Source organism: Streptomyces sp. NPDC001373, from assembly GCF_042895815.1.
Taxonomy (GTDB): domain Bacteria; phylum Actinomycetota; class Actinomycetes; order Streptomycetales; family Streptomycetaceae; genus Streptomyces.
Map to the genome: position 1 here is coordinate 619,030 of NZ_JBIAWQ010000001.1, position 56,488 is coordinate 675,517.

Genomic DNA, 56,488 nt, shown 5'->3' on the forward strand with positions numbered 1-56,488 from the left:
TCTTGATGATCAGCTCGTCGCCTCCGTGGACGCGGACCCCGTCCACCTTGGTGATCACGTCGCCGGGGCGGATCCCGGCGCGGGCCCCGGGGCCGCCGGCGACCACGGCGGGCTTGCCGTCCTCGCCCTTGGCGTCGACCCGTGCTCCGTCGCCCTGGTACTGCATGTCCAAAGTGACCCCGATGACGGGGTGGGTGGCGTGGCCGGTGCGGATGAGCTCTTCCGCGACGCGCTTGCCCTGGTTGACGGGGATGGCGAAGCCGAGGCCGATGCTGCCGCTCTGGCGGGTGCGGTCGGCGTCGTCGTCGCCCTTGTCGGCGCCCCGGATGGCGCTGTTGATGCCGATGACGTGGGCGCGGGAGTCGAGGAGCGGGCCGCCGGAGTTGCCGGGGTTGATGGGGGCGTCGGTCTGGAGGGCGTCGACGTAGCTGATGTCGCTGCCGTTGCCCTTGTCGCCGCCCGCCGTGATGGGGCGGCCGGTGGCACTGATGATGCCGGCGGTGACGGTGTTGGAGAGGTTGAAGGGGGCTCCGATGGCCACGACGGGGTCGCCGACGCGGACGTTCTCGGAGTTCCCCAGGGCCAGCGGGCGCAGGCCCCGGACACCGGTGACCTTCACGACGGCCAGGTCGTAGCCGCTGTCGCGGCCGACCAGCTCGGCGGTGACACTGTCGCCGCTGCTGAAGGTGACCGTTATGTCCTTGGCGTCGGCCACGACGTGGTTGTTGGTCAGGATGTGGCCCTGCTCGTCCAGGACGAAGCCGGTTCCGGTGCCGCCACCCTCGCCCCCGCTGACGTGCAGGGTGACGACGCCGGGCAGCGCGGTGGCGGCGATGCCGGCCACGCTGTCCGGGGCCCGGCCCTTGTGGTCGGCGGCGGCCTGCGGGAGCTCCAGGCGGGTGCCGGTGCGGCGCTCGGCCAGGATGCCCAGCCAGCCGCCGACGCCGCCCGCGAGGAGGGCGATCACCAGCGCGAAGACCGCCAGCTGCCACACCGACGGCGCGGCCCGCCGCGGCGCGCCCTCGGCGTCCGCCAGTTGGAGCGGCCGCTCGGCCCAGGGGTCGTACCGCGGCTCGGGGGCGGGTCCGTGCGACGCGTCCGGCGCCGGCCCACCGGCGGTGTCCGGGACGGCCCCGGGCATCGGATCCGCCGGGCCGCCCGCGGACTCCCCCTGCGGTACGGCCGGAGCCGCACCGCTCGGTGCGGGAGCGGCGGTGGCGGCGGTGGCGTCGGCGGGGGACTCCGGGCCGGGCTCCGGGTGCGGTCGTACCGGGTCGGCGGGCCGGCTCCACCAGGACGGGGCCGGGTCGCTCTTGGGACTGTCGGACATGTGCGCTCCCCCGCGGGCCTGGCGCGCCGCGGGGCGGCGCGTGTGTCGCAGATTCAACCAGGTGCCGCACGCCCGCGCTGGCCCGGGGCGGACCCGGCGGCCCGGCCGAGGGCCGGGTCCCTCAGCGGGAGAGGGAGGCCGGCCGGGCCGATATCGGGGGCGACGGGGAGGTCGTGGGCAGCGGGGCGGACGGGCTCGGGGTGCGCATCCCGTCGCGCAGGGGCAGGCGGTCGCGGACGGCGGCGTCGGTCAGCGGCACCGAGGGCCCGGGCCGGGAGGCGGGCGCCTCACCGCGGGCGTTCGGCTCGATGGCGTCCAGCGGGAGCGCACCGCCCAGCGCGATCGCGGCCAGCGACACGGCCCCGGCCGCGACGAAGGCGAACCGGCGTCTGGACCGCCCCACCTCATGGATGCGGAAGCCCTCGCGGGGGGCGGCCGGCGCGGCGTACCCGAACGTGGCGAAGGGGTCGGCGCCGGGTGCGGCCGGGGTGCGCGCCGCCCCGGGACCGCCAGGGCCGCCCTGCGGTCCCGCGGGGCCCTCGGGACCGGCGCCCGGCAGCCCCTGCAGCCGGGCCAGGAGGCCGGCGGACAGCGGCGGCGGAGCGCTCTCCACGAACAGCGTCTTCAGCCGGCGCTGCGCGTCGGCCTCGGCCTTGCACTTGGCGCAGGTCGCCAGGTGCGCCAGTACCCGCTCGCGGGCGTCGTGCTTCAGCTCCCCGTCCACCAGGGCGGCGAGGCGGTCGCCCAGGTGCTGGTCGGCGGGAGACGGACCGGCTCCGCTCACTCGGTTCCGCCCTCTCCCCCGGCACCCGGGGCGCCCACCGCCACACCCGCCAGGGCGCGCTGCTCGGCGCGCGCCTCGGGAGAGCGGTGCTTGAGCGCCTTGCGCAGGTGCGAACGGCCGCGGTGGATGCGGCTGCGGACGGTGCCGAGCTTCACGCCGAGGGTCGCGGCGATCTCCTCGTAGGACAGGCCCTCGATGTCGCAGAGGACCACGGCGGCGCGGAACTCGGGCGCGAGGGTGTCCAGCGCCTGCTGCACGTCGGCGTCGAAGTGGGTGTCGTGGAGCACCTGCTGGGGGGAGGGCTCACGGCTCGGCAGCCGCTCGGCGGCGTCGTCGGCGAGCGCGTCGAAGCGGATGCGCTGCTTGCGGCGGACCATGTCCAGGAACAGGTTCGTGGTGATGCGGTGCAGCCAGCCCTCGAAGGTGCCGGGCGTGTACGTGGACAGCGAGCGGAAGACGCGGACGAAGACCTCCTGCGTGAGGTCCTCGGCGTCGTGCTGGTTGCCCGTCAGTCGGTAGGCGAGGCGGTAGACCCGCGCGCTGTGCGTGCTGACGATCTCCTCCCATGAAGGAGGGGTCCACGCCTGGGAGCCCGCATCGGCGGCAAAGGTCGCGGTGGTCGCGGTGGGGGCGGAGTGGAAACGGTCAGCGGTGTAGGTCACGGATTTCGGCTCACCCGCCGACCAGAAGAGGCGTCTGAGTACGCCCCCACGATCCACAGGCGCAGCCGCACCTCCCCTGTCGGCTCTGGTGGTGTCCAGTGGAGCCCCTACCATAGCCACCCCTCCCGTCAGCTCCGGATAAGCATTTTTGCAGTAACTTTGCCCGGGACTCGGGTTCCGCGCCGCCGATCTGCCCGCCGGCGTCCCCTCTATCCCGCCTCTCACCCTCCCAACGCCCGGTCCCATCTGCGGGTTCCCGACGTCAGCGGATACAGTCACCGTTGCGCCAACTATGGGGACAGGAGAGGGTCATTACCGGCAACCGGCAGACGAGCTGGGCGTTCGCCGACGCGTTTGTCGCCGAGGACGACGCTCTGCGATGGGCCCGCGACCGGTCCAGGGAAGCGGGCCTGCGCTCCGTCTCCCCCGGCACCGGGGCCGCGCTGCGTCTGCTCGCCGCCACCGCGGACGCCAAGGCGGTGGCCGAGATCGGCACGGGAACCGGGGTCTCCGGCATCCACCTGCTGCACGGGATGCGCCCCGACGGCGTGCTGACCACGGTGGACCCGGAACCGGACCGGCAGGCCTTCGCCCGGCAGGCGTTCCGCGCGGCGGGCTTCGCGGGCAACCGGGCGCGGTTCATTCCCGGGCGGGCCCTGGACGTCCTGCCGCGGCTCGCCGACGGCGGCTACGACCTCGTGTTCTGCGACGGGGACCCGACCGAGTCCCTCGACTACCTCGCGGAGTCGCTGCGTCTGCTGCGGCCCGGGGGGCTGGTGTGCTTCGAGGGGGTCTTCTCCGACGGGCGCACCGTCGACTCCGCCGCGCAGCCGGTGGAGGTGCTGCGGGTGCGGGAGCTGCTGCGCAGCGTGCGGGAGAGCCCGGCGCTGGAGTCGGCGCTGCTGCCCGTGGGCGACGGGCTGCTCTGCGCCGTCCGGAGGTAGGTCCGGCCGTCCGGGGGCAGGGCCGGGCCGGGTGGCGGCGGGGGCCGCCGCGAAAACAACACCGCCCCCGCCGCGGGTGCGGCAGGGGCGGTGCAGAGATCAGTGGCCGAGGCTCAGCCGACGACCTTCTTCAGGGCGTCACCCAGGGCGTCCGCCTCGTCCGGCGTCAGCTCGACGACAAGCCGACCGCCGCCTTCGAGCGGTACGCGCATGACGATGCCTCGCCCCTCCTTGGTGACCTCGAGCGGGCCGTCGCCCGTCCGCGGCTTCATGGCCGCCATGCTCGTTCCCCTTCCTGAAACCAGCTCATCGTCAGCCGACGGCCCCGTTCAGGCGCCTAATACCCGGCATCGAACACATTGCTTCCCAGCCATTATCCCGCATGTCAGGACCCGATGACCAACATCGGCGGGGAACGCTTGCGCAACGCGCTCTCTCAAAACCACTCATTTCGGGGATCCGCCTGCGATACTTCGCCGCCGCTCCCCGGGAGGGCCTCCGCCGCGTTTGACGCACATCACATGCCCGGTGGTGGTCCCGTCCGCCATGCTGACCCTTGGACCGGCCGGTACCGGCCGGTAGCCACACCCGCGACGAAGGGGGACCCCCGCCATGGCCGACAGCGTGCTCTACGAAGTGACCGACGGACTCGCGAAGGTCACGATCAACCGGCCCGACGCGATGAACGCCATGAACACGGAGGCCAAGGTCGCCCTGCGCGACGCGGTGCGGGCGGCGGCCGAGGACCCGGCCGTGCGGGCGGTCCTGCTGACCGCCTCCGGCACCCGGGCCTTCTGCGTGGGCCAGGACCTCAAGGAGCACATCGGGAACCTGGCGGCCGACCGCGAGACCGGTTCGCAGCTCACCATGAACACCGTCTCCGAGCACTACAACCCGATCGTGCGGGCCCTCACGGAGATGCCCAAGCCCGTGGTGGCCGGGGTCAACGGCGTCGCGGCCGGGGCGGGCTTCGGCTTCGCGCTGGCGGCGGACTTCCGCGTGGTCTCCGAGACCGCCTCGTTCAACACCTCGTTCGCCGGGGTGGCGCTGACCGCGGACTCCGGCGTCTCCTGGACGCTCCCCCGCCTGATCGGCGCCTCGCGCGCCTCCGACCTGCTGCTGTTCCCCCGCTCCATCACGGCGCAGGAGGCCCGTGAGCTGGGCATCGTCAACCGCCTGGTGCCGGCGGAGGACCTGCACGCCGAGGCCGAGGCGGTGGCCCGGGCCCTCGCCGCCGGTCCGACGGTGGCCTACGCCGCGATCAAGGAGTCCCTGGCGTACGGGGCCTCCCACTCCCTCTCCGAGGCCCTGGAGCGCGAGGACGTCCTCCAGACCCGGGCGGGCGCCTCGGAGGACCACTCCATCGCCGTCCAGGCCTTCCTCGCCAAGCAGCCCCCGGAGTACCTGGGCCGCTGAACGTTCACGGAAGGTTCACCTCCCGCGGGACACGCAGCCCGCGAGGTGGTCGTCGACCAGGCCGCACGCCTGCATCAGGGCGTAGGCCGTGGTGGGCCCGACGAAGCGGATGTCCCGTTTCTTGAGGGTCTTGGCCAGGGCCGTGGACTCGGGGGTGACCGCCGGCACGTCGCCGGTCGTCCTCGGGGCCCGGCCCTTCCGTTTCGGGGCGTGGGACCAGATCAGGGCGTCCAGTTCCCCGGGCTCCCACCCGGCCAGCACCTTCGCGTTGGCCAGGGTGGCATCGATCTTGGCCCGGTTGCGGATGATCCCCTCGTCCGCGAGGAGCCGCTCGGCGTCGGCCGGGCCGAACGCCGCGACCTCCGCGATCCTGAAGCCGGAGAAGGCCTTCCGGAACCCCTCGCGCCGGCGCAGGATCGTCAGCCAGGACAGCCCCGACTGGAAGGCCTCCAGGCACAGCCGCTCGTACAGCGCGTCGTCGCCGTGGACCGGCTTGCCCCATTCGGTGTCGTGGTAGGCGACGTAGTCATCGGTGGCCAGCCCCCACGGACAGCGCAGGACGCCGTCCGGTCCGGCCAGCAGCCCGCCGCTCACCGCTCGTCCTTCGTGAGGTCGACGGCGGGGGCGTCCCCCTCGGCCGGAGCCGCCGCCCGGTCCTGGGGACGGTCCGAGGGCCGGTCCTGGGCCTGCGCCTGCCCGGCGGCCGGCGCCGCGGCGCCGGCGTGGGCCGCCGTCAGCTCCGCGATCCGCGCGTCCCGCTCGGCGATCTCCGCCGCGAGCCGGTCCAGTACGTCGTCCACCTCGGCCATCCGGTAGCCGCGCGGTCCGACCGGCAGCCGCAGCGCCTCGACGTCCTCCCGCACCACCGGACGGGTCTCGGGCAGGGCGTCGGCCACCCGGTCCGGCTCGGCCTCGGGCAGGACGGCCTCCGCGCCTCCGCCGACCACCGCGAGGGTGACCGCGGCCACGACCACGACCAGCGCGATCAGCAAGAACCAGAACACGATCAACTCCCCTGAGAGACTCCGGCCACCAGGTTAAGGTCGCAGACGAGGCGCGAGGGTCGCCGAAGGAGGAAAGAGCGGGATGCTGCGACTGGGCAGGCGCGAGTTCGACACCCACGAGCCGGTGATCATGGCCATCGTGAACCGGACCCCTGACTCCTTCTACGACCAGGGCGCCACCTTCCGCGACCAGCCCGCGCTGGACCGGGTGGAGCGGGCCGTCGCCGAGGGCGCGGCGATCATCGACATCGGCGGTGTCAAGGCGGGGCCCGGCGAGCACGTGGACGCGGCGGAGGAGGTCCGGCGCACGGTCGGCTTCGTGGCGCAGGTGCGCCGCCGCCACCCGGACGTGGTGATCAGCGTGGACACCTGGCGGCACGAGGTCGGCGAGGCCGTCTGCGAGGCCGGGGCCGACCTGCTGAACGACGCCTGGGGCGGGGTGGACCCGAAGCTGGCGGAGGTCGCGGCCCGCTACGGGGCGGGCATCGTCTGCACCCACGCCGGCGGGGTCGAGCCGCGCACCCGGCCGCACCGGACCGCGTACGAGGACGTGATGGAGGACATCCTGCGCGTCACGGTCGGGCTCGCGGAGCGGGCGGAGGCCCTGGGCGTACCGCGGGAGTCGATCATGATCGACCCGGGCCACGACTTCGGGAAGAACACCCGGCACTCACTGGAAGCCACCCGCCGCCTGGCGGAGATGACCGGAACCGGTTGGCCGGTACTGGTCTCGCTGTCCAACAAGGACTTCGTCGGCGAGACCCTCGACAAGCCGGTCAAGGAGCGGCTGCTCGGCACCCTGGCGACCACCGCCGTCTCGGCCTGGCTCGGCGCCCAGGTCTACCGGGTCCACGAGGTCGCGGAGACCAGGCAGGTCCTGGACATGGTCCGCTCGATCCAGGGCCACCGCCCTCCGGCCGTCGCCCGCCGCGGCCTGGCCTGAGCCGCCGCCCGCGGCGTGCCGCCCCGGGGCCACCCCGTCCCCGGCGGCCGGCCGCCGGGCGGCGGTGTGGTCCCTGCGCGCCGCGGCGCCTACTCCGCGGCTACTTGCCGACTTCCTTCGTCACCAGGGCGATCGCCTCGTCCACGTCGTCCGTGAGGTGGAAGAGGTAGAGGTCCTTCTCCGAGGCCTTGCCCTGGGCGATGACCGTGTTGCGCAGCCAGTCGACGAGCCCGCCCCAGTACTCCGTGCCGAAGAGCACGATGGGGAACCGGGTGATCTTCTGTGTCTGCACCAGGGTCAGCGCCTCGAACATCTCGTCCAGCGTGCCGAACCCGCCCGGCAGCACCACGAACCCCTGGCTGTACTTCACGAACATCGTCTTGCGGACGAAGAAGTACCGGAAGTTCAGCCCGAGGTCCACGTGCTGGTTGAGCCCCTGTTCGAAGGGGAGCTCGATGCCGAGGCCGACCGAGACGCCGTTCGCCTCGCGGGCGCCCTTGTTGGCCGCCTCCATCGCGCCCGGTCCGCCGCCGGTGATGACGGCGAAGCCGGCCTCGACGAGCGCGCTGCCGATCCGTACGCCGGCCTCGTACTCCGGCGAGTCCACCGCGGTGCGCGCCGAGCCGAACACGCTGATCGCCGGCGGCAGCTCGGCGAGCGTGCCGAAGCCCTCGATGAACTCCGACTGGATGCGCAGGACCCGCCAGGGGTCGGTGTGCACCCACTCGGAGGGGCCGGCCGAGTCCAGCAGCCGCTGGTCCGTCGTGCTGCCCGCCTGCACCTGGCTCCGCCTGCGCAGCACCGGCCCGAGCTGCTGCTCCTCGGGGCGCCGGCGTCCGTTTCCTTCGGAGTTGCCCATGATGTGCTCCCTCCTGCTGATCGTTGGATCAGGGTAGGCGCACAAAAGTGACGGGAGGGGGAATTTACGAGGTCAGCCAGGCGCGGAGTCGTTCCTCGCAGTGCAGGATCGCCTTGGTCTCGACCCGCTCGTCGACCTTGTGCGCGAGCAGCGCGTCGCCCGGACCGTAGTTGACGGCCGGGACGCCGAGCGCGCTGAAGCGGGAGACGTCCGTCCAGCCGAACTTGGGCATGGCCTGGCCGCCGACCGCTTCCATGAACGCCGCGGCCGCCGGGTGGGACAGGCCGGGGAGGGCGCCGGGCGAGGAGTCGTCGACCACGAACTCGTCGACGCCGCAGTCCGCGAAGACCTCCTGGACGTGGGCGAGCGCGTCGGCCTCGCTGCGGTCGGGTGCGTAGCGGAAGTTGACCGTGACCGTGCAGGCGTCCGGGATGACGTTGTTGGCGACGCCGCCCTCGATGCGGACGGCGTTGAGGCCCTCGTGGTACTCCAGGCCGTCGATGACCGGCTTGCGGGGCTCGTAGGCCGCGAGCTTCGCGAGGATCGGGCTCGCGGCGTGGATGGCGTTGGAGCCCATCCAGCTGCGGGCGGAGTGGGCGCGCTCGCCGCGGGTGCGCAGCAGGACGCGCAGGGTGCCCTGGCAGCCGCCCTCCACCTCGGCGTTGGAGGGCTCCAGCAGCACGGCGAAGTCGCCGGCCAGCCAGTCGGGATGGGCCGCGGCGACCTTGCCGAGTCCGTTGAGGTCGGCGGCGACCTCCTCCTGGTCGTAGAAGACGAAGGTGAGGTCGCGGTTCGGCTCGGGCACGGTCGCGGCGATCCGCAGCTGTACGGCGACCCCGGACTTCATGTCCGTCGTGCCGCAGCCCCACAGGACGTCGTTCTCGTCCAGGCGGGACGGGACGTTGTCGGCGATCGGCACGGTGTCGAGGTGGCCGGCGAGTACGACGCGCTCGGCGCGGCCGAGATCCGTACGGGCGACGACGTTGTTGCCGTGGCGGTCGACGGTGAGGTGCGGAAGGCGGCGCAGGGCGTCTTCCACGAGGTCGGCGAGCACCTTCTCGTCGCCGCTCACGGAGGGGATGTCGACGAGGCGGGCGGTCAGCCCGGCGGCGTCGAGGGTGAGGTCGAGCTCGGATTCGGACATGAACCGACCCTAACGCCCCGGGATGGGCGGGTACCGGGAGCGTCCGGTCGGTGGACGCGTTATCGGCCTCAAGTACGGTGGGCCGCGTGTCCGAGACCGATCGCCCCCGTCCCCGCCGCCGCGGGCCGCTCCGCGCGGCCGTGGGCCTGGCCGTCCTGCTCGCGGTGATCGGGTACGTCTTGGTGCACCACTATTCCAACGGCGGGGCGGGCGCCCCGCACTGCACGGTCACGGCGAAGGGCGCGGGCGGCGGCTCGGGTGGGGCCGTGCAGACGTACGAGATGAGCCCCGAGCAGGCGTCGAACGCCGCGACCATAGCCGCCGTCGGGATCTCCAAGGGGCTCCCGGACCGGGCCCTGACGATCGCTCTGGCGACGGCGATGCAGGAGTCGGGGTTGCGCAACCTCGACCACGGCGACCGGGATTCGCTGGGCCTGTTCCAGCAGCGGCCCTCGCAGGGCTGGGGCACCCCTGAGCAGATCATGGACCCGGTGTACTCGGCGGGGATCTTCTACGACCGGCTCGTCGAGGTGAAGGGCTACACCCGGCTGCCGCTGACGGTTGCCGCGCAGCGGGTGCAGCTCAGCGGGTTCCCGCAGGCGTACGCCAAGCACGAGCCGGACGCGACGGTGGTGACGGCCGCCTTCGGCGAGGGCGAGACCCAGGCCACCCTGGCCTGTGTGGGACCGGCGCCGCTGAAGGGCGACCCGGGGAAGGTGCGCACGGAGCTGGGGCGGGCGTTCGGCACGGAGGCCCTGTCCACCGGCCGGCCCGCGGTGCACGCCGTCCCGAAGGCCGGGGGGAAGACCGGCGCGGGGGCCGCGCCGAGCGCCGGACCCGCCCCGAGCGCCGCTGCCGCCCCGGCGTCGAGCCCCGCCGCGGACGCCCCGGCCGCCGTCCCGGAGGCCGAGGTGGACCTGTGGCTGAAGGACGGCGGCGGCGGTCCGGGCGAGGCCCGGCGCGGCCGGGCGATGGCCCACTGGGCGGTGGCCCGTTCGAAGGAGCTGGGCATCTCCCGGGTCTCGTACGACGGTTCCGCCTGGGTCGCGGGCCAGAACCGGGGCGAGTGGAAGCGCGGGGCGGCCGGCGGGACGAAGGGCGGTTCGGCCCCCGACCCGTACGACGCTCCCCCGGGCCAGCTCCGGATCTTCCTGGCCGGCAGCGCCCGCTGAGCCGTTCCGCAGGCCCACCGACCCGGCGGCGGGGGGCGCGCGGGCGTGCCGGGCGCCGTCCCGCCGACGGGACGGGGACCGCTCGCGTGTACGGCCCGTCACCCGGAAGGGCATGGCCGGGCATCCGGGCGGGCCGGGCCCGGGAGGACGGAATCCCTGGTGGGCACCGTCCGATGGGCTTGTCACGGAAGCCGATTAAACGATGCGTTACCGATCCTTTACCCGGTGGGTCCGCAACTCGGCGCCCCCCGGGAGCGGTTGTACAGGGCGTACTCAGCCGCTACCGCTTAGGAGCATCATGTCCCTCCCCCTGACCCGTCGGATCGCCCGCGCCGCGCTTCTCCTCGCAGCCGGTACCGCTCCCGTGGTCGGTGCGGCCGGCGCGGCCAGCGCCGCGGGCCTGGAGTCCGTGCCGCAGCTGGGCACGCTCGCCGCCCCGGACAGCGCCGACGCCACCGCCGCCACCGGGGCGGCCACCGGCGCGGCCGCCGACGTCGCGGGCACCGCCGCCAAGGCCGTCCCGGCCACCGCCCCCGCCGCCGACGTGGCCGGCGGCGCGGGCCGGATGCTGGGCGGCCTGCCCGTGTCCCAGCTGCCGGCGGGCCACGACCTGCCGGTCGGCGCGCTGCCGCTGGGCTCCCTGCCGCTGCAGGGCTGAGCCCGCCGCGGACGGAACACCGAGGGGCCGGGAGCGCACTGCTCCCGGCCCCTCGGGGCGTTCACCGGCCCGGCCCCGGACCGCTCAGCCCAGGCGCTTGACCGCGGCCGCGACCCGCTCGTCGGTGGCGGTGAAGGCGACGCGGACGAACCTCGCGCCGGCCTCGCCGTAGAAGTCGCCCGGCGCGACCAGGATGCCGAGGGAGGCGAGGTGGGCAACGGTGTCCCAGCAGGGCTCGTCGCGGGTCACCCACAGGTAGAGGCTGGCCTCGCTGTGCTCGACGCGGAAGCCGTGCGCCTCCAGGGCCGTGCGCAGCGCCTCGCGGCGGGCGGCGTAGCGGCCGCGCTGCTCGGCGACGTGCACGTCGTCGCCGAGGGCGGCGACGACGGCGGCCTGGACGGGGGCCGGGGTCATCATGCCGCCGTGCTTGCGGATCTCCAGCAGCTCGGCGAGGACGGCCTCGTCGCCGGCGATGAAGGCGGCGCGGTAGCCGGCGAGGTTGGAGCGCTTGGAGAGGGAGTGGACGGCGACGAGGCCCTCGTAGGAACCGCCGCAGACGTCGTCGTGCAGGACGGAGACCGGCTCGGCCTCCCAGCCGAGCTCCAGGTAGCACTCGTCGCTGAAGACGAGGACCCCGTGCTCGCGCGCCCAGGCGACGATCCGGATCAGCTCCTCCTTGCCGATCACCTTTCCGGTGGGGTTCGACGGGGAGTTGAGCCACAGCAGCTTCAGACCGGCCGGGTCGAGCTCGGTGCCCGCGGGGTCACTCGCGAACGCCTCGGTGTCGTAGACGACGGCCTCGGCGCCGCACAGGCGCGCGCCGACCTCGTAGGTCGGGTAGGCGAGGCGGGGGTAGGCGACCTTGTCGCCGGCGCCCAGGCCCAGCTGGGTCGGCAGCCAGGCGACGAGCTCCTTGGAGCCGACCACGGGCAGTACGTTGCGGTGTCCGACGGCGCTCGCGCCGAGCCGGCCGCGCAGCCAGCCGGTGATCGCGTCGCGCAGCGCGGGCGTGCCCCACACCGTCGGGTAGCCCGGGGAGTCGGCGGCGGCGATCAGTGCGTCCTGGATCAGCCGGGGCACCGGATCGACGGGCGTACCGACGGACAGGTCGACGATTCCGTCCTCGTGGGCCGCCGCCGTCTTCTTGTACGGCTCCAGCTTGTCCCAGGGGAACGTGGGAAGACGGTCGGAAACTGCGGCCACGGTGCTCTGCTCTCTCTCAGGGACGGAAAGGTGCGGGAAACGGCTCGGTCCCGCGCGGCAGCAGTGCCGTACGGGACCGAGAGGCGCGTCTGCCGTGAACGGTCAGTGCTCGCCGTTGATGCCGGCGGGCAGCGCGGCGATGAAGGGGTGGTCGCGCTCGATCAGACCGAGCTTGGAGGCACCACCGGGCGAGCCGAGCTCGTCGAAGAACTCGACGTTCGCCTTGTAGTAGTCCTTCCACTCCTCCGGGGTGTCATCCTCGTAGAAGATGGCCTCGACCGGACACACCGGCTCACACGCGCCGCAGTCGACGCACTCGTCCGGGTGGATGTACAAGGACCGCTGGCCCTCGTAGATGCAGTCGACGGGGCACTCTTCGATGCATGCCTTGTCCTTGACGTCGACACAAGGCTCCGCGATGACGTAGGTCACGCTCTCGTTCCTCCTCGGTAGGGCTGTCCATTCGCGCGGGAGCGCGGCGTCGTCGATGCCCGCACCTAGTATCTCCGTTCCCGGGCACGATCCGAACAGGAGGGGCGGACAGAGCTGTGGAAATCACTGCCGGTGGACTGCTGGAAATCCGTATTACCCAGGCTGACGTGGGTAAACGAGTCTCTGTGCGACGGGTGCAGGACCCTGTGGGGGGCTCTCCCGCCTTCACCGACGCGGTCGGGGTTCTCACATCATGGACCGGGGGTGTGCTGACGATCACACGCAAGGACGGGGTGTCGGTCCACATCCCGGAATCCTCGCTGGTGGCGGGCAAGGTGGTGCCGGCCGCGCCGGCCCGCCGCAGGGGTCCGGCGGCCTCTTTCGAGGAGCTGGCCCGGGTCACCGCGCGGGCCTGGCAGCCGCTGGAGAGCGAACCGCTGGGCGGGTGGACGCTGCGGGCGGCCGCGGGGTTCACCCGGCGGGCCAACTCGGTGCTGCCGCTCGGCGACCCCGGGATACCCCTGGACGAAGCACTCGCGCGGGTGACGGCCTGGTACGCGCAGCGGGACCTGCCGGCCTACGTACAGGCCGCGACCGGCGCCGCCGGCACCCAGGAGCTGCTCTGCGCGGAGCTGGAGCGGCGCGGCTGGGCCAACGAGGTCTCGGCGGAGGTCCGGATCGGGGGCCTGGCCCCCGTGGCCGACCAGGACGCGGACGTGTCGGGGGTCCGGCTGACCCGCGAGCCGGACGAGGAGTGGCTCGGCCGCTACGGCAAGGTGCGCGACCCGGAACTTGCGCGGCGGATGCTGGTCGAGGGCCCGTCGGTGTGGTTCGCCTCGCTGGACGGCGGCCGGGCGATCGGGCGGTGCGTGGCCGACGGCCGGTGGGCCGGCTTCGGCGCGGTGACGGTCGACCCGGAGCACCGGCGGCGGGGGCTCGCGACGGCGGTGATGACGGCGCTGGCCCGGCGGGCGCTGGAGGAGGGCGCGTCGGCGGCCTGGCTCCAGGTGGAGACGGACAATCCGGCCGCGCGGGCCCTGTACGACGGCATGGGCTTCGCCACGCACCACGCCTACCACCACTTCCGGGCCGGAGCCGGGGCGTGAGCGCGGCCTCGCGGGAGCTGTTCGCGGCGGAGGCCCGCGCCGAGCGGCCGGACCTGGCGCAGCTGTGCCTGCTGCTGGCGGCTGAGGCGGACCCGGAGCTCGACGAACGGGTGATGGACTGGGCGCAGATCGAACTGGACCGGCTGGCGGGGATGCTGCCGTACGGGCTGCACGGGGCGAAGGCCTGGGCGGCGGCGGTGACGGACCTGCTGGGCGGCCGGCTCGGCTTCCACGGCACCCCGAAGGACTACGACCGGCTGGAGTCCTCGCTCCTGCACGAGGTGCTGCGGCGCCGGCGCGGGCTGCCGATCCTGCTGTCGGTGGTCTGGCTGGAGGTCGCTCGGCGCGCCGGTGCGCCGGTGTACGGGCTTGGGCTGCCGGGGCACTTCACGGTGGGCTTCGGGGACCCGGAGGAGGGGGTGGTGGTCGACCCGTTCGCGGGCGGCGCCTCGCTGGGCGCGGGCCCGGCGGAGCTCGCGCGGGGTCCGCGGACGCCCGCGCGCACGCTGGACATCGTCCTGCGCGTCCTGGGCAACATCCGGGCCTGGGCGTCGGCCCGGCCGGAACACTCGGCGGTCGCCCTGTGGTCGCTGGACCTGTCCCTGCTGCTGCCGTCCCACCCGGCGGCCCTGCGCTACGAGCGGGCGCGGCTGCTGGTGGAGCGGGGCTCCTTCCAGGAGGGCGCGGCGGAGATGGACGCGTACGCGGTGGTCATGGACGCGATCGACCCGGAGGCGGCGACCCGCATCCGCACGGAGGCCTCCTCGGCCCGCGCGCTGCTCAACTGACGGGGGCTCCGCCGGGCATGGACAGGGTGGTCGCCGAGGACGGCCGCCGTGAGGGTGGCGAAGGCCGCCGCGCGGATCCAGTTCGCGCTCTGGGCCACCTTCCGGCGGTCGAGGCGGTCAGCCAGCGCCCCGGAGACGAAGGCCAGCACCAGCCAGGGGGCGCGCTGGGCCACGGTGATGCCGGCGATCAGCGCCGGGTCGCGGGTGATCGTGGCCGCCAGCAGGGGCGCCGCGGCCAGGCTCACCCCCGTCGGACAGGTTGGACGCGGCGGTCGCGGCCCACAGTCTTCTGAACATCGGAGCAGTCTCGTGAACCGCGCGGGTCAGAGCCAGCCCTTTTCGCGGGCCACGCGGACCGCTTCGGCGCGGTTGCGGGCCGCGAGTTTCTGGATCGCCGTCGAGAGGTAGTTGCGGACCGTGCCCTGGGAGAGGGAAAGGGCCGCCGCCAGTTCGGCGTTGGTCGCGCCGTTCTCGGCCGCGCGCAGGACCTCGCGCTCGCGCTCCGTGAGCGGGTTGGCGCCCTCCGCCAGGGCGGCCGCCGCGAGGGTGGGGTCGATGACGCGCTCGCCCGCGAGGACCTTGCGCACCGCCTGCGCGAGCTGCGCGGCCGGCGCGTCCTTGACGAGGAAGGCCGACGCGCCCGCCTCCATGGCCCCGCGGAGGTAGCCGGGGCGGCCGAACGTGGTCAGGACGACGATCTTGAGGTCGGGGAGGGTGCGGCGCAGGGCCGCCGCCGCCTCGATGCCCGTCATGCCCGGCATCTCGATGTCCAGGAGGGCCACGTCCACGTCGTGGGCCAGGGCCGCCGCCACGACCTCGTCGCCGCGCGCCACCTGGACCGGCACCTCGATGTCCGGCTCCAGCCCCAGGAGGGCCGCGAGGGCCTCCCTGACCATGGACTGGTCCTCCGCCAGGAGGATGCGGATGGGGGCCCGGGCGGCTTCGGTGGCTTCCGTCATGACGGGGATCCTAGGGGGACCCTCGCCAGCAGGCGGAAGCCGGTCTTCCCCGCCGGCCCCGCCCACAGGGTGCCGCCGACGGCCTCCAGACGTTCCGTCAGGCCCGTCAGGCCGTTGCCGGGGACCGCGGTGCCCCCCGTGCCGTCGTCGGTCACCGAGAGCTCCAGCACCGGTCCGGCGAGGGTCTGGCGGGGCGTCAGGGTGACCGTGCAGCGCTTGGCGTCGCTGTGCCGGACCACGTTGGTCACCGCCTCGCGCAGCGACCAGGCCAGCGCGCACTCCGGCTCCTCCGGGACGGAGTCGGTGAAGTCCGCGGGCAGGTCGGCTTTGACCCCGGCGGCCGCCAGTGCCGTGCGGGCGCCCGCGAGTTCGCCGGGCAGGGTGGGCCGCCGGTAGCCGCTGACGGCCTCCCGTACGTCGACCAGCGCCTGGCGGCAGACCTTCTCGATGTCCGCCACCTGCTGGGCGGCCCGGTCGGGGTGGTCGGGCAGCATCCGGCCGGCGAGCTCGCTCTTGAGCGTGATCAGCGACAGCGAGTGGCCCAGCAGGTCGTGCAGGTCGCGTGCCATCCTCAGGCGCTCCTCGTTGGCCGCGAGCTGGGCCACGGTGGCCCGGGCCTGCCGGAGCTCCATGGTCGTGCGGATCATCTCGCGGACCCCGACCATCGCGAACCCGCCCATCAGGGCCGGGATCAGCAGCCCGAACAGGTAGTCCCCGCCGTCCGGCACCATGAGGGCCAGCGCCGCCAGCAGCACCGTCGCGGCGGGCACCGTGAAGCGGGAGATCCTCCCGGGCAGCGCGGCGCCGGAGGCGATGGAGACGTAGACGAACAGCACGAGCCACTCGCGGCCCAGGGCCAGCGACAGCACCGCGGCCTCCGCGCTGAGCAGCGCCAGTGACAGCAGGACCGGCCGGACCGGCTTCTGCCGGTCCGGCCGGAACACCAGCACCAGATACCAGCCGACGAAGACCAGCAGGCCCAGTCCGCCGAGCACCCGGGCCCCGGTGCTGTGCCCGCCGCGCACCAGGTCGGTGACGGGGGCGCTGAGGTAGAAGAGCCAGATGGCGATCCAGAGGCTCTTGACCACCTTGTGGACGGTGCCCTCGGGTCCCCGGAGGGTGGTCCGGTCGGCGCCCCCGTCCTCGTGCGTCAGCGCCACGGTCCTACGCCTTCAGTGAGTCCTTGCGGTACAGCCAGGCGGCCGCACCCGTGAACAGTACGAAGTACACGGCGAGGATCGCCACGTCCTTGACGTGCGGGGCCCCGCCCAGCTCGACGGCCTGGCCCAGGCCCGCGTAGGCGTGGGTCGGCAGCCACTCGCAGATGTCCTGGAGCCACTGGGGGAAGGCGGCGGTGGGCATCCACAGGCCGCCGAGGATCGACAGGCCGAAGTAGAAGAGCATGCTCAGGGGCCGGACGTTGTCCGCGCTGGCGAGGTAGCCGATGGCCACGCCCAGGGCGGCGAAGACGAGACTGCCGGCCCAGATGGAGCCGGTCAGGGCGAGCCACTGCCAGACCTCGAAGCGGACGCCCTTGGCCACGGCGGCGACCGCGAAGACCACCAGGATCGCCGGCAGCGAGAGCACGCCCGCGCTGGCGGTCTTGCCGAGCACGTAGCCGTGGCCGGGCAGGGCCGTCAGGCGCAGCTGGCGCACCCAGCCGCTCTCGCGCTCCTTGGCGATCCGCTCGGCGTTGCCGACCAGGACGGCGGTCAGGGCGCCGAAGGAGGCCATGGCGACCATGTAGAAGGCGGGCATGGTCAGTTCGGTGCCCATGACCTTGGTGGTGCCGTCCAGCGTGCCGCCGAGCATCAGGAAGAGGGCGGCCGGGTAGAGCAGCGTGAAGAAGATGTACTTCTTGTTCCGCAGGGCGCGGGTGATCTCCAGCTTGACCAGGTTCAGCGTTCCGGTGTTCACGATGCGTCGGCCTCCTCGGCCTCGGTGAGGGCGATGAAGGCCTGCTCCAGGCCGAGGCCCGCGACCTCCAGGTTGCGGGGGTAGAGGCCGAGCGCGTACACGGCGTGGACGGTGGCGTCGGCGTCGCGCGACTGGAGCCGCACGGTGGAGCCGTTGACCTCGCAGGAGGTCAGGCCGGGGAGGGCGCGCAGGGCCTGGCGGTCGATGTCGCCGTCGAGGTCGAAGGCGACCTTCCGGGCGCCGGCCTTGGCCTTGATCTCGGCGGCGGTGCCGTCGGCGAGCAGCCGGCCCTTGTTCAGGACCAGTACCCGGTCGGCGATCGCGTCCGCCTCCTCCAGGTAGTGGGTGGCGAACAGGACGGTGCGGCCCTGGGCGGCCTGCTCGCGCATGGTGGCCCAGAAGGCCTGGCGGGCGGTGACGTCCATACCGGTGGTCGGCTCGTCCAGGATGATCAGGTCGTTGTGGCCGGCGGTGGCGAGCGCGAAGCGCACGCGCTGCTCCTGGCCGCCGGAGAGCTTGTTGACCATCCGTCCGGCGATCTCCTCGATGCCGGCGCGGGAGAGCACCTCCTCGACCGGGTACGGGCGGGGGTGCAGGGCGCAGCCGAGGGTGACGAGTTCGCGCACGGTCACCTCCTCCATCAGGCCGCCGCTCTGGAGCATGGCGCCGACCCGGCCGGCCGTGACGGCCTCGCGGGGGGTGGTGCCGAAGAGGCGGACGGTGCCGGAGTCGGCGGGGCGCAGGCCCAGGAGGAGGTCGAGTGTGGAGGACTTGCCGGCGCCGTTGGGGCCGAGCAGCGCCACGGTCTCGCCCGGGTGCAGTTCGAGGGACAGCCCGTCGACGGCCCGGACCTGTCCGTAGCTCTTGGTCACGTTCTGGAAGCTCACCACGGTGCCGCTGCCGGCACCGCGTGCGAGTCCGGAGGCTCCGGACTGTGTCGCGGTCGTCGTCGTCATGCACCGAGCTTCTCCCGGACGGGGGTGCGCGCGGCAGTGTCTCCAGTCGTGACAGCTGCATGACAGATGTCATACGGCTGGGGTGACACGCCCGGTCGGGGCGGGTCCGGGGAACGCGGGAGCCCCCCTCCCGGGAAGGGGGCTCCTCGTGGCGGCTGCCGGGGACCTCAGTCGGCGTTCGTGTCGATGGACACGACGCGCTCGGCCGCGGTCTTGCCGACGAGGCCCCTGCCGAGGGCGCCCGCGACGTCCTGCGGGGTGACGGGGGTCTTCTGGCCCGTGCCCCGGGTGATCAGGACCCCGTCGAAGGCGTTGCCGTAGGTGGCCTTGAGGGCCTCCAGGTCGTACTTCTCGACGAGCTTGCCCTGCACCGGCTGCATGCTGAGGATCTTGGGCAGGGACTTGGCGCCGAAGGCCAGGGACTTGGCGCCCGCCTTGACGGTCACGGGGGCGGACATGGCGGGCTCGGCGAACTCCTTCATGGCCCGGTTCAGTTCCGCCTGGCTGATCGTCGGTTCCTTGGTGGCGGTGGGGAGTTCGACGGGGGCCGCCTTGCCGTTGGCGACGAGCTCGCGGAAGGCCTTGGTGACCCGGTCCACGGAGCTGTCGACGTCCAGGCTGGTGCCGGCCTTGCCGGGGACGGCAACGGCCTTGCCGGTGTCGAAGGTGATGGTGCCCTCGGAAGCGGTGCCGGCGGTTCCGGCGAGCTCCTGAAGGGAGTCCTTCAGCTTCTCCTCGTCGACCGGCATGACGGCGGACGCCGTGCGCTCGACGCCGAACAGCGAGCCGATGACCGTGATCGGGTTGTAGTCGCTGCCAGTGGCGTTGCGGACGGTGGTCTGGCTGTCGAGGGTCAGGCCGGCCTTCTCGGGCTTCAGCTCGACGGACTTGCCGCCGACGGAGAGCTGGAGCGGGGTGGCCGAGCGCTTGCCGAAGGCCGTCTGGAGCTTGGCGACGGCGTCGTCGCGGCTGCCGCTGATGTCCACGCCGAGGACGGTGGTGCCCTTGGGGATGTCGGAGTGGTTCATGAGCAGCCCGGCGCCGTAGGCCACGCCGACGAGGGCGACGAGGCCGCCGCCGAGCAGGACCAGCTTGGAGCGGCCCTTCTTCTTGGCGGGCTTGCCGGACGGGGCCGCCGTGCCGGGCTTGCCGGACTTCCCGGCGGGGGCCGGGGCGGGCATCGGCAGGGGCGGCCGCGGGCCGGGGGGCGGGGCGGCCGGGCCGGTCCGGGGGCCCGGCGCGGGGGTGCCCAGGGCCTCGGGGCCGGGCCAGCGCGGGGCCTCGTCGGCGCCCACGGGCACGGTGCCCAGCGCGGGGCCGCCGGTGGGCCCGGCGGGCTCCGTGAAGGCGGGGAAGGCCTCGGTGGAGGGGCCGTTGTCGTACGCCGCGTACGCCTGGGCCGAGCCGGCGCCGGGGCCGCCGATGCCGGGGCCGGGGGCGGGCGCGAACCCGGCGCCGGGGCCGGTGCCGGGGGCCGGAGCGGGCGGCTGCGGGCGGCCGGGGGCCGCCGGGGGCGCGAAGCCCGCCCCGGTGCCGGGGCCGTCGAACGGGGCGGTGCCCGGGCCGGTGCCGGAGCCGCCGCGCGGTGCGGGGTCGAAGCCGGCGCCGGAGCCGCCGCGCGGGCCGCCGCCCGGGGCGGGGTCGAAGCCGTTGCCGGGGCCGGTGGCGGGCACGCCGCCCGGGCCGTTGCCGGGGCCGGGCGCGGAGGAGCCGTAGCTCGCGGCGGGCGCCGGGGCGGCAGGGGCCGCGGGCGGGGGCGTCGCCGCCTTGCGCGGGGCGAACCACCCGCCGTCCGACGGCGGCTCGGCGGGGGCCTTGGCGGCCGGGGCGGGCGCGGGCGCCTGGGCGGTGGGCCGCGCCGGCAGGGCGGCGCGCACGGGGGGCTGACCCTGGCCGCGCGAGGCGGGACCCTGGCCGCGCGGGGCGGGACCCTGGCCGCGCGGGGCGGGACCCTGGCCGCGCGGGGGCTTCGCCTGGCCGCGCGGGGACGGCTCGGGCTCCGTGGAGCCGGGGGCCGCCTCCGCGGAGGCGTCCTTCACCGGCTTGCGGACGACCACGGGCGGGATCGGCCGCGAACCCGGGATGTTGATCCGGATCCGGGTCGTCAGGGTGGTCTCGGTCTTCGGCCCGTCGGTGTCGGGCGTGGACGGGTTCGAAGTCACAGGATTCTCCTCCGGGGCGGTCGCCGCGCCAGGCCGAGGCGGCGGGGACGTGGGCGCGGACTGGCCGGTTCCATACGGCGGCGTACCCGAGGGGTAGGCGGCCCCGCCGAGCCCTCGGGGCCCGGGGGACGAACTGTCAGTTTCACGACTCAAGGCAGGTTCTCCCGGTTGGCTCCGCCGCCCGCGTGCCGTGCGCGGGCAGCTCGGCGGCCCGTCCACCATACTGGCCGCCGCCCGCACGCAACTGTCCCAGGGGAATGAAAGGTTCCTCTTAGCCCTCCCGGAACCCTTCTCCGAGGGTCCGTCAAACCCCCGCAAGCCGTCCCCGATCAGGGGGAGCGGGAGTTCGACGCCCGGTCAGCCGCCCGATTTCGAGGCCGAAACCGGCGGTTCCACGGGCCCGCGCATCGTGGCACAGATCACAGCGACCGCACTTCCCCCCAAAAGGTATGCGTACATACCCATTCCGGATGAACCGAGCAGGAAGTCCCCTTCGGCGCGCGGGACACCGAGCAGGACGTACGAGAGGAACCAGCCGGCCGCCGCGACGCCCACGCCGAGCCCCCCGCCGAGGGCGATCCGGGCCCCGAGGAACAGCCCGAGGAGGGCCAGCACGGCGAGCAGCAGCCCGGCCGGGAACCACAGGTCCACCACGAGCCAGCCGGCCAGGCCGGTGGCCGTCCCGGCGACCAGCAGGCCCAGCAGGGCGGCGATCCGCCCCGCGGTCATCGGAGCGGTCACACCCCCACCCCCGCGAAGAGGTCCCGCTCGCGCTCGCCGGCCGGGGCCCCGGACTCGCCGACGGCCAACTCGTAGTACTCGCGGGCGAACAGCGGCTGGGCCAGGTCGTTCGAGAGGGCGAAGAACGGGCCGTCGACGGCGATCTGGGTGACGTGGGCCCGCATGGCGGCCGCCTTGGCCTCCACCAGCCCCCGCTCCCCCTCCGCGTCGCCGATCTCGGCGGTGATCCGCTCGTCGGGGACCACGCCCGGCACGTCGGCCGGGGTCGCGAGGCCGGGGAAGGGCAGTGCGGCGCCCAGCGCGCGCAGCCGCGCGAAGCCCTCCTCGACGGCGGAGAGCGGGACCCGGTTCCAGTAGACCTTCGCGATGGCGTGCGGAGCGCCCAGTTCGGGGCGGTACGCCGGGTCGGCGGCCAGCTCCGCGCCGCGCATGGCGACGCGGTGGGCCTGGATGTGGTCGGGGTGACCGTAGCCGCCGTCCGGGTCGTAGGTGACGAGGACCTGCGGGCGCAGCTCGCGGATGACCTCGACGAGGTGGCCGGCGGCCTCGTCCACGCCGGTGGACCAGAAGGCGCCGGGGCGGGCGTTCTGCGGGGCGCCCATCATCCCGGAGTCCCGGAAGCGGCCGGTGCCGCCGAGGAATCGGTGGTCGGCGACCCCGAGCTCCTTCATGGCCGCGGCGAGCTCGCCGACCCGGAACGGGCCCAGGGTGTCGTCCCGGTCGGGCGCGAGGTGGGCCAGCCCGGGCGGGATGACCTCGCCCTCCTCGCCGAGGGTGCAGGTCACCAACGCGACATGGGCGCCCTCGGCCGCGTACTTGGCCATGGTGACGCCGTTGTTGATCGACTCGTCGTCCGGGTGCGCGTGCACGAGGAGCAGACGACGGGCGGGAAGACCGTTCATGGGACCAGCCTACGAGCAGGACCTACAGCTTGAGGCCACTGATCATGTTCGCCACGTTCGACGTGAGCTGGCTGAGGGTGGGAGCCACAGTCGAACTCGCCAGGTAGAACCCGAGCAGTACGCAGACGAACGCGTGCCCCGCCTTCAGTCCCGACCTCCGGACCAGAAGGAAGACGACGATCGCCAGCAGCACCACGGCCGAGATCGATAGCGCCACGGCGTTTCACCTCCACGTCGAGCGGACATCGGTACGCGTACTCGTGCTCGGCGATTCATACCCACCGTGCGCTACGGATCATAACTATCCGTACCAGTGCATCGGTCGAATTCCGGCAGCACGAGGGGCGCATACCGCGCACGCCTGGGGGCGCGCGGGAGCCGGACCGGAGGCCCGCGCGCCCGCCCGCCGGGCCACCCGCGCCCGTACGGCCGTATCCCGCCCGGCCGGAGAGGCCCGGAACTCGGGGCAGAATCGGTCAAGTCGCCCTCGCGGCGCGCAGGTTGGGCGGGGAACGGGACGGTACGGACCGGGTCCTCGGGGTGGCTGGAAATCATCGGTCTCCGCGGCCCTCCCACGTCCTGAAACGTTCGAACGGCCCCGGCTACGGCCCCTCCCGGCGCGGCCCGCCCCCTACCCTCCCTCCGGCGGGGCATCCGGCGGCCCGGGTTCACCCGGGGCGGGGACCACCTGCCGCTCCGCCGCGAAGTGACAGGCCGACGGGTGCGCCGCCGGACCCGAGGGGAAGGCCGGCGGGACCGCCAGCGGCGGCACCTCCGTGGCACAGCGGGATTCGGCCTTCCAGCAGCGGGTGCGGAAGCGGCAGCCCGAGGGCGGGTTGGCCGGGGACGGTACGTCGCCGGAGAGCAGGATCCGGTCCCGGTGGGCGCGGGCCCGGGGGTCGGGCACCGGCACGGCGGAGAGCAGCGCCTGGGTGTACGGGTGGGTGGGGTGGTCGTAGATCTGGGCGTCGGTCCCGGTCTCGGCGAGCCGGCCCAGGTACATGACCCCGACCCGGTCGGAGATGTGCCGGACGATCGACAGGTCGTGCGCGATGAAGACGTACGACAGGCCGAGGTCCGCCTGGAGCCGTTCGAGGAGGTTGACGACCTGGGCCTGGACGGAGACGTCCAGGGCGGAGACGGGCTCGTCGGCGACGATGATCTCGGGCCGGAGCGCGAGGCCGCGGGCGATGCCGATGCGCTGGCGCTGGCCGCCGGAGAACTGGTGCGGGTACCGGTTGATGTACTCCGGGTTCAGGCCCACCACGTCCAGGAGCTCGCGGACCCGGCGCCGCCGGTCGCCCTTCGGGGCCACCTCGGGGTGGATCTCGTACGGCTCGCCGATGATGTCGCCGACCGTCATGCGCGGGTTGAGCGAGGTGTACGGGTCCTGGAACACCATCTGGATGTTGCGGCGCACGGCCTTGAGGGCCTTGCCCGACAGCTTCGTGACGTCCTCGCCCTTGTACGAGATCACCCCGGCGGTCGGGCGCTCCAGGTGGACCAGCAACCGGGCGACGGTGGACTTCCCGCAGCCGGACTCGCCGACGATGCCGAGGGTCTCGCCGGCCGCGAGGTCGAAGGAGACCCCGTCGACGGCCTTGACCGCGCCGATCTGCTTCTTGAAGAGGATGCCCTGGGTGAGGGGGTAGTGCTTGACGAGGTCGCGCACCTCCAGGATGGGCTCAGCCACCGAGGCACTCCTTCCAGAAGAAGCAGGCGCTGGCCCGGTCGGGGGCGACCCCGGCGAGCGGCGGGACCTCGGCCCGGCAGGCGGCGCGGGCCATCGGGCAGCGCGGGTTGAAGGCGCAGCCGGGCGGGATGGCCAGCAGGTTCGGGGGCAGGCCCTTGATGGCGTAGAGCTCCTGGCCCTTCTGGTCCAGGCGCGGGATCGAGTCGAGCAGGCCCCGGGTGTACGGGTGGGCGGGCGCCCGGTAGACGGCGTCGACGGGGGCGGTCTCGACGATCCTGCCCGCGTACATGACGGCGATCCTGTCGGCCACGTCGGCGACGACGCCGAGGTCGTGGGTGATCAGGATCAGCCCCATGTTGAGTTCGCGGCGCAGGTCCGCCAGCAGGTCCATGACCTGGGCCTGGACGGTGACGTCGAGGGCGGTGGTGGGTTCGTCGGCGATGATCAGGGAGGGTTCCAGGGCCAGCGCCATGGCGATCATGATGCGCTGGCGCATGCCGCCGGAGAACTGGTGCGGGTAGTCCGTCACGCGCTGCCGGGCGGCGGGGATCTTCACCCGGTCCATCAGCTCGACGGCCCGGGCGCGGGCGTCCTTGCGGGACATCCCGCGGTGGACCTCGAACATCTCGCCGAGCTGGGCGCCGACGGTGAGCACGGGGTTGAGGGAAGAGAGGGCGTCCTGGAAGATCATCGCCATGTCGGCGCCGCGGATCCTCCTGCGCTCCTCCTCCTTCATCTTCAGCAGGTCCTTGCCCTTGAAGAGGATCTGGCCGCCCGCGATCCGGCCGGGCGGGGTTTCGAGGATCCCCATCACGGCCTGCGCCGTCACCGACTTGCCCGAGCCGGACTCGCCGAGCACGGCGAGGGTCTCGCCCTCGTCCACCGAGTAGTCGACCCCGTTGACGGCCTTGGCGACCCCGTCGCGGGTGGTGAACTCCACGTGCAGGTCGCGGACTTCGAGCAGCATCTGGCGGCTCACTCCTCAGCGCAGCTTGGGGTCGAGGGCGTCGCGCACCGCGTCGCCGAGCATGATGAAGGCGAGCACGGTCAGGCTCAGGGCCAGGGCCGGCCAGAGCAGCATGTGCGGGGCGTTGCGGATCTGGGAGGCGGCGTTGGAGATGTCGATGCCCCAGGAGACGGTGGGCGGGCGCAGGCCCACGCCGAGGAAGGACAGCGTGGCCTCCAGGGCGATGTAGGTGCCGAGCGCGATGGTGGCGACGACGATGACCGGGGCGACGGCGTTGGGCGCGACGTGCCGCAGCAGGATGCGGGCGTTGCCGGCGCCGAGGGCCCGGGCGGCCTGGACGTAGTCGTTCTGTTTGGCGGTGATCACCGAGCCGCGGGCGATGCGGGCGAGCTGCGGCCACCCGAGGAGCACGATGAAGCCGACGACCGGCCAGACGGTGGTGCTGGTGACCACGGACAGGAAGACGAGCCCGCCGAGGATGACGGGGATCCCGAAGAAGATGTCCGCCACCCGGGAGAGCAGGGAGTCGCCCCAGCCGCCGAAGAACCCGGCGAGCCCGCCGAGGGCGGAGCCCAGCAGGGCGGCGCCGAGGGTGGCGCAGATGCCGACGGTGATGGAGGCGCGGGCCCCGTACACGGTGCGGGTGTAGACGTCGCAGCCCTGGGTGTCGTAGCCGAAGGGGTGTCCGGGTGAGGAGCCCTGCTGCGATCTGGAGAGCTCGCAGTGGAGCGGGTCGCCGCTCGCGATGAGCTGGGGCCAGAGGGAGATGACCACGAGGAAGAGGATGAAGAGGGAGGAGACGATGAAGACGGGGTTGCGGCGCAGCTGGTGCCAGGCGTCGGACCACAGGGAGCGGGCCCGTTCCCGCGGTGCGGAGGGGTCGGGCTCAAGGGGCTTCTCCAGGCTCTCGGCCTCGTCCAGCGCGAGGTCCATGACACCTCCCTGCCCGGTCGGGGCGACGGCCTCGTTCTCGCCCGGCCCCACCGGGTCGTATGGCTGTGGTTCGGGTTCAGGCATAGCGGATCCTCGGGTCCAGGACCGCGTAGAGCAGGTCGACGAGCAGGTTCGCCACGAGGAAGACGATGACGAGGATGGTCACGAAGCCCACCACGGTGGGCGAGTTGCCGCGCAGGATGCCCTGGTAGAGCTGGTAGCCGACGCCGTGGATGTTGAAGATCCGCTCGGTGACGATGGCCCCGCCCATGAGGGCGCCGATGTCGGTGCCGATGAAGGTGACCACCGGGATGAGGGAGTTGCGCAGCAGGTGGCGGCCGACGACCCGGCGGCGCGGCAGCCCCTTGGCGACGGCGGTGCGGACGTAGTCGGCCTTGGCGTTCTCGGCGATGGAGGTCCGCGAGAGCCGGGTGACGTAGGCGAGGGAGACCAGGGCGAGGACGATGCCGGGCAGGATCAGCTCGCCGAAGGGGGCGTCCGGGGAGACGGTGGGGCGCACCCAGCCCCATTTGACGCCGAGGAGGTACTGGAGCAGGTAGCCGGTGACGAAGGTGGGCACCGAGATGACGACGAGGGTGGCCACCAGCAGGGTGGTGTCGATCGTCTTGCCCCGGCGCAGTCCGCTGACCACGCCGAGGGTGATGCCGACGACGATCTCGATGAGGATCGCGACGCAGGTCAGGCGGAGGGTGACGGGGAAGGCGGTGGCCATCAGATCCGTCACCGACTGCCCGTTGAAGGCCGTGCCGAAGTCGCCCTTGAAGATCTGCCCCATGTAGTGGACGTACTGCTGCCACAGGGGGCGGTCGAGGTAGAGGTCCTTGCGGATGCGGGCGGCGGTGGCGGGGTCGGGGGCCTTGTCCCCGAAGAGGGCGGCCACGGGGTCGCCGAGGGCGTAGACCATGAAGAAGATCAGGAAGGTGCTGCCGATGAACACGGGGATCATCTGGAGCAGCCGCCGGATCACATAACGTCCCATGGATGCTCCGGGGTGTCGGGTGTGCCGGCGGGGGTCAGCTGACCTTGATCTCGTTGTAGACGGGGACGCTGAACTGGTTCAGGGCGACGTCGGTGATCCGCTCGGAGTGCCCGGCGCTGCCGTTCTGGTACCAGAGGGGGATGGCCGGCATCTGCTCGGCGAGGATCTTCTCGGCGTCCTGGAACTTGGTGATGGCCTTGGCGGTGTCGCTCTCCTGGTTGGCCTCGTCGACGAGCTTGTCGAAGTCGGGGCTGCTGAACTTGCCGTAGTTGGAGGAGGCGCCCGTGTAGTAGAGCGGCTGGAGGAAGTTCTGGATGAGCGGGTAGTCGGCCTGCCAGCCGGAGCGGAAGGGGCCGGTCAGCTTGTAGGCGCTCTGCTGGTTGCGGAAGTCCGCGAAGGTGCCGACGGGGTTGACGGTGCAGACGGGGCCCTCGCCCAGGGCGTTGTTGACGCTGTTGCAGACGGCCTCCATCCAGTCCCGGTGCGAGCCGGTGTCCACGTTCGACGTGAGGGTCATCTTCCCGCCGGGCAGGCCGCCGCCCTCCTGGATGAGCTTCTTGGCCTCGGCCGGGTTGAACTTGCAGGCGTCGCCGCAGAGCGTGGCGTTGAAGCCGCCCTTCGCGCCGAGGGCGGGCGAGGTCCAGTCCTTGGCCGGGGTGCGGGTCTCGCGGAAGATCTGCTCGGTGATCTCGTCGCGGTTGATCGCCATGGAGATGCCGCGGCGGACCTTGTCCGCCCCCTCCTTGCTCCACTGCGGGTCGTACAGGGGGAAGGTGAGGGTCTGGATGATGAGGGCCGGCTGGTTGATGTACCGGTCGCCGAGGTCGTTCTTGACGTTCTTCAGCTGCTGGGCCGGGATGTCGTCGACGAGGTCGAGGTTTCCGGAGATCAGGTCGGTGTAGGCGGTGTTGTTGTCGGTGTAGACCTTGAGGTCCACGCCGCCGTTCTGCGCCGGGTCGGGGCCGGTGTAGCCGTCCCACTTGCGCAGCTTCATGCCGGTGCCCTTGGTGTACGAGTCCACCGTGTAGGGGCCGTTGCCGACCGGCTTGTCGAGCCAGCCGGAGTGGTCGGTGAAGAACGCCTTGGGCAGCGGGGAGAAGGCCTGGTAGCCGAGGGTCTCGGGCCAGGTGGAGAACTTCGACTTCAGGGCGACGGTGAAGGTCCTGGGGTCCTTGACCACCAGCCCGGACATGGTCTTGGCCCTGGGTTCCCCGGAGGCGGGGTGCAGGTCGGCGTAGCCCACGATGTCGGCGAAGAAGGGTGCGTTGTTCTGCTTGTTGCGCACGTCGGCGCCGTAGTTCCAGGCGTCGACGAAGGACTGCGCGGTGACCGGTTCGCCGTTGCTGAACTTCCAGCCGTCCTTCAGGGTGATGGTGAAGTTCTGGCTGTCGGTGGTCTCGATCTTCTCGGCGACCATGTTGTGGGCCTCGCCGGTCTTGGCGTCGTAGCGCTTGAGCCCGCGGAAGAGCATGTCGAGGACCTTGCCGCCCTGGACCTCGTTGGTGTTGGCGGGCTCCAGGGGGTTCTGGGGGTCACCCCAGGAGGAGCTGACGATCCCCGCCGCACCGCCACCGCCGCTGTCGCTCCCGCCGCCGCAGGCCGTCGCCGCGAGGGCGACGGCCACCGCACATGCGGCCCACTGGGCGTGGGTGGCTCCGCGCATGGACTGCCTCCTAGGGGTCCCAAGACTCACTTAGGGGCAATGTCACCCCATACGGGACTCCTTTCGGTGATGGCTGGCCCGATTGCACCCTCGCGTCCCCCGCCTGTCACCCCTGGGGGTGCAATGGCAGGTCCCAGGTGTCGACGGCGTAGTGGAGGGCCATGCCGTGCGCCTCGTAGAGGGCCAGCGCGCCGGTCTCGTTGAGGGTGTCCACGCCCAGGCCCACGGTGGCCCGGCCGCGGGCGGCGTAGGCGGCGAAGCCGTGGCGCAGCAGGAAGCCGCCGACGCCGCGGCCGCGCAGGTCCTCGCGTACGCCGATGTGGCTGAGCCAGGCCATGCTGGTGCGGTCGTCGCGGGAGACGAGGACGGCCACGTCGCCCTGCCCGGGCAGGCTCGCGATCCACACCAGCGACCAGTCGAGGCGGCGGCCGTCGACGTGGTCCAGCCAGGCCTCGTAGTCGCGGCCGACGTGTCCGAAGTGGGCGGAGAAGGTCTCCTCGACCAGGGCGTGGGCGCGGCGGCGGTCGGCCTCGTCGGAAGCGCAGTCGCGCAGGACAAGCCCGGCGGGCGGCTCGGGGAGCGGGTCGGCGGCCGGGTGGAGGGTGCGGGTCATCACCTGGTAGCGGCGCACGCTGCGGTAGCCCCGGCCGGTGAGGAGGGAGAGGTCGAGGGTGGGCCTGGTGTTGAGCTGGATCCGCAGCCGGGCGGCGGGCGCCGCGCCGGCCATGGCGCGGGCGCGGGTCTCCATCAGTTCCAGCAGCCGCAGGGCCGCGGGGTTGCGGCCGGGCAGGACGTAGTGGTCGCCGTCGATCAGGCCCGGTCCGGAGTCGGCCCACACCAGGGCGTAGCCGACGAGTCTGCCGCCCTGGAAGGCGAGCCAGGAGTCGGCGGCCAGGTCCACGTCGGGGTGGTTGAGGTCGGCCTCGACCCCGCCGAGGTCGGTCTCGGGTCTGCCGATCTCCAGCACGTCGACGGCGTTGAGCAGTGCGCAGATGTCCGGGGCGTCCCCGGGTCCGGCAGGGCGGACGGTCAGCGTGTCGGTGGCCATCCGCCCACTCTCGGACGCCGCCGCGCGCGGCCGCAACCGGGTTTGCCCGCCCCCGCGACGGCGGGGGCGGGCGGGGGCTCAGCTGAGCTGGACGTTCGCGAGGTCCATGCGGCCCTGGGCGTCGACCTCGACGTGGGTGACGCTCTTGGCGTAGGCGGCGGCGGACATGTACGTGAAGACCGGGATGTACGGGAGGTCCCGGATGACGATGTCGTCGGCCTTCTGGTAGAGCTTGAGGCTGTCGGCCGGGTCGGTGGACCGGTCGGCCGCGGCGAGGGCCGCCTCGAACTCCTCGCTCTTGTAGTGCCCGAAGTTGGAGCCGTTGGCGATGGCCTCCTTGGAGAACACCGGGCGCAGGTAGTCCTCCGCCGCCGGGTAGTCCATGGCCCAGCCCGTGCGGAAGGCGCCCTCGAAGTTCTGGGCCTTCAGCTCGTCGAGCATGTCGCCGATCTTCGGGAAGGGCTTGGGGGTGACCTCCAGGCCGAGGTTCGTCTTCAGCTGGGCGGCGACGGCCTCGATCCACTCCTTGTTGTCGCTGTCGGCGTCGTAGCCGAGTTCCATCCTGTTGCCGGGGATGCCGCCGGCCCGCTGGAACAGCTCCTTGGCCTTGACCGGGTTGAACATCCCGGCCTCGCCCAGGGCGCCCTTGCGGTAGCCGGGCACGATGGGGCTGATGAAGTCGTCGGCCGGCTTGCGGGTGCCGTTGAAGATGCTCTTCGCGATGGCGTCCCGGTCGATCGCCATCGAGATCGCCCTGCGGACGTCGGCCTTGCCGAAGGACTCGCGGTTGGCCTCCAGCGGGAGGCCGATGTAGCCGATGGACGCCTCGGGCTTGTAGATGTAGCGCTCGCCGAACTCCTGGGAGACGGTGGGCAGCGCGGTGACCGGCAGCTTGTCGACGATCTGGAGCTTGCCGGCCTGGAGGTCGCTGTAGGCGTCGTCGAGGTTGTCGTAGATCTTGAAGGTGACGCCGTCGAGCTTCGCCCGGCCGTCGACCGGGTACTTGTCGTACTTCTTGACCTTGATCTGCTTGTTGTGCTCCCACCGGCCGTCCATCTGGAACGGGCCGTTTCCGATCGGCGCCTCGCCGAACTTCTGCGGGTCCGCCTCGAAGGCCTTGGGCAGGGGGTAGAAGGCGTTGTAGCCCAGCATGGTCTTGAACTGGGAGAACGGCGCCTTCAGCGTCACGACGAAGGTCTTGCTGTCGACGATCTTGAGGCCCTTGAGCTCCTTGGCCGTGGGCGTCTTCCCCTTGCCCGGGGCCAGCTCGTCGGAGCCCTCGATCTTCGAGAAGAAGCCCATCGCCTCCGCGTTGTTCTCCTGGTTTGCCCCCCAGTTCCAGGCGCGGACGAAGGACTGCGCGTCGACCTTCTCGCCGTTGTGGAAGGTGTACCCGTCCTTGAGCTTGACCGTCCAGGTCCTGGAGTCGGTCGTCTCGATGGACTCGGCGACCGCGAGCTTCGGCTCGCTGGTCTTGTTGTCGTACGAGACGAGGCCCGTGAAGAGCGCGTGGAGCACCTCGGACCCCTCGGACTCGCCGGTGTTCTGCCCCACCAGGCCGTGCTGCGGCTCGCTCAGCCGCACGCTGATGTGTCCGCCGGTCTTCACGCCGGCGGTGGGGTCCTCCGCACTGCTGCCGCAGGCCGTCGCCGCCATCGCCAGCACCACGGTGCCGGCGGCCCATTTGGCGCGCGTTGCTCCACGCATGGGAAATTGCCTCCTCAGGAGTCACTGTCGATGTGCTCGTGAGCCGACGCTCCCCACAGCGCTTGACCCGAGACGCGAGCTCGATGGGGCCATCCTCGGGGACGCCCGGACCTCTAGAACATACCTGAGCGGTCACGTTACCGAGGCGGTACGGGTACACCACCGGAACCCCCGGCTCCGGTCGGGCGGGGCCGTAAACGCCGACCGGGCACGGCCGCTGAGCGGCCGTGCCCGGTCGGGTGTACGGAGGGGTCAGACGGGCAGGACCGTCTTCTCCTCGGCGAAGTGGCACGCCGACTCGTGCGCGGCCGCCGTGTCCTGGCCCTTGAAGCGCTCCGGGACCGCCAGCAGCGGCACCTCGGTGGAGCAGATGTCCTGCGCCTTCCAGCAGCGGGTGCGGAAGCGGCAGCCCGACGGCGGATTGGCCGGGGACGGGACGTCACCGGTCAGGATGATCCGCTCACGGCCCTCACGGGCCGCCGGGTCCGGCACCGGCACGGCGGAGAGCAGCGCCTGGGTGTACGGGTGGGTGGGGTGGTCGTAGATCTGGGCGTCGGTGCCGATCTCGGCCATCTTGCCCAGGTACATGACGCCCACGCGGTCCGAGATGTGCCGGACGATCGACAGGTCGTGCGCGATGAAGATGTAGGACAGGTTGAACTCGTCCTGCAGCTTCGCCATCAGGTTGATGACCTGCGCCTGCACCGACACGTCGAGCGCGGAGACCGGCTCGTCGCAGATGATGATCTCGGGCTGGAGCGCGAGGCCGCGGGCGATGCCGATGCGCTGGCGCTGGCCGCCGGAGAACTGGTGCGGGTACCGGTTGATGTACTCCGGGTTCAGGCCCACCACGTCCAGGAGCTCCTGGACCCGGCGCCGCCGGTCGCCCTTGGGAGCCACCTCGGGGTGGATCTCGAAGGGCTCGCCGATGATGTCGCCGACCGTCATGCGCGGGTTGAGCGAGGTGTACGGGTCCTGGAACACCATCTGGATGTTGCGGCGCACGGCCTTGAGGGCCTTGCCCGACAGCTTCGTGATGTCCTGGCCCTTGTAGAAGACCTCGCCGGACGTCGCCGTCTCCAGCAGCATCAGCAGCTTGGCGACGGTGGACTTGCCACAGCCGGACTCGCCGACGATGCCGAGGGTCTCGCCCTGGTGCAGGTCGAAGGAGATCCCGTCGACCGCGCGGACGGCGCCGATCTGCTTCTTGAACAGGATGCCCTGGGTCAGCGGGAAGTGCTTGACCAGGTTGCGCACCTGCAGGATCGGCTCACCGCGCTCGACGGGCGCCTCGATGGCGGCCACGGCCGCCGTCTCGGTCGCCGCCTCGACGACCTCGACCTCGCTGATACCGGGGGTGGCGTCCACGGCGTCGTCCTTCTTGTCGGTCTCAGCCATGGAGCTGCTCCTCGCGGAAGTGGCAGGCGCTGGCACGGCCGGCCAGCTCGGTGCCGTCCTGCTCGGTCACCTGCAGCAGGGGCGGCATCTCGGTGCGGCAGATGTCCTGCGCCTTGGGGCAGCGCGGGTTGAAGGCGCAGCCCGAGGGGGCCTTCAGCAGGTTGGGCGGCAGACCCTTGATCGCGTAGAGCTCCTGGCCCTTCTGGTCCAGGCGCGGGATCGAGTCCAGCAGACCACGGGTGTACGGGTGCGCGGGGCGCTTGTACAGCTCGTGGACCGGCGCCTGCTCGACGATGCGGCCCGCGTACATCACGGCGATCTTGTCCGCGACGTCGGCGACGACGCCGAGGTCGTGGGTGATCAGGATCAGACCCATGTTGTACTCGCGCTGCAGGTCGGCCAGCAGGTCCATGACCTGGGCCTGGACCGTCACGTCGAGCGCCGTGGTGGGCTCGTCCGCGATGATCAGGTCCGGCTCCAGGGCGAGCGCCATCGCGATCATGATGCGCTGGCGCATACCGCCCGAGAACTGGTGCGGGTAGTCGTTCACCCGGCTCTTGGCCGCGGGGATCTTCACCCGGTCCATGAGCTCGATGGCCTTGGCCTTGGCGTCCTTCTTCGACATGCCCTGGTGGACGCGGAACATCTCGCCCAGCTGGTTGCCGACGGAGAACACCGGGTTCAGCGCGGACAGCGCGTCCTGGAAGATCATCGCCATCTTCGGGCCGCGCAGCTTGCGCCGCTCGTTCTCCGGAAGCTTGAGGATGTCCTCGCCGCGGAAGAGGATCTCTCCCTTGGCGACCCGCCCGGGGGGCGAGTCGAGGATGCCCATGATCGCCTGCGCGGTCACGGACTTGCCGGAGCCGGACTCGCCGAGCACGGCGAGGGTCTCGCCGGACGAGACGCTGTAGTTCACGCCGTTGACGGCCTTGACGACACCTTCACGGGTCGCGAACTCGACGTGCAGGTCGCGCACTTCGAGAACGGGCACCTCGGAGTCGCCGCCCCTCTGGCGGGGCACGTCTGCGGTGATGCTTGAAGCAGTCATTTCGGTGGTGCCGCCCTTCTAGCGCAGCTTCGGGTCGAGGGCGTCGCGGAGCCCGTCACCGACGAATACGAAGCCAAGGACCGTCAGCACGATCGCGATGCTGGGGTAGGTCCACAGGAAGTCCTTGACTCCCATGAAGTCCTTGGCGGCGGCGAGCATGTTGCCCCACTCCGGGACCTCCGGGCTGACGCCCACGCCCAGGAAGGACAGCGAGGCCTCGGCCACGATGGCGCCGCCGACGCTGAACGCGGCGTAGGCCATCACGGCGGCGATGGAGTTGGGGATGATGTGCCGCAGGATGATCCGGCGGGTGTCCGCGCCCAGGGCGCGGGCGGCCAGCACGTAGTCGGCCTCGCGGACCGACAGGATCGAGCTGCGCAGCAGACGGGAGACCGTCGGCCAGGAGAAGATCGCCAGCGAGATGATCACCGGCATCACGCCCCGGCCCATCGCGATGATGATGACGATGGCACCGATCAGCAGCGGGAAGGCGAAGAAGACGTCGGCGATGCGCATCAGCACCGAGTCGGTGGCGCGGCCGAAGTAGCCGGCCAGCGCGCCGATGACGATGCCGATGAGGCACGCCAGGAAGATCGACGCGAGACCGATCTCCACGGCGATGCGGGTGCCGTAGATGATGCGGGAGAACTGGTCGCGGCCGAGGGCGTCGGTACCCAGCAGGTGGCCGTTGCCCGGCTCCTGGAGGGTGTTGTTCAGGTCCTGGGCCAGCGGGTCCTGCGGGGCGATCAGCGGAGCGAAGATCGCGGTCAGGAACAGCAGCGCGACGAGGCCGAGGCCGACCACGGCCAGCTTGTTGGCGAGGAAGCGGTGGCGGATCTCGCCCCACTGGGTCACGCGGGCGACGGCCGGTTCGGCCTCCGCGTTCGCGGCCTGCGCCGGTGCGGTCGCGTCCCCCGCCACCGATGTGCTCTTGGTGAGCTCGGTCATGGGTAACTCCTAGAACGGGCTGCCTGGGATCAGGCGAGGCGGATGCGCGGGTCGAGGACCGCGTACAAGAGGTCGACGAGGAGGTTCAGCAGGACGAACACGGCGACGCCGAAGCTCACCACGCCGATGATGATCGGGTTGTTCTGCTGCTGGACCGCCTGCACCAGGGCGAGCCCGATGCCGTCCCAGTTGAAGATCGCCTCGGTGATCAGGGCACCACCGAGCAGCGAGCCGAAGGAGATACCCAGGTACGTGACGACCGGGATGATCGAGTTGCGCATGACGTGCTTGACGAGCACGGTCCGCCGGGGCAGACCCTTGGCGACGGCCGTCTTGACGTAGTCGGCCCGCAGCACCTCGAGCATGGTGCCGCGCATGAGCCGCGCCACGAGGGCGGCGTCGAGGATCGCCAGCGTGAAGGCGGGCAGGATCAGCGACTTCATCGTGCCGTCGGAGATCAGCGGGACCCACTGGAACTGGACCACGAAGACCTTCTGGAGCACCATGCCGATCACGAAGGACGGGAAGCCGACGGCCATGGTGGTCAAGAGCGTGATCAGCACGTCCCAGAACGAGTATCTGAACAGCGCGGCGATCAGACCCGCCAGCAGGCCGATCAGGATGTCCAGGACGATGGCCGCCAGGGCGAGCTGCGCGGTGTTCACGAGCTTCGGCCCGAGGACCTCCGTCACCGGCCGGCGCTGGGTGTAGTCCTCACCGAGGTCACCCTGCGCGAGGTTCTTGACGAAGTTCCCGTACTGCACGGGCAGCGGGTCGTTGAGGCCGTAGCGCTCGCGGAGCGCCTCGACCACGGCCGGGTCACGGGCCTTGTCACCACCGAGCGAACCCACAGGGTCGCCGGGGAGCACGAAAAGACAGCAGAAGAGAATAACCGTCGCACCGAAGAGAACGACAACCATCTGTCCGAGCCGCCGGATCACATATCTTCCCACGATGCCTCCTTCACATACCGGGCGTGGGGGTTGGCGGCATCATCCGATCGGGAGATTGGCCGCATCCGGGCGCGGATCGACGAGAAAGAGGGGTGCGCCCGGGACTGAGCGAAGGCCGTGGGGACCGGAGACGTTGCTCCGGGCCCCCACGACCTTCGCCTACCTGTTGATGAGGAGGCTCTTACTTGGCCGAGATCTCAGCGAGGTTCGGGTCCTCGAAGAAGTCCAGCTGGACGTTGTTGAACTTGTCCGTGGCCGCGAGGCGGAACTGGGTGCGCTTCCACAGCGGGATGAGACCCTGCTCGTCGTCGATCGCGAGCTTCTCGGCCTCCTTGTAGACCGCGGCGCGGGCCGCCGGGTCCTTGGTGCCGCGGGCCTTGGTGATCAGCTCGTCGAACTTCGGGTTGTTGTAGCGGCCGCGGTTGTCACCGGCCGCCTTGCCCGTCGCCGGGTCCTCGTTGATCGAACCGGAGTCGAGCAGCGGGTACAGGAAGTTGTCCGGGGTCGGGTAGTCCGCGCCCCACGCCGAGCGCCACAGACCGCCGGTGCCCTTGTCCTGCTGCTGGGCCAGGGCCTCCTTGAACGGCTTGCCGTTCAGCTTGACCTCGAGACCGAGGACGTCCTTCAGCTGCTGCGCGACGGCCTGGACCCACTCTTCGTGGCCCGCACCGGTGTTGTAGCCGAAGTCGAGGACGGTGCCCGGCTTCAGGCCGCCCTTCTCCGCGAACTGCTTGGCCTTCTCCTTGTCCTGCTTCACGCAGGAGGAGCAGACGCCGTCCACGTAGGTGTCCGCGAAGGACGGCGGCAGGACGGAGGTGGCGGGCTTCTGCATGCCCTGGAAGACACCCTTGGCGATGGCGTCGCGGTCGATCGCGTACGAGATCGCCTTGCGGGCGTCGGGGTTGTTCAGCGGCGCGGTCTGGTTGAAGGCGACCAGGTAGTTGATACCGCTGGTGTCGGCCTCGATCCACTGCTTCTTCGGCGAGAACTTGGCCTTCGCGACCGGAAGCTGCGGCGTGGGCATACGGGCCCAGTCGAACTGGCCCGACTGGAAGCCCTGGTACTCCAGGGTGGAGCCGTTGGCCGAGTTCAGGATCGAGATCTCGACCTTGGCGAGCTTCGCCTTCTCGAGACCGTAGTCGTCGTTACGGACGAGGGTGATGGACTTGTTGTGCTGCCACGAACCCTCCATCTTGAAGGGGCCGTTGCCGATCGGCGCGTCGTTGTACGCCTTGTTGCTGGCGGCGCCGGCGGCCTTCGGGACCGGGCTGAAGGCCTGGTGCACGGTCTTCTTGTCGAACTCGAAGTCGGCCTCGGAGAGCTCGACCTTCAGGGTGCCGGCGTCCGGCGCCGTCACACCCGCGAAGGTGGTGGCGTTGCCGCCGTTGAGCTCCTTGTAGCCGTTGATGCCCGCGAACGGGTAGGCGACGTCGGAGGCGGAGTCCTTGGCGACCACACGGGTCCAGCCGCGGACGAAGGACTCGGCGTCGACGGGCTCGCCGTTGGTGAACTTCGTGCCCTGCTTGATCTTGAAGGTCCAGGTCTTGCCGTCGTCGCTGGTCTGGACCGACTCGGCGAGTTCGGGCTTCAGCTTGCCGTCGACCGTGGCGCTGTACAGACCCGTGAAGAGGTTGTGCGTGACGAGCGCGCCCTCGGACTCCTGCGAGTTGTACGGGTCGATCGCGGTGGGCTCGGTGATGCCGAGGCGGAACGTGCCGCCCTTGGCGCCCGCGCCGCCGCTGTCCTTGTCGCCACTGCTGCACGCCGTGGCAGCCATCGCCACGATGACCGCACCCACGACCCACTTGGCGCTCGTTGCTCCGCGCATGGGTAATAGCCTCCTCAGGAGTCACTGTCGATGATGTGGGCCCGTCATCCGCTGACACCCCTGACAGCGAAATCCGGTCCCGTCGTGTGTGCTCGTGAGTCGACGCTCCCCACAGCGTGTGACCCATTGACCCGAGCTCAATGGAGCCATCCTCAGGGACGCCCAGACCGTAAACCACACTTAAGTGGTCTCGTTTTCACAACATCACCGTATGGCGAAAACCCGAAATCCGGACAAACGGATAGGAGACAGACACGTGCGAAACGGACGGTTAGTTCATCTTCCGGAGTGTCACGGTCGGTATGCGGACACTTGAGCGACACAATCCGTTTGACAAACGACGACGGCCTCTCCCCGCACCGAACCGGTGCAGGGAGAGGCCGTCGCCGATGGTATGCGTTTCGGCCAGAAGCCTACTCGCTTACTACTTGGCCGACTTGGCGCGGGAAGCGGTGCGCGAACGCTCCTTCTGGTCCAGGACGACCTTGCGGATGCGCACGGCCTCCGGGGTGACCTCGACGCACTCGTCGTCGCGGCAGAACTCCAGGGACTGCTCCAGGGAGAGCTTGCGCGGCGGGACGATCGCCTCGAAGGAGTCGGCGGAGGAGGAGCGCATGTTCGTGAGCTTCTTCTCCTTGGTGATGTTCACGTCCATGTCGTCGGCGCGCGAGTTCTCGCCGACGATCATGCCCTCGTACACCTCGGTGCCGGGGTCGGTGAACAGGACGCCGCGCTCCTGGAGGTTGGTCATCGCGAACGCGGTGACCGCACCGGCGCGGTCGGCGACCAGGGAGCCGTTGTTGCGGGTGACCAGCTGGCCGAACCACGGCTCGTGGCCCTCGTGGATCGAGTGGCCGATGCCGGTGCCGCGGGTCTGGGTCAGGAACTCGGTACGGAAGCCGATCAGACCGCGGGACGGGACGACGAACTCCATGCGCACCCAGCCGGAGCCGTGGTTCGACATGTTGTCCATGCGGCCCTTGCGGACGCCCATGAGCTGCGTGACGGCGCCCATGTGCTCCTCGGGCACGTCGATCGTCATGCGCTCGACCGGCTCGTGGACCTTGCCGTCGATCTCGCGCGTGACGACCTGCGGCTTGCCGATGGTCAGCTCGAAGCCCTCGCGGCGCATCTGCTCGACCAGGATGGCGAGCGCGAGCTCACCGCGGCCCTGGACCTCCCAGGCGTCCGGACGGTCGGTGTCCAGGACGCGCAGCGAGACGTTACCGATCAGCTCGCGGTCCAGACGGTCCTTGACCTGGCGGGCGGTGACCTTGCGGTCCTTGACCGCGGCCTTGGCGTCCGCGCCCTTGCCGGAGCCGCCGCGGCCGACCATCGGGGAGGTGTTGGTGCCGATGACCATGGAGATGGCCGGCTCGTCCACCGTGATCAGCGGCAGCGCGATCGGGTTCTCGGGGTCGGCCAGGGTCTCGCCGATCATGATGTCGGGGATGCCGGCGACGGCGCAGATGTCACCGGGGCCGGCGACCTCGGCCGGCTTGCGGGTGAGCGCCTCGGTCATCATCAGCTCGGTGATGCGGACGTTGGAGACCGTGCCGTCACGCTTGATCCACGCGACCGTCTGGCCCTTGCGCAGCTCGCCCTGCTCGACGCGGAGCAGCGCGATGCGGCCGAGGAAGTTGTCGGCGTCGAGGTTGGTGACGTGGGCCTGGAGGGGGGCCTCTTCGTCGTAGGTCGGGGCCGGGACGTGCTCCAGGATGGTGGAGAAGAACGGCTCCAGGTTGTCGCTGTCCGCCGGGACGGTGCCGTCCTCCGGCTTGGTCAGCGAGGCGATGCCGTCACGGCCGCAGGCGTAGACGATCGGGAACTCGATCTGGTCCTCGTCGGCGTCCAGGTCCAGGAACAGGTCGTAGGTCTCGTTGACGACCTCGTCGATCCGGGAGTCCGGGCGGTCCGTCTTGTTGATGCAGAGGATGACCGGCTTCCGCTGCTGGAGGGCCTTGCGGAGCACGAAGCGGGTCTGGGGCAGCGGACCCTCGGAGGCGTCCACCAGGAGGACGACGGCGTCCACCATCGACAGACCGCGCTCGACCTCGCCACCGAAGTCGGCGTGGCCGGGGGTGTCGATGATGTTGATCGTGATCGGGGCCCCGCCGTCCTTGGGGTGGTACTTCACCGCCGTGTTCTTGGCGAGGATCGTGATGCCCTTCTCACGCTCCAGGTCGTTCGAGTCCATCATGCGGTCGTCGAGCTGCTGGTGGGCGGCGAAGGCACCGGCCTGCTTGAGCATGGCATCGACGATGGTCGTCTTGCCATGGTCGACGTGGGCGACGATGGCGACGTTACGGATGTCGTGGCGCGTGGGCACTTCGGCGCTTCTCCCGGGATCGTGGATGGCGTCGCGTACGGCCTGGCACGCGCGCCTCGACCGGGCGGAAAACCTGCCACGGCCTTACACCATCGTACGTCGACCGGCGGGATCCGGCTGCCGGGGGGCTGTCAAGGGGCCGGACGACTGAGGACGGCCGGGTCGTGGGTGGGGGTTCCCGGCTGTCGGTACGGCCCGTGTTTCTGCGGGTCAACAGGTACGGACGACCTTGCCCGCCGGGAATCCGGCGGGCAAGGAACTTGAGTCACTTCTGAGCTTGCTACCCGCCGGTCAACCCGACAGGCCCCGTTTTTTCACCACTTCTTCGCCGCGTCGCCTTCCGGCCACCGGGGCCGTCGGCCGGCGGCCGCTCCTACTTCTTCTTCGCGTCCTTGGCGGCGGGCGGCTTCTTCCAGCCGATGTCCTGGAAGCGGGGCGCCCCGAGGCCGAAGGCTCCGGCGTTGGCCAGGCCCGGCTTGGCCGCGACCAGCTCCGGGCGCTGGTAGAGCGGGATGGAGCCGGCCGCCGCCCAGATCCGGGCGTCCGCCTTGCGCATCAGGTCGCGGGCCTTGGCCTCGTCCAGCTCGCCGGCCGCCTGGTCGAAGAGCTGGTCGATGTGGTCGGTGCCGACCCGCGTGTAGTTCTGCTCGACGAGCAGCGAGCCGTCGGCGGCCGGCTCCGGCTTGGCGAAGATGGGCCGGTCGTCGGTGGCCGGGAAGGCCGTCGCGGGCCAGGAGTAGAGGGCCAGGTCGTACTGGCCCGAGGCGATGTGGTCCTTGAAGAAGCTCTCGTCCGGGACCTTGGTGATCCGGGTGCTGATGCCGATCTTCCGGAGCGTCTGGGAGATCCGGTCGCCGACCGCGCGCAGGGCCTCCGAGCCGGGGCCGGCCGGCAGGACGAAACGCAGGTCGAGCTGCTTGCCGTCCTTGGCGAGCATGGCGCCCGAGGTGCGGGGGGCGACCTGCTTGGCCGGAGCCGGGGCCGGGGTGGCCTTCGCGGGCTCCTTGGCGTCCTCCCCGTCGCCCTCGGCCTCCGCCTTCCGGGCCGCCGCGGCGGCCGCGCGCTTGCCGTCCTCGATCGCGCCCGCCTGGGCCAGCAGCGCCTTCCCCTGCTGGGCGGCCAGGGAGGACGGGGCCAGCACGGGCGAGGGCCGTCCGCGCAGGGATCCCGGGACGAAGGCCATCCCCTCGTCGACGAGGTCCCCCTCGAAGACGGCGGGCCCCTCCTGGAGGATCCGCGGGCCGGAGGCGGGGGCGCTGGGCTGTCCCGGCCGGACCCGGCGGTCCGGGCGGTCCCGGCGCACGGCGCCGTTGCGGCCGTCGTCCTGGCCCACGATGTAGAGGCCGTCGTTGCCGGTGCCGTCACCCGGTCCCGGCTTGGCGCCCGACGGGGTCTTCGAGTCGTCGGTCGCCCCCTCTCCCTCCGGGCCCGCCTTCGCCTCGGGCGGCTCGGTCAGCTTGCCGTCCTTGCGCCAGCCCGCGTCCGCGAGGAGGGCCTGGGCGGCATGGGTGTCCTGGCCGCCGAGGGCGTCGCTGTTGTCGGCGTACGCCTGCTGCCCGGCCAGCGCCAGGTGGCTGCCCAGGGGCTTCGCCGGCAGGCCGAGCGGCTTGAGGACGATCTCCGCGAGCTCCTTGCGGTCCAGGGCCCGGGCGATCGCCCGGCGGACGCGCTCGTCGGAGAGCGGGCCGGAGGCCCCGTTCATGGCCAGCTGGGTGTACGAGGGCTCCAGCGACCTGCGGACCTCGAAGCCGCGCAGGGCCGACTGCTCCTCCGCGTACTTCTGCACCGCCTCGGCGTTCTTCTGCCGGTTCTCCTGCTCCTCCTTGGCCTTCGCCTCGTCGGCGCCGTGGGCCAGCGCCCAGGAGAGGGTCGCCTGCGCGGGGGTGAGGGAGGCGCCCGGGCCGTGCGTGCCGTCCACGCGGCCGGCGTCGCGGTGGGCGAGGGCGATGCGGTCGGCGCCCGCCCGGTCGATCTCCGCCAGGTCCACCTTCCCGGCGGCCAGCGCGGCCGGGCGGCCGGCCCGCGGGACCGCCGTCAGGACGAGGGTGTCCAGCTTGGCGCCCCGGCCCCACCAGCGGGGGTTGCGGGTCAGGGCCGCGGTGCCGGTCTTCTTGTCGATCGCCCCGAGGTTGAAGGGTCCGGCGGTGACCTTGAGGGCGCCCCGCGCCCCCTCGTTGAAGGCCTCCGGGGTGCCCATGACCTGCTTCGGGTAGAGCGGGCTGAACAGGGAGCGCCAGTCCGCGTACGGGCGGAGGAAGGTGACCTTGACCTCCAGGTCGGACTTGCCCCGCTCGATCTTCTCGATCCGCTCGTAGCCGGAGTTGCGGGCCGTCCAGTACGCCGAGTCCTTGCCGTTCAGGGCCCGCCACTGCGCCACGAAGTCGGCGGCGCCGATCTCGCGCCCGTCGCTCCACACCGCCTTCTGGTTCAGCCTGTACAGCACGACCTGCTTGGGCTCGCGCTCGACGACCTCGGCCTTCTCCAGGTAGTCGGGATTGGCCACCGGCCGCCCCTTGGCGTCCAGCGTGAACAGGTGCGGCAGGACCGCCCCCGCGATCCGGGTGGTGGTGGCGTCCGCGTCGGCCTGGAAGGCGTTCAGGGTCTCCGGCAGCGAGTCCACCGCCCAGCGCAGGACCCCGCCGTCGGCGACCTGCTCGCGGGCCGTCAGCCCGATGTCCGGACCGGCGGCGGCCGGCCCTCCGTCGTCCTCACCCGCCCCGCAGCCCGCGAGGAGCGGCAGTGCAAGGACTCCCGAGGTGAGGAGCGCCAAGGACCTGCGCCTTCTCTGGGTCATGGGTGGTACCTCCGGGACGGGGCGTGGAGCCGTGAAAGAGGGGGGTCTTGATCACGTTCGGCGGTATATGGAGCTGATCACACTGGTGTCGAAACCCACTGAAATAGACAGCCCGCCGGGTCCTCCGGAGCGGACCCGCGCCACGCCGCGAACCCCACCCGTGCGGACCAATCCCGGTTGCGTCCCGGACGGGCGGTCCCTCGTTCGAGGGATGAAAATGGGGGCAGGGAGGGGCGCACGGTTTGCGCCTGCGCGCCCGGAATCGCTGCACGTCCCTTCACAACCGGGGACGTGAGGCGCGACACTCGCAGGCGCCCGTGAGCGTTGCCACCGCACCCCCGCGGAAGTGAGGTCACGTCATGTCCCTGCAAGACGATCTGACGGCCGTACGACGCAACCTGAACGAGCTGGTCCGCTCGGTGGAACGGCTGGAGCAGGACGTCGCCCGGCAGTCGCCGGCCGCCGCCCCCAGATCGGCCGCCCCGGCCGGGATGGTGCCCGTCCCGGACACCCCGTACGACCAGTCCAAGTGGACGGACACCGACGACGAGGGCCTCGGCGTCCGCGACCGCCGCGCCCCCTGACGTCCGCCACCGGCCGTCCCGCGCAACCCGCACCCCCATCTGGCCCGGCCGCCCGCGCGGCCGGGCCTCCTGGGCCACCCTTCATCGCACTCCACCCGGAGTTCTCCTTGGCCACAGGCACGGAACCACACCGACAACGGCCCGGCGGGGTCCACTCCCCCTCCCGGGCCGCGATCGCGGCCGGGCACCTGCGCACCGACCGGTGGTGGCTGGCCCCCGCCGGCACCGCGGCCGGGCTGCTCGCCTTCGTCGTCTACTCGACCTGGCGGGCGTTCGCGAACGCCCACTACTACGCGGCCCCGTACGTCTCCCCGTTCTACTCCCCCTGTCTGGCGGAGAACTGCGAGACGATGCGCGGCGGCCCCAACCTCGACCTGTTCGGCAGCTGGTGGGGCCTGTCCCCCGCCCTGCTGATCCTGGTCTTCCCCCTCGGCTTCCGGCTGACCTGCTACTACTACCGCAAGGCCTACTACCGGGGCTTCTGGGCCTCGCCGCCCGCCTGCGCGGTCCCCGAACCGCACGCCGGCTACACCGGCGAGACCCGCTTCCCGCTGATCCTCCAGAACGCGCACCGGTACTTCTTCTACATGGCGCTCCCGGTCGCCGGGATCCTGACGTACGACACCGTGCTGACCTTCCGCGACCGGCACTACGCGTGGGGGCACATGGGCCTGGGAACCCTGCTGTTCCTCCTCAACATCGTGCTGATCTGGGCCTACACCCTGTCCTGCCACTCCTGTCGGCACATCATGGGCGGCCGCCTGAAGCACTTCTCGGCACACCCGGTGCGCTACCGCCTGTGGAGCTGGGTCGGCCGGCTCAACACCCGCCACATGCAGTTCGCCTGGGCCTCCCTGATCAGCGTGGCCGTGTGCGACTTCTACGTGTACCTGCTGGCCACCGGCACCTTCTCCGACCCGAGGATCTTCTGACATGACCCAAGTCGACCGGCAGCAGTGGGACGTGGTCGTGGTCGGTGCGGGCGGCGCCGGGCTGCGGGCCGCGATCGAGGCCCGGGAGCGGGGCGCCCGTACGGCCGTGATCTGCAAGTCCCTCTTCGGCAAGGCCCACACGGTCATGGCCGAGGGCGGGATCGCCGCCTCCATGGGCAACGCCAACGAGCACGACAACTGGCGGGTCCACTTCCGCGACACCATGCGCGGCGGGAAGTTCCTCAACCAGTGGCGGATGGCCGAGCTGCACGCCAAGGAGGCCCCGGACCGGGTGTGGGAGCTGGAGACCTGGGGCGCGCTCTTCGACCGCACGCCCGACGGTAGGATCTCGCAGCGCAACTTCGGCGGCCACGAGTACCCGCGCCTGGCGCACGTCGGCGACCGCACCGGCCTGGAGCTGATCCGCACCCTCCAGCAGAAGATCGTCCAGCTCCAGCAGGAGGACTTCCGCGAGCACGGAAACCACGAGGCCCGGCTCAAGATCTTCCAGGAGTGCACGGTGACCCGCGTCCTGAAGGACGGGGACCGGGTCTCGGGCACGTTCTGCTACGAGCGCGAGTCCGGCCGCTTCTTCGTCCTGGAGGCCCCGGCGGTGGTGCTCGCCACCGGCGGGATCGGCAAGTCCTTCAAGACCACCTCCAACTCCTGGGAGTACACGGGCGACGGCCACGCGCTGGCGCTGCTCGCGGGGGCCCCGCTGCTCAACATGGAGTTCGTGCAGTTCCACCCCACGGGCATGGTCTGGCCTCCTTCCGTGAAGGGCATCCTCGTCACGGAATCGGTCCGCGGCGACGGCGGGGTACTGCGCAACTCCGAGGGCCGGCGGTTCATGTTCGACTACGTCCCGGACGTCTTCAAGGAGAAGTACGCCGAGACGGAGGAGGAGGGCGACCGCTGGTACGAGGACCCCGACGGCAACCGGCGCCCTCCCGAGCTGCTGCCCCGCGACGAGGTCGCCCGCGCCATCAACTCCGAGGTGAAGGCGGGCCGCGGCTCCCCGCACGGCGGGGTGTTCCTGGACGTGTCGACCCGGATGCCGGCGGAGCGGATCAGACGGCGCCTGCCCTCCATGTACCACCAGTTCAAGGAGCTGGCGGACGTGGACATCACCGCCGAGCCGATGGAGGTCGGGCCGACCTGCCACTACGTGATGGGCGGCATCGCGGTCGACTCCGACACCGCCGCCACCGCCGGGGTACCGGGGCTGTTCGCGGCCGGCGAGGTCGCGGGCGGGATGCACGGCTCGAACCGGCTCGGCGGCAACTCCCTCTCCGACCTGCTGGTCTTCGGCCGGCGGGCCGGTCTGCACGCGGCGGAGCACGCGGCGGGCGGCGGGGAGCGGCCGGTGGTCTCCCAGGAGCAGGTCGACGCGGCGGCCGCGGAGGCGCTGGCTCCCTTCCACGCCGACGCGGGCGCGGAGAACCCGTACACGCTCCACCAGGAGCTCCAGACGACCATGAACGACCTCGTCGGCATCATCCGCCGCGAGGCGGAGATGGCGGAGGCCCTGGAGCGGCTGGCGTCCCTGCGCGTACGGGCCGCCCGCGCCGGGGTCGAGGGGCACCGGCAGTTCAACCCGGGCTGGCACCTGGCCCTGGACCTGCGCAACATGCTGCTGGTCAGCGAGTGCGTGGCCCGCGCGGCCCTGGAGCGCACCGAGAGCCGGGGCGGCCACACCCGTGAGGACCGCCCGGCGATGGAGCGGGAGTGGCGGCCGGTGAACCTGCTGTGCCGTCCCGTGGTCCCGGCCCCCGCCGATCCGGCCGCCGACCGGATCGTCCTCGAACGCACCCGGACCGATCCCATCCGCCCCGACCTGCTCGCCCTGTTCGAGAAGGACGAGCTGGCCAAGTACCTCGCCGAAGAGGAGCTCACCGGATGACCACCTACGACGCCCGCTTCCGGGTCTGGCGGGGCGACGCGGAGGGCGGCGGCCTACGGGACTTCACCGTCGAGGTGCACGACGGGGAGGTGGTCCTGGACATCGTCCACCGGCTCCAGGCGACGCAGGCCCCGGACCTGGCGGTGCGCTGGAACTGCAAGGCGGGCAAGTGCGGCTCGTGCAGCGCCGAGATCAACGGGCGTCCGCGGCTGATGTGCATGACCCGCATGTCCGTCTTCGACCGGGAGGAGACGGTCACCATCACCCCGCTGCGGGCCTTCCCGGTGGTCCGGGACCTGGTGACGGACGTGTCCTTCAACTACGAGAAGGCGCGCTCGGTCCCGGCGTTCGTGCCGCCGGCCGGGCTGGCGCCGGGCGAGTACCGGATGCAGCAGGTGGACGTGGAGCGCTCACAGGAGTTCCGCAAGTGCATCGAGTGCTTCCTGTGCCAGGACACCTGCCACGTGGTGCGCGACCACGAGGAGAACAAGGGCGCCTTCGCCGGCCCCCGCTTCCTGATGCGGGTCGCCGAGCTGGACATGCACCCGCTGGACGCCGCCGAGGAGGCGGGCCTGGACCGCAAGCGCACGGCCCAGGAGGAGCACGGGCTGGGCTACTGCAACATCACCAAATGCTGCACGGAGGTCTGCCCGGAGGGGATCAGGATCACCGACAACGCCCTCATCCCGCTGAAGGAGCGGGCCGTGGACCGCAAGTACGACCCCCTGGTGTGGCTGGGCAGCCGGATCCGCCGCCGTTCGCCGTCCGACCCCCGGTAGTTCACTTCGCGATGGACAATGCCCCCTGGACGACCGTCGGATGACATGGTGTCAGGGGGCTGCGCGGTGCGGGTGGGGGAACTGCTGGCGGACCGGTACCGGCTGGAGCGCCGGCTCGGCGCGGGCGGCATGGGCGAGGTGTGGGCGGGCCACGACCTGGCCCTGGACCGGCCGGTGGCGGTCAAGGTCCTGCTGGAGGCGGCGACCGACGAGGAACTGATCGCCCGCTTCCGGCGGGAGGCGACGATCGGGGCACGGCTCCAGCACCCGGGGATCACCGTCGTGCACGACGTGGGACAGCACGGGGGACGGCTGTTCATCGTCATGGAACTGCTCCCCGGCGAGGACCTGGGGGCGGTACTCGCCCGGGAGCGGGGCGGGCTGCCGGCCGCGGAAGCGGTGGAGCCGGCCGCGCAGGCGGCGCAGGCGCTGGCCGCCGCGCACGAACGGGCGGTGGTCCACCGGGACCTCAAGCCCCGGAACCTGTTCCTGCTGCCCGGCGGGCGGCTGAAGATCTGCGACTTCGGCATCGCGCACTCGGCGGACGCGACGGCGGGCTGGACGGTCACGGGCCGCCCCGGTCGGCCCACGGGGGCCGGCGCGGGCTGCTGGGACGGGGGGCGCCGCCGTTCGTGACGGGGCTGGAGGTGGCCTCGGGCCGCGCCCGGCGCCTGTGGGAGCACGAACCCCCGCAAGGCCCGGCCCCCACCCTGGCGGGCGACACCCTGGTGGCGGCGACCCCGGCCCTGACGGGGGTGGCGCTGCCGGGGTGATCCCGCCATCTCCCCCCAATCAGACGGGGTGGCCGCATGCCCGTCTTGCATCCGTCCCGTTCCTTTGGGGTTTCCCGGCAGTCTTCGGCTTTTCATGGCGGGACGGCCTGTCAAGGGTCGCCGCAGGCGATCGCGGAGCGACGCGACCGGAGGGAGCGCCCTTGGCAGGGCGGCCCGACGCGGAAGGACGATGAGACTGCCGGGAAACCCCCAAGCCCTCCCTATACCGCCCTGGGGGATACCGCCATTCCCAGGTCCCGGCCCGCCGTCTCCACTACCGCCCGGCCGTGTCCCGCCGCGAGGCGGGTGGGCAGCCGCCGCCCGGCCCCCGGCCCCTCGTGGGGGAGATGGCGGGCCCACCGCCGCACGGCTTCCGGGTGCGGGCCCCCACGACCCCCCATACCCTCCCAAATGTGCACCCGCCGAGAAGCTGGACGCCGCGACAGCGCCCCATGCTGCGCTTCGCCGCCGTGCTGCTGGCGTTCGCCGGCTGGTGGGGGGTGGCGGCCGCGCCCGAGGCGCGGGCGGAGGATCCCGTCACGCTCGATCGGGGGCAGATCACCGACCGCGTGGGCGCCCTCGGCAGCCGTCGGCCGGAGGTCACCGCCGCCCTGGAGCGGCTGTACTCGAACCGGCGGATCCAGCTCTTCGTCACCTACGTCCACGACTTCTCCGGCCGCTCCCCCCAGAGCTGGGCCGACGCCACCGCCCAGAAGAACGGCTTCGGCCAGGACGACCTGCTGCTCGCCGTGGCCACCGGCACACGCCAGTACGCCTATTCGGCCGATGTGGAGTCCGGTTTCACCGAGGCGCAGCTCGCGGACGTCGCCCGGACCGCCATCGAGCCGGCCCTGCGGCAGAACGACTGGGCGGGCGCCGCGATCGGCGCGGCGAACGGCTACGACGCGGCACTCGGCGGCAAGCCCGTCCCCACGCCCTCCGTCACCCCGGGCCCGGCCGACCCCGGCGGGGAGGCGGCCGGCGGGCAGGGCGGGGTCGGGGACTACGTGCTGCCGGTGGTCGTCGTCGGCGGGGCCGGGGCTCTCGGGGTGTACGTGTACCGTCGGCGCGGGCGCGAGGGGGCCGGGGGCGGCGGCCGGGGGACGGCGACGCGCCACCCGGGCTGGGACGGCCGGCGGGCGGAGCCCGCCCCGCTCCCCGAGCTCGATGCCCGGGTCAGGACCCTCCTGGTGGAGACCGACGACGCGGTCCACACCAGCACCGAGGAACTCGGCTTCGCCACGGCCGAGTTCGGCGAGGAGGCCGTCGCCGCGTTCACGGCGGCGGTGGCGTACGCCCGGGGCGAGCTGACTCAGGCCTTCCGGCTGCGCCAGCAGCTGGACGACGCCCACCCCGAGGACGATGCCACCCGCCGCCGGATGCTCGACGAGGTCCTGGCCCGCTGCGCGGAGGCCAACCGCCGGCTGGACGCCGAGTCGGCGGCCTTCGACCGGCTGCGGGACCTGGAGCGGAACGCCCCCGCGGCGCTGGCCGCCGTGGAGACCCGCTTCCGGGAGCTGAGCGGCCGGACGTCGACGGCCGGGGCCACGCTGACGGCTCTGGCCGGCCGGTACGCGGACTCCGCATCCGCGCCGGTCGCCTCCAACGCCGTGCAGGCCGAGGACCGGCTGCTGTTCGCGACGACCAGCCTCGACGAGGCCCGGGCGGCGCTGGACGGCGGGGACAGCGGCCGGGCCGCCGTGCACGTCCGGGCCGCCGAAGGGGCGGTGGACCAGGCGGCGACCCTGGTGGACGCGGTCGAGCGGCGGGCGCAGGAGCTGGCGGAGGCCGCCGGAAAGCTGCCGGGCGCCCTCACCGAGACGGAGGCCGACCTCGCCGACGCCCACGGACTGCTCACCGGGACCGCCGCGGGCTCCTCCACGGCGGACCTGCGGGGCCGGATCGCCCGGGCGGAGGCCGTACGGGACGAGGTGCGGCGGGAGCAGGCGGCCGGCCGGTACGACCCGATCGACGCGCTGCGCCGGGTGGAGGAGGCCGACGCGGCCCTGGACCAGGCTCTGACGGGGGCGCGCGAGCAGGAGTCGGGGCGGCGGCGGGCGGCGGCGCTGCTGGACCAGGCCCAGTTGTCGGCCCGCAGTGCGATCGGCGCGGCGGCGGACTACGTCACCACCAGCCGGGGCGCCGTGGGCAGTGAGGCCCGCACCCGGCTGGCGGAGGCGCAGCGGCTCCTGGAGCGGTCGGTGTCCCTGGCGGGGCCGGATCCGGCGGGGGCGCTGGCGCAGGCGCAGCAGGCGGACTCCCTGGCCCGGCAGGCGCAGCGGCTGGCGGAGCAGGACGTACGGGAGTACCGCAACCCGTACGCCGGGCAGCAGGCGGGCGGCGGCCGGGGCGGGGCCGTGCTCGGCGGGATCATCCTCGGTGAACTCCTGCGCGGCGGCGGCCGGGGCGGCTTCGGCGGCGGGGGTCAGGGGGGCGGCGGTTTCGGGGGCGGGGGCGGCCCGGGCTCCTTCGGCGGTGAGGGCACCCGGGGCCGCATGGGCGGCGGCGGCCGCTTCTGAGACGCCCCCGGCCCAGGCCCCTCCCCCGTCCCCCGTCCCACCCCACCGCGGCGCCCCCAGGAGAGACCCACCATGAGCAAGCAGACCGTCCTCGGCCGCGTCACGCAGCTGGCGAAGGCGAACATCAACGCGCTGCTGGACCAGGCGGAGGATCCGCAGAAGATGCTCGACCAGCTGATCCGCGACTACTCGAACAACATCTCGGACGCCGAGCAGGCGGTGGCCACCACCATCGGCAACCTGCGGATGCTGGAGGCCGACCACCAGGAGGACGTGGACGCGGCCGCCGAATGGGGCGTCAAGGCCCTCGCCGCGAGCCGGAAGGCGGACGGGCTGCGGGCGTCGGGCGCGGCGGCGGACGCGGACCGGTTCGACAACCTGGCGAAGGTGGCCCTGGGGCGGCAGATGCGGTCGGAGAAGGAGGCGGCGGTGGCGGAGCCGGTGATCGCCGCCCAGACGGAGGTGGTCGGGAAGCTGAAGGCGGGCCTGGCCTCCATGAAGGAGAAGCTGACGGGGCTCCAGGCCAAGCGGGACGAGCTGGTGGCCCGGGCGCGGACCGCACAGGCGCAGAACGCGATGCTGGACGCGGTCAAGGACATCGACGTCCTGGACCCGGCCAGTGACCTGAACCGCTTCGAGGAGAAGGTCCGGCGCGAGGAGGCGCTGGCCCAGGGGCGGCAGGAGCTGGCGGCCTCCTCGCTGGACGCGCAGTTCGAGTCGCTGGAGGAGCTGGGCAGGGCCTCGGAGATCGAGGCCCGCCTGGCCGCCCTCAAGACCGGGGCGGCCTGAGGCGGGCGGCCCCGGCCCGGAGGGGCGTCCGCCCTCCTCACCCGTACATGCTCAGCAGCTGCTCCGCGGAGAGCTCGGTGGCCGCCTCGCCCGGGGTGCCGCCGGGCATCGGGAGCGGGAGTTCGAACCAGACGGTCTTGCCGCGGTGGGTGCGCCGGGTGCCCCAGCCGGCCGAGAGCAGGCCGACCAACTGGAGGCCGCGGCCGCCCTCGTCGGTGTCCCGGGCGCGGCGGCGGCGCGGCTGGGCGAGGTTGGCGTCCCAGACCTCGCACACGAGGGTGCGGTCCAGCAGCAGCCGCAGCCGGATCTCGCCCTCCCCGTACCGCAGGGCGTTGGTGACGAGTTCGCTGACGAGCAGTTCGGTGGTGTCGAGGAGGCCCTCCAGGCCCCACGCGGGCAGTTTGGCCCGGGCGAGTTCGCGGGCCCGGCCCACCGAGCGGGCCTCGCGGGGCAGTTGCCAGTCTCCGACGGCGTCCACGGACAGTCCCTGGACCCGGGCCATGAGCAGGGCGATGTCGTCCTCGCCGTGGCGGGTGTGCAGGGTGTTCAGGACCTGGTCGCAGACCTCCTCCAGCGGGCGGGCCGGGTCGGCGACCGCGCCGCGCAGGCCGCGCAGGCCCTCCTCCAGGGGGTGGTCGCGGGACTCGACGAGTCCGTCGGTGTAGAGGGCGAGCAGGGCGCCTTCGGGGAGTTCCACCTCGACCTCCTCGAAGGGTTCGCCGCCGACCCCGAGCGGCATGCCGGTCGGGATCTCCAGCAGCAGGCCGGGGCGCGGGTCGGCGCCGTCCTCGGTGGGTTCGACGAGGACGGGCGGCATGTGGCCGGCGTTGGCGATGGTGCAGCGCCGGGTCACCGGGTCGTAGACGGCGTAGACGCAGGTGGCGAGGTAGACCTCCGAGCGGTCGGCGTCGCGGGAGTGCAGGGCGGAGCGGGAGGCCTGCTGGGCGCCGCCGGGGGCGCCGAGGCCGCGGGCGACCTCGTCGAGGGCGGTGAGCACTTCGGCGGGTTCCAGGTCCAGGAGTGCGAGGGTGCGCACGGCGGTCCGCAGCTCGCCCATGGCGACGGCGGCGCGCAGTCCGCGTCCCATGACGTCGCCGACGACCAGGGCGGTGCGGTGGCCGGGCAGTTCGATGACGTCGAACCAGTCGCCGCCGACCTCGGTGGCGGCGTTGCCCGGGAGGTAGCGGCAGGCGATGTCCAGGCCGGCCGCCTCCGGGTCGCCGGGAGGCAGCAGGCTGCGCTGGAGGATCAGGGCCCGCTCGTGTTCGCGCCGGTAGAGGCGGGCGTTGTCGATGCAGACGGCGGCGCGGGCGGCCAGTTCGACGGCGACGGCCCGGTCGCGCTCGCCGAAGGGCTCGCTGCCCTTCGTGCGGGAGAACTGGGCGAGGCCGACGACCGTGTCGTGGGCGACCATCGGCACGATCAGCGTGGACTGGACGAGGTCGTCGGTTCCGCCGCCCTCGATGAGCCGGGTCCGGGCGGTGCGCAGCGCGACGGCCCCGGGGGAGGCGGCCGGGTAGCGGTGGGTCTCCCCGACGGAGACCAGGGCGCCCGGTCCCGACAGGGGGGCGTCCGAGACGGCGGAGGCGAAGGCCACGCGCCGCAGTGGTGCCGAGGGGGCGCGGCGGGCGCCCTGCCCGGGGAGGGAGGGGAGTCCGGGGCCCTGGGGGCGGGCGGGGCGGTCGTCGTCGCCGAGGAGGAGTCCTTCGTAGAGGTCTACGGCGGCCAGGTCGCAGAAGCCGGGGACGGTGACGTCGAGAAGTTCGCGGGCGGTGGTCTCCAGGTCGAGGGAGTTGCCGATGCGGTGCCCGGCCTCGTTGAGGAGGGCGAGGTTGCGGCGTACGCCGGCCGCCTCGCGGGCGGCCAGGTGGCGCCGGGTGACGTCGGTGCCGAGGCCGGCGATGCCGATCGGGCGGCCGGTGCCGTCGTGCACCCGGTAGAGGTTGATGGACCAGTGCCGGTTGTCGCGACTGCCGGGGGCCGCGCCGGTGATCCGCAGGTCGGTGACGGACTCGCCGGTCTCCAGGACGCGGCGCAGGGCCGCCGCCATCCGGTCGGCCTCGTGCGGGGGCAGGTAGTCGTGCACGGTGCGGCCGCGGTGCTCCTCGACGGCGCCGCCGAACACGGTCGCGAAGCGCCGGTTGGCGCGCTGCACGGTGAGGTCCGTACCGAAGAGGAGGAAGCCGAAGGGAGATTGGCCGAATATGGCCTGCGAGGCGGCCAGGTCGGATTCGATGCGGCGCAGGGCGCGGACGTCGACCACGACGCAGAGCGCGGCCCGCTCGCCGGTCTCGGTCTGGGTGGGCATCACGTAGATCTCGGCCACGCCGTGCGCTCCGTCGCCGCCCGGGATGCGGAACGGGATCAGGCCGGTCCACTCCTTGCCGTCGAGGATCTCGGCGACCTTGCGGTGCCCGCCGTCGCGCAGCTCGGGCGGCATGAAGGCGTCGACCGGGTCGCGCCCGACGGCCTGGGCTGCGGGGAGTCCGAACAGTTCCTCGGCGCGCAGGCTCCACTGGTCGACGAGCCCGTCCGGGCCGATCGAGAACGACGCGACCTTTATGTAGTCATATATCGAGCCAGGCGGACTGCTGTGCCACAAGGAGTCGTGCCACGACTCCCCGGGCACGCGGGTCTGATGTGCCTGCGCAGGTATCTCGCTCACGCGACCGTCCCCTCCAGCTCACCGCAACCGGACCGGCCATGACCGAAGTATTCAGCACCACGGCCCCGTACGGCACGGCGTTCACGATCACAAAAGGGTCCCGTTGTTTTCCGGCCACGTCCGGTGGTCATCCCTGACGTGCTCCGGGAGACCCCCTGCCGCCCTTCACCTTGTTACTCACCAGGAAGAGCCAACTCGAACCACACGGTTTTCCCCGACTTCCCGTGCCGGGTGCCCCAGCGGCGCGCGGAGACGGCGACGAGGTGCAGTCCGCGCCCGCCCTCGTCATCGGCGGCGGCGACCCTTTCGCGGGGCGGATCCGGAAGCGGATCGGATACTTCCACGAGCAGCGCCGGGCCCTCGGCGAGGCCCGGCTCGGCGGGATCGCGCCGCTCCAGCCGGACGCCGATGGGGCCCGAGGCGTAGCGCAGGGAGTTGGTGACCAGTTCGCTGACCAGCAGGACGGTCACGTCACCGACGGCGTCCAGGCCCCAGGAGCGGAGGGCGCCGCGCACGGCGTGGCGGGCGGTGCGGACGGCACCGGGCTCGGCGGGGAAGGCCCACTCGGCACATTCACCGTCTGCGTCGATCACGCCGATCACTTCCCGGGCCACCAGCGACCCCAGTCAGGTTCGTCGGGGACGAATGGGGGACGAGATTGGGACTAATAGCGACATACCCGATATTCGGGGCGTCGTACCACCCGATCCCCCGCCCACCGGCGCACTGTGGCGCGGACGGCCTAGAACGGCGGGGTCATGCGCCCCGGTGCGCCCCGCCTGCCCCCTGGCCGCCGAGCCTGCGACCCGCTTCGGCGACGAAGGGGCGGTCCTGGTCGAGCCAGTCGACGGAGTCCAGTTCGTGGGGTGCGAGCCAGCGCAGCTCGTCGTGGTCCTCCAGCGGCGCGGGCTCTCCGGAGAGCAGCCGCGCGGTCCACACGTGCAGCACGAGGCCGGGCTTCAGTTGCCACTCCCCCGGGATCCGCTCCAGCGCCTCGGTCTCGACGCCGAGCTCCTCGCGCAGCTCGCGCACCAGCGCCTCGGGCACGCTCTCGCCCGGCTCGGCCTTGCCGCCGGGGAGCTCCCAGCGGCCGGCGAGCTCCGGGGGTGCGCTGCGACGGGCCGCCAGCAGGCGCCCGTCACGACAGAGGGCTCCGCCCACGACCACGCGTACAGTCATGGACGGAGCCTATGCCAGGCCCTGCGGGGGCCTTCAATTCCTGGTCGTGGCGGCCGGGCTGCCGTCCGCCTGCTCGATCCGCTCGACCCAGTAGAGCTGCTCGTGACCCCGGTCCTCAAGGCTGTCGACGACCTTCTGTGCCTCGGCCCGGGTGGGGTACCGACCCACCCGGTAGCGGTTGCCGTTGTCGTCCTGACGTATGACCAGCCATGGAAGCAGGGCACCGCTGTCGTTCATCGCGCTCCACCCTCCGCCGATGTTCCTGCCCAGGAAACCGCATTGCGCATATGCCCGAGCTTACGCCCGACCTTCACTGAGCGGATACGGGTTTTCACCAAGAGGCACCTGGGGGCGTATGCATCCGGCCAGGCGTGCGAAAGCGCCGCCGGGGCTCGTTCGGGACCCCGTCGGCGCTCCGGGCGCGGAACCCGCGGCTAACGGACCGGCAGGTGGTACGACAGCCGGTACCGGTCCGCCGGGACGACCACGTCCGCCGTCTCCACGGCCCGCCCGGACGCGTAGTACGTCCGCGTCACCACCAGCACCACGTGCCCCGGCACCCCGCCGAGGACCATGTTCTCCTCCGCCAGCCCCGGCCGGGCCCCGACCTCCTCGACCACGTTGTCCACGACCACGTCGATCGCGGCCATCCGGTCGACCACCCCCGAGCCCCCCAGCGGCCCCTCCTCCGGCAGCATCACCGGGGTCCGGCCGGTCACCGACAGCGGCTCCCAGGACGTGGACAGCATCATCGCCTCGCCCGCGTCACGGAAGACGTACCGGGTGCGCATGACCCGGTCCCCCGGCTCGATGCCCAGCCGCTTCGCGATGTCCGCCGGCGCCGCCGCCTGCTCGCTGTTCGACTCCCACGTGCCGTGCGCTCCCGACTCCGCCTGCTCCTGCCGGAACGGGGTCGACGCCCCGCCCGTGCGGTAGCCGGAGCGCGCGACCCGGCGCGGGACGGGCTGCTCGCGCACGTACGTGCCGGATCCCGAACGACCCTCGACCAGACCCTCCGCCATGAGGACCTTGCGCGCCTCCAGCGCGACGGTGTCGGAGACGCCGTACTCCTCGCGGATCCGGGCCTGCGAAGGGAGCCGGGTGTGCGGGGGCAGGGACCCGTCGACGATCTTCCGTCGCAGATCCCCGGCGACGCGAAGGTAGGCCGGCTGCTCACCGAAAGTCACGGGCCACTCCCATCAGGTTGACAGACAGCTACACCCTGGCAACCGACTGTTGAGCTGTGCAAGTGCGGGCCAGAGTTTCACCCGATGTGATGAAGCCTGGTCACTCAAACCCGTTACCGCGCGTTACCCGCAAGGCCCTCAGGCCGCGCCGGACGACGGCCCGGCCCCCGCTCCCGCCCGGTCCTCCTCGCGCCACTCCGGAACCCGCGTCGACAGCCCGTACGCACCCCGCAGCGCCTTCTCCCCCTCGACCGTCAGCGCACCCTCCGCCGCGTCCCACGCCTGCCGGAAGTCCGCCGGCCGGACCGCCCGCGCCGCCCGCTGCCACTCCGCGCGCGCCGCCGCCAGCTCCTTCAGCCGGGCCCCCGCCTCCGGATGCGCGGAGACGGCGTCCCGCAGCACGCGCTCCTGCGCGGCCAGCGCCTCGTCGACCTCCCGCGCCCACGACCGGTACTCCGGCAGCGCCTCGTCGAGCTCCCGCTCGGGGGCGCCCCCCAGCGCCCCGTCCGCCGCGTTGAGGGCGGTCAGGAGCGAGACCTGTTCGGGCGTCAGCATCCCCGCGTCCTTGCGCAGGCTCCCCGTGTGGTCGTGCCCCGACGTGCCGATCACGCACAACAGCCGCCGGTCGCCCGCGCGCCAGGAATCCCGCGTGGGGGCGAAGTAGTACATCTCCGCGTAGTCGGGCAGCGCCCACGTGTCCATCGCGTAGGCGTCCTGCGCCTTCCAGCACGCCTCCGTGGCGGTGTCCTTGAGCTTGGAGGCGCCCGGGAAGCCGCCGGGGCCGAGC

Annotated in this window: 53 protein-coding genes (2 of these 53 running past the window's edge); 15 read left to right on the plus strand and 38 right to left on the minus strand. The window is 72.2% G+C overall.

Features of this window, described 5'->3' with window-relative positions; all coding sequences use genetic code 11:
- The 3 genes from ACFY15_RS02960 to sigE form a co-directional block, all read right to left on the minus strand.
- On the minus strand, positions 1 to 1,330 hold the 5' portion of the coding sequence (locus tag ACFY15_RS02960; protein ID WP_390685216.1) for a trypsin-like peptidase domain-containing protein. Its footprint begins 101 nt before the window's first position; only the first 1,330 of its 1,431 coding nucleotides appear in the window; its start codon is at positions 1,328 to 1,330; its stop codon lies beyond the left edge, outside the window.
- Positions 1,331 to 1,451: 121 nt separating this feature from the next.
- A complete protein-coding gene (locus ACFY15_RS02965; protein ID WP_390824906.1) occupies positions 1,452 to 2,114 on the minus strand; it encodes a zf-HC2 domain-containing protein in 663 nt (220 codons plus the stop codon).
- Positions 2,111 to 2,890 (minus strand): RNA polymerase sigma factor SigE, encoded by a 780-nt coding sequence (gene sigE, locus ACFY15_RS02970; RefSeq protein WP_390685214.1) that lies wholly within the window; start codon positions 2,888 to 2,890, stop codon positions 2,111 to 2,113. Before sigE ends, ACFY15_RS02965 begins: the two co-directional genes overlap by 4 nt.
- 167 nt (positions 2,891 to 3,057) lie before the next feature.
- Between sigE and ACFY15_RS02975 the strand changes: the two genes are divergently transcribed.
- Entirely contained in the window at positions 3,058 to 3,720 is a 663-nt protein-coding gene (locus ACFY15_RS02975; RefSeq protein WP_360867549.1) for a class I SAM-dependent methyltransferase, read from the plus strand.
- A gap of 113 nt (positions 3,721 to 3,833) precedes the next feature.
- Here the strand turns inward: ACFY15_RS02975 and ACFY15_RS02980 are convergent, their stop codons facing one another.
- Positions 3,834 to 4,001 (minus strand): DUF3117 domain-containing protein, encoded by a 168-nt coding sequence (locus tag ACFY15_RS02980; protein WP_003966491.1) that lies wholly within the window; start codon positions 3,999 to 4,001, stop codon positions 3,834 to 3,836.
- Between the two features lie 331 nt (positions 4,002 to 4,332).
- On the opposite strand from ACFY15_RS02980, the gene ACFY15_RS02985 reads away from it, so the two are divergent.
- Positions 4,333 to 5,136: an enoyl-CoA hydratase/isomerase family protein gene (locus ACFY15_RS02985; RefSeq protein ID WP_390685213.1), complete on the plus strand. Its 804-nt coding sequence runs from the start codon at positions 4,333 to 4,335 to the stop codon at positions 5,134 to 5,136.
- A 15-nt stretch (positions 5,137 to 5,151) separates the two neighbouring features.
- On the opposite strand, the gene ACFY15_RS02990 is transcribed toward ACFY15_RS02985, so the two are convergent.
- Positions 5,152 to 5,730 carry a DNA-3-methyladenine glycosylase I gene (locus tag ACFY15_RS02990; protein ID WP_390685212.1) on the minus strand — a complete coding sequence of 193 codons (579 nt, stop codon included), beginning with the start codon at positions 5,728 to 5,730 and terminating at the stop codon, positions 5,152 to 5,154.
- The gene (locus ACFY15_RS02995; RefSeq protein ID WP_390685211.1) at positions 5,727 to 6,140 is read right to left on the minus strand and encodes a DivIVA domain-containing protein; all 414 of its coding nucleotides are present in this window, start codon (positions 6,138 to 6,140) and stop codon (positions 5,727 to 5,729) included. The genes ACFY15_RS02990 and ACFY15_RS02995 overlap by 4 nt, the downstream gene beginning before the upstream one ends.
- Positions 6,141 to 6,222: 82 nt before the next feature.
- On the opposite strand from ACFY15_RS02995, the gene folP reads away from it, so the two are divergent.
- Positions 6,223 to 7,083 carry a dihydropteroate synthase gene (folP, locus tag ACFY15_RS03000; RefSeq protein WP_390685210.1) on the plus strand — a complete coding sequence of 287 codons (861 nt, stop codon included), beginning with the start codon at positions 6,223 to 6,225 and terminating at the stop codon, positions 7,081 to 7,083.
- A 100-nt stretch (positions 7,084 to 7,183) separates the two neighbouring features.
- Here the strand turns inward: folP and ACFY15_RS03005 are convergent, their stop codons facing one another.
- Positions 7,184 to 7,942, minus strand: a complete 759-nt coding sequence (locus ACFY15_RS03005; protein ID WP_390685209.1) for a TIGR00730 family Rossman fold protein — start codon at positions 7,940 to 7,942, stop codon at positions 7,184 to 7,186.
- A 64-nt stretch (positions 7,943 to 8,006) separates the two neighbouring features.
- On the minus strand, positions 8,007 to 9,086 hold the full coding sequence (dapE, locus tag ACFY15_RS03010) for a succinyl-diaminopimelate desuccinylase (RefSeq protein ID WP_390685208.1): 1,080 nt from the start codon (positions 9,084 to 9,086) through the stop codon (positions 8,007 to 8,009).
- An 86-nt stretch (positions 9,087 to 9,172) separates the two neighbouring features.
- On the opposite strand from dapE, the gene ACFY15_RS03015 reads away from it, so the two are divergent.
- On the plus strand, positions 9,173 to 10,258 hold the full coding sequence (locus tag ACFY15_RS03015; RefSeq protein ID WP_390685207.1) for a hypothetical protein: 1,086 nt from the start codon (positions 9,173 to 9,175) through the stop codon (positions 10,256 to 10,258).
- 298 nt (positions 10,259 to 10,556) lie between these two features.
- Positions 10,557 to 10,916 (plus strand): ATP-binding protein, encoded by a 360-nt coding sequence (locus ACFY15_RS03020; protein WP_390685206.1) that lies wholly within the window; start codon positions 10,557 to 10,559, stop codon positions 10,914 to 10,916.
- A gap of 84 nt (positions 10,917 to 11,000) precedes the next feature.
- On the opposite strand, the gene dapC is transcribed toward ACFY15_RS03020, so the two are convergent.
- Both dapC and fdxA read right to left on the minus strand, forming a co-directional pair.
- Positions 11,001 to 12,119, minus strand: a complete 1,119-nt coding sequence (gene dapC, locus ACFY15_RS03025) for a succinyldiaminopimelate transaminase (protein WP_390824907.1) — start codon at positions 12,117 to 12,119, stop codon at positions 11,001 to 11,003.
- Positions 12,120 to 12,221: 102 nt separating this feature from the next.
- On the minus strand, positions 12,222 to 12,551 hold the full coding sequence (gene fdxA / locus ACFY15_RS03030; protein WP_030713714.1) for a ferredoxin: 330 nt from the start codon (positions 12,549 to 12,551) through the stop codon (positions 12,222 to 12,224).
- 116 nt (positions 12,552 to 12,667) lie between these two features.
- Here fdxA and ACFY15_RS03035 point away from each other — a divergent pair, with 116 nt between their 5' ends.
- The gene (locus tag ACFY15_RS03035; RefSeq protein ID WP_390685204.1) at positions 12,668 to 13,657 is read left to right on the plus strand and encodes a GNAT family N-acetyltransferase; all 990 of its coding nucleotides are present in this window, start codon (positions 12,668 to 12,670) and stop codon (positions 13,655 to 13,657) included.
- Positions 13,654 to 14,445 (plus strand): transglutaminase-like domain-containing protein, encoded by a 792-nt coding sequence (locus ACFY15_RS03040; RefSeq protein ID WP_390685203.1) that lies wholly within the window; start codon positions 13,654 to 13,656, stop codon positions 14,443 to 14,445. The genes ACFY15_RS03035 and ACFY15_RS03040 overlap by 4 nt, the downstream gene beginning before the upstream one ends.
- Positions 14,446 to 14,768: 323 nt before the next feature.
- On the opposite strand, the gene ACFY15_RS03045 is transcribed toward ACFY15_RS03040, so the two are convergent.
- The 22 genes from ACFY15_RS03045 to ACFY15_RS03150 form a co-directional block, all read right to left on the minus strand.
- Entirely contained in the window at positions 14,769 to 15,404 is a 636-nt protein-coding gene (locus ACFY15_RS03045) for a response regulator (protein WP_390685202.1), read from the minus strand.
- Positions 15,401 to 16,564, minus strand: coding sequence for a sensor histidine kinase (locus ACFY15_RS03050; protein ID WP_390685201.1), 1,164 nt, complete (start codon positions 16,562 to 16,564; stop codon positions 15,401 to 15,403). The genes ACFY15_RS03045 and ACFY15_RS03050 overlap by 4 nt, the downstream gene beginning before the upstream one ends.
- 4 nt (positions 16,565 to 16,568) lie before the next feature.
- Complete coding sequence (locus ACFY15_RS03055; protein ID WP_390685501.1) at positions 16,569 to 17,324, minus strand: ABC transporter permease; 756 nt, start codon at positions 17,322 to 17,324, stop codon at positions 16,569 to 16,571.
- Positions 17,318 to 18,277, minus strand: a complete 960-nt coding sequence (locus tag ACFY15_RS03060; RefSeq protein WP_390685200.1) for an ABC transporter ATP-binding protein — start codon at positions 18,275 to 18,277, stop codon at positions 17,318 to 17,320. Before ACFY15_RS03060 ends, ACFY15_RS03055 begins: the two co-directional genes overlap by 7 nt.
- A 167-nt stretch (positions 18,278 to 18,444) precedes the next feature.
- Positions 18,445 to 20,439: a hypothetical protein gene (locus ACFY15_RS03065; protein ID WP_390824908.1), complete on the minus strand. Its 1,995-nt coding sequence runs from the start codon at positions 20,437 to 20,439 to the stop codon at positions 18,445 to 18,447.
- Positions 20,440 to 20,796: 357 nt separating this feature from the next.
- Positions 20,797 to 21,180: a DUF6113 family protein gene (locus ACFY15_RS03070; RefSeq protein WP_390685198.1), complete on the minus strand. Its 384-nt coding sequence runs from the start codon at positions 21,178 to 21,180 to the stop codon at positions 20,797 to 20,799.
- The gene (gene mshB, locus ACFY15_RS03075; protein WP_390685197.1) at positions 21,177 to 22,082 is read right to left on the minus strand and encodes an N-acetyl-1-D-myo-inositol-2-amino-2-deoxy-alpha-D-glucopyranoside deacetylase; all 906 of its coding nucleotides are present in this window, start codon (positions 22,080 to 22,082) and stop codon (positions 21,177 to 21,179) included. The genes ACFY15_RS03070 and mshB overlap by 4 nt, the downstream gene beginning before the upstream one ends.
- Positions 22,083 to 22,104: 22 nt before the next feature.
- On the minus strand, positions 22,105 to 22,299 hold the full coding sequence (locus ACFY15_RS03080) for a hypothetical protein (RefSeq protein WP_042809907.1): 195 nt from the start codon (positions 22,297 to 22,299) through the stop codon (positions 22,105 to 22,107).
- Positions 22,300 to 22,713: 414 nt separating this feature from the next.
- A complete protein-coding gene (locus ACFY15_RS03085; RefSeq protein ID WP_390685196.1) occupies positions 22,714 to 23,775 on the minus strand; it encodes an ABC transporter ATP-binding protein in 1,062 nt (353 codons plus the stop codon).
- Positions 23,768 to 24,742, minus strand: coding sequence for an ABC transporter ATP-binding protein (locus tag ACFY15_RS03090; RefSeq protein WP_390824909.1), 975 nt, complete (start codon positions 24,740 to 24,742; stop codon positions 23,768 to 23,770). Before ACFY15_RS03090 ends, ACFY15_RS03085 begins: the two co-directional genes overlap by 8 nt.
- 15 nt (positions 24,743 to 24,757) lie before the next feature.
- Positions 24,758 to 25,759: an ABC transporter permease gene (locus ACFY15_RS03095; RefSeq protein ID WP_390685194.1), complete on the minus strand. Its 1,002-nt coding sequence runs from the start codon at positions 25,757 to 25,759 to the stop codon at positions 24,758 to 24,760.
- On the minus strand, positions 25,752 to 26,675 hold the full coding sequence (locus tag ACFY15_RS03100; RefSeq protein WP_390685193.1) for an ABC transporter permease: 924 nt from the start codon (positions 26,673 to 26,675) through the stop codon (positions 25,752 to 25,754). Before ACFY15_RS03100 ends, ACFY15_RS03095 begins: the two co-directional genes overlap by 8 nt.
- A gap of 34 nt (positions 26,676 to 26,709) precedes the next feature.
- Entirely contained in the window at positions 26,710 to 28,338 is a 1,629-nt protein-coding gene (locus tag ACFY15_RS03105) for an ABC transporter substrate-binding protein (RefSeq protein WP_390685192.1), read from the minus strand.
- 106 nt (positions 28,339 to 28,444) lie between these two features.
- The gene (locus ACFY15_RS03110; RefSeq protein ID WP_390685191.1) at positions 28,445 to 29,386 is read right to left on the minus strand and encodes a GNAT family N-acetyltransferase; all 942 of its coding nucleotides are present in this window, start codon (positions 29,384 to 29,386) and stop codon (positions 28,445 to 28,447) included.
- 78 nt (positions 29,387 to 29,464) lie between these two features.
- On the minus strand, positions 29,465 to 31,093 hold the full coding sequence (locus ACFY15_RS03115) for an ABC transporter substrate-binding protein (RefSeq protein ID WP_390685190.1): 1,629 nt from the start codon (positions 31,091 to 31,093) through the stop codon (positions 29,465 to 29,467).
- A 252-nt stretch (positions 31,094 to 31,345) separates the two neighbouring features.
- Positions 31,346 to 32,491, minus strand: a complete 1,146-nt coding sequence (locus tag ACFY15_RS03120; protein WP_042809898.1) for an ABC transporter ATP-binding protein — start codon at positions 32,489 to 32,491, stop codon at positions 31,346 to 31,348.
- Complete coding sequence (locus ACFY15_RS03125) at positions 32,484 to 33,539, minus strand: ABC transporter ATP-binding protein (protein ID WP_390685189.1); 1,056 nt, start codon at positions 33,537 to 33,539, stop codon at positions 32,484 to 32,486. The genes ACFY15_RS03120 and ACFY15_RS03125 overlap by 8 nt, the downstream gene beginning before the upstream one ends.
- Positions 33,540 to 33,557: 18 nt before the next feature.
- Positions 33,558 to 34,487, minus strand: coding sequence for an ABC transporter permease (locus ACFY15_RS03130; RefSeq protein ID WP_390685188.1), 930 nt, complete (start codon positions 34,485 to 34,487; stop codon positions 33,558 to 33,560).
- A gap of 29 nt (positions 34,488 to 34,516) precedes the next feature.
- Complete coding sequence (locus tag ACFY15_RS03135) at positions 34,517 to 35,440, minus strand: ABC transporter permease (RefSeq protein ID WP_390685187.1); 924 nt, start codon at positions 35,438 to 35,440, stop codon at positions 34,517 to 34,519.
- Between the two features lie 181 nt (positions 35,441 to 35,621).
- Positions 35,622 to 37,268 carry an ABC transporter substrate-binding protein gene (locus ACFY15_RS03140; protein ID WP_390685186.1) on the minus strand — a complete coding sequence of 549 codons (1,647 nt, stop codon included), beginning with the start codon at positions 37,266 to 37,268 and terminating at the stop codon, positions 35,622 to 35,624.
- 424 nt (positions 37,269 to 37,692) lie between these two features.
- Entirely contained in the window at positions 37,693 to 39,597 is a 1,905-nt protein-coding gene (gene typA, locus ACFY15_RS03145) for a translational GTPase TypA (RefSeq protein ID WP_390685185.1), read from the minus strand.
- Positions 39,598 to 39,970: 373 nt separating this feature from the next.
- A complete protein-coding gene (locus ACFY15_RS03150) occupies positions 39,971 to 42,391 on the minus strand; it encodes an ABC transporter family substrate-binding protein (RefSeq protein WP_390685184.1) in 2,421 nt (806 codons plus the stop codon).
- A 359-nt stretch (positions 42,392 to 42,750) separates the two neighbouring features.
- Here ACFY15_RS03150 and ACFY15_RS03155 point away from each other — a divergent pair, with 359 nt between their 5' ends.
- From ACFY15_RS03155 to ACFY15_RS03190, 8 genes are all read left to right on the plus strand, one after another.
- A complete protein-coding gene (locus ACFY15_RS03155) occupies positions 42,751 to 42,975 on the plus strand; it encodes a hypothetical protein (protein WP_390685183.1) in 225 nt (74 codons plus the stop codon).
- Between the two features lie 107 nt (positions 42,976 to 43,082).
- On the plus strand, positions 43,083 to 43,907 hold the full coding sequence (locus ACFY15_RS03160; RefSeq protein WP_390685182.1) for a hypothetical protein: 825 nt from the start codon (positions 43,083 to 43,085) through the stop codon (positions 43,905 to 43,907).
- Position 43,908: 1 nt separating this feature from the next.
- A complete protein-coding gene (locus ACFY15_RS03165; protein ID WP_390824910.1) occupies positions 43,909 to 45,810 on the plus strand; it encodes a fumarate reductase/succinate dehydrogenase flavoprotein subunit in 1,902 nt (633 codons plus the stop codon).
- Positions 45,807 to 46,589, plus strand: coding sequence for a succinate dehydrogenase/fumarate reductase iron-sulfur subunit (locus ACFY15_RS03170; RefSeq protein ID WP_390685180.1), 783 nt, complete (start codon positions 45,807 to 45,809; stop codon positions 46,587 to 46,589). Before ACFY15_RS03165 ends, ACFY15_RS03170 begins: the two co-directional genes overlap by 4 nt.
- A gap of 45 nt (positions 46,590 to 46,634) precedes the next feature.
- Positions 46,635 to 47,225, plus strand: coding sequence for a serine/threonine-protein kinase (locus ACFY15_RS03175; protein ID WP_390824911.1), 591 nt, complete (start codon positions 46,635 to 46,637; stop codon positions 47,223 to 47,225).
- Positions 47,222 to 47,362, plus strand: a complete 141-nt coding sequence (locus tag ACFY15_RS03180) for a hypothetical protein (RefSeq protein WP_390685178.1) — start codon at positions 47,222 to 47,224, stop codon at positions 47,360 to 47,362. Before ACFY15_RS03175 ends, ACFY15_RS03180 begins: the two co-directional genes overlap by 4 nt.
- A 452-nt stretch (positions 47,363 to 47,814) precedes the next feature.
- On the plus strand, positions 47,815 to 49,881 hold the full coding sequence (locus ACFY15_RS03185; RefSeq protein WP_390825039.1) for a TPM domain-containing protein: 2,067 nt from the start codon (positions 47,815 to 47,817) through the stop codon (positions 49,879 to 49,881).
- A gap of 72 nt (positions 49,882 to 49,953) precedes the next feature.
- Positions 49,954 to 50,670: a PspA/IM30 family protein gene (locus tag ACFY15_RS03190; RefSeq protein ID WP_390685177.1), complete on the plus strand. Its 717-nt coding sequence runs from the start codon at positions 49,954 to 49,956 to the stop codon at positions 50,668 to 50,670.
- Between the two features lie 37 nt (positions 50,671 to 50,707).
- On the opposite strand, the gene ACFY15_RS03195 is transcribed toward ACFY15_RS03190, so the two are convergent.
- The 6 genes from ACFY15_RS03195 to ACFY15_RS03220 all read right to left on the minus strand — a co-directional run.
- A complete protein-coding gene (locus tag ACFY15_RS03195) occupies positions 50,708 to 53,272 on the minus strand; it encodes a SpoIIE family protein phosphatase (RefSeq protein WP_390685499.1) in 2,565 nt (854 codons plus the stop codon).
- A 236-nt stretch (positions 53,273 to 53,508) separates the two neighbouring features.
- Positions 53,509 to 53,937 carry an ATP-binding protein gene (locus tag ACFY15_RS03200; protein WP_390685498.1) on the minus strand — a complete coding sequence of 143 codons (429 nt, stop codon included), beginning with the start codon at positions 53,935 to 53,937 and terminating at the stop codon, positions 53,509 to 53,511.
- Positions 53,938 to 54,091: 154 nt separating this feature from the next.
- On the minus strand, positions 54,092 to 54,514 hold the full coding sequence (locus ACFY15_RS03205; RefSeq protein WP_390685176.1) for a (deoxy)nucleoside triphosphate pyrophosphohydrolase: 423 nt from the start codon (positions 54,512 to 54,514) through the stop codon (positions 54,092 to 54,094).
- Positions 54,515 to 54,547: 33 nt separating this feature from the next.
- Positions 54,548 to 54,751 carry an SPOR domain-containing protein gene (locus ACFY15_RS03210; protein WP_390685175.1) on the minus strand — a complete coding sequence of 68 codons (204 nt, stop codon included), beginning with the start codon at positions 54,749 to 54,751 and terminating at the stop codon, positions 54,548 to 54,550.
- Positions 54,752 to 54,948: 197 nt separating this feature from the next.
- On the minus strand, positions 54,949 to 55,701 hold the full coding sequence (locus tag ACFY15_RS03215; protein WP_390685174.1) for a GntR family transcriptional regulator: 753 nt from the start codon (positions 55,699 to 55,701) through the stop codon (positions 54,949 to 54,951).
- Positions 55,702 to 55,839: 138 nt separating this feature from the next.
- Positions 55,840 to 56,488: the 3' portion of a DUF4190 domain-containing protein gene (locus ACFY15_RS03220; RefSeq protein WP_390685173.1), read on the minus strand. The gene runs 491 nt beyond the window's last position; the window shows 649 of its 1,140 coding nt (coding positions 492-1,140); the start codon falls outside the window, past its right edge; its stop codon occupies positions 55,840 to 55,842.

What these genes read in the sequence shown, in the direction of transcription:
- sigE (WP_390685214.1), bottom strand. Translation starts at nt 2,890, where the DNA reads ATGGTAGGGGCTCCACTGGACACCACCAGAGCCGACAGGGGAGGTGCG.
- ACFY15_RS02980 (WP_003966491.1), bottom strand. Translation starts at nt 4,001, where the DNA reads ATGGCGGCCATGAAGCCGCGGACGGGCGACGGCCCGCTCGAGGTCACC.
- ACFY15_RS02985 (WP_390685213.1), top strand. Translation starts at nt 4,333, where the DNA reads ATGGCCGACAGCGTGCTCTACGAAGTGACCGACGGACTCGCGAAGGTC.
- folP (WP_390685210.1), top strand. Translation starts at nt 6,223, where the DNA reads ATGCTGCGACTGGGCAGGCGCGAGTTCGACACCCACGAGCCGGTGATC.
- ACFY15_RS03005 (WP_390685209.1), bottom strand. Translation starts at nt 7,942, where the DNA reads ATGGGCAACTCCGAAGGAAACGGACGCCGGCGCCCCGAGGAGCAGCAG.
- dapE (WP_390685208.1), bottom strand. Translation starts at nt 9,086, where the DNA reads ATGTCCGAATCCGAGCTCGACCTCACCCTCGACGCCGCCGGGCTGACC.
- ACFY15_RS03020 (WP_390685206.1), top strand. Translation starts at nt 10,557, where the DNA reads ATGTCCCTCCCCCTGACCCGTCGGATCGCCCGCGCCGCGCTTCTCCTC.
- ACFY15_RS03045 (WP_390685202.1), bottom strand. Translation starts at nt 15,404, where the DNA reads ATGACGGAAGCCACCGAAGCCGCCCGGGCCCCCATCCGCATCCTCCTG.
- ACFY15_RS03060 (WP_390685200.1), bottom strand. Translation starts at nt 18,277, where the DNA reads ATGACGACGACGACCGCGACACAGTCCGGAGCCTCCGGACTCGCACGC.
- mshB (WP_390685197.1), bottom strand. Translation starts at nt 22,082, where the DNA reads ATGAACGGTCTTCCCGCCCGTCGTCTGCTCCTCGTGCACGCGCACCCG.
- ACFY15_RS03090 (WP_390824909.1), bottom strand. Translation starts at nt 24,742, where the DNA reads ATGCTGCTCGAAGTCCGCGACCTGCACGTGGAGTTCACCACCCGCGAC.
- ACFY15_RS03095 (WP_390685194.1), bottom strand. Translation starts at nt 25,759, where the DNA reads ATGCCTGAACCCGAACCACAGCCATACGACCCGGTGGGGCCGGGCGAG.
- ACFY15_RS03100 (WP_390685193.1), bottom strand. Translation starts at nt 26,675, where the DNA reads ATGGGACGTTATGTGATCCGGCGGCTGCTCCAGATGATCCCCGTGTTC.
- ACFY15_RS03105 (WP_390685192.1), bottom strand. Translation starts at nt 28,338, where the DNA reads ATGCGCGGAGCCACCCACGCCCAGTGGGCCGCATGTGCGGTGGCCGTC.
- ACFY15_RS03110 (WP_390685191.1), bottom strand. Translation starts at nt 29,386, where the DNA reads ATGGCCACCGACACGCTGACCGTCCGCCCTGCCGGACCCGGGGACGCC.
- ACFY15_RS03115 (WP_390685190.1), bottom strand. Translation starts at nt 31,093, where the DNA reads ATGCGTGGAGCAACGCGCGCCAAATGGGCCGCCGGCACCGTGGTGCTG.
- ACFY15_RS03120 (WP_042809898.1), bottom strand. Translation starts at nt 32,491, where the DNA reads ATGGCTGAGACCGACAAGAAGGACGACGCCGTGGACGCCACCCCCGGT.
- ACFY15_RS03125 (WP_390685189.1), bottom strand. Translation starts at nt 33,539, where the DNA reads ATGACTGCTTCAAGCATCACCGCAGACGTGCCCCGCCAGAGGGGCGGC.
- ACFY15_RS03130 (WP_390685188.1), bottom strand. Translation starts at nt 34,487, where the DNA reads ATGACCGAGCTCACCAAGAGCACATCGGTGGCGGGGGACGCGACCGCA.
- ACFY15_RS03140 (WP_390685186.1), bottom strand. Translation starts at nt 37,268, where the DNA reads ATGCGCGGAGCAACGAGCGCCAAGTGGGTCGTGGGTGCGGTCATCGTG.
- ACFY15_RS03150 (WP_390685184.1), bottom strand. Translation starts at nt 42,391, where the DNA reads ATGACCCAGAGAAGGCGCAGGTCCTTGGCGCTCCTCACCTCGGGAGTC.
- ACFY15_RS03155 (WP_390685183.1), top strand. Translation starts at nt 42,751, where the DNA reads ATGTCCCTGCAAGACGATCTGACGGCCGTACGACGCAACCTGAACGAG.
- ACFY15_RS03165 (WP_390824910.1), top strand. Translation starts at nt 43,909, where the DNA reads ATGACCCAAGTCGACCGGCAGCAGTGGGACGTGGTCGTGGTCGGTGCG.
- ACFY15_RS03170 (WP_390685180.1), top strand. Translation starts at nt 45,807, where the DNA reads ATGACCACCTACGACGCCCGCTTCCGGGTCTGGCGGGGCGACGCGGAG.
- ACFY15_RS03175 (WP_390824911.1), top strand. Translation starts at nt 46,635, where the DNA reads ATGGTGTCAGGGGGCTGCGCGGTGCGGGTGGGGGAACTGCTGGCGGAC.
- ACFY15_RS03185 (WP_390825039.1), top strand. Translation starts at nt 47,815, where the DNA reads ATGCTGCGCTTCGCCGCCGTGCTGCTGGCGTTCGCCGGCTGGTGGGGG.
- ACFY15_RS03190 (WP_390685177.1), top strand. Translation starts at nt 49,954, where the DNA reads ATGAGCAAGCAGACCGTCCTCGGCCGCGTCACGCAGCTGGCGAAGGCG.
- ACFY15_RS03205 (WP_390685176.1), bottom strand. Translation starts at nt 54,514, where the DNA reads ATGACTGTACGCGTGGTCGTGGGCGGAGCCCTCTGTCGTGACGGGCGC.
- ACFY15_RS03210 (WP_390685175.1), bottom strand. Translation starts at nt 54,751, where the DNA reads ATGAACGACAGCGGTGCCCTGCTTCCATGGCTGGTCATACGTCAGGAC.